52 protein-coding genes and 2 pseudogenes (2 of these 54 only partly in view) are annotated in these 56,395 nt (G+C 66.9%); 29 read left to right on the top strand and 25 right to left on the bottom strand.

The window, feature by feature from the left end:
- Positions 1–1,167 carry the 5' portion of a Gfo/Idh/MocA family oxidoreductase gene (locus Q1A87_RS11385; protein WP_299651341.1) on the bottom strand. The gene continues 6 nt to the left of window position 1, outside the view, so 1,167 of the gene's 1,173 nt are visible here — the first part of the coding sequence; its start codon is at positions 1,165–1,167; its stop codon lies beyond the left edge, outside the window.
- Positions 1,168–1,181: 14 nt separating this feature from the next.
- Complete coding sequence (locus tag Q1A87_RS11380; protein WP_299651339.1) at positions 1,182–2,102, bottom strand: TIM barrel protein; 921 nt, start codon at positions 2,100–2,102, stop codon at positions 1,182–1,184.
- 127 nt (positions 2,103–2,229) lie between these two features.
- Here Q1A87_RS11380 and Q1A87_RS11375 point away from each other — a divergent pair, with 127 nt between their 5' ends.
- From Q1A87_RS11375 to Q1A87_RS11300, 16 genes are all read left to right on the top strand, one after another.
- Entirely contained in the window at positions 2,230–3,219 is a 990-nt protein-coding gene (locus Q1A87_RS11375) for a LacI family DNA-binding transcriptional regulator (RefSeq protein WP_299651336.1), read from the top strand.
- Positions 3,220–3,297: 78 nt separating this feature from the next.
- Positions 3,298–4,122, top strand: a complete 825-nt coding sequence (locus tag Q1A87_RS11370) for a MurR/RpiR family transcriptional regulator (RefSeq protein WP_299651333.1) — start codon at positions 3,298–3,300, stop codon at positions 4,120–4,122.
- A 142-nt stretch (positions 4,123–4,264) separates the two neighbouring features.
- The gene (locus tag Q1A87_RS11365) at positions 4,265–5,086 is read left to right on the top strand and encodes a TIM barrel protein (RefSeq protein ID WP_299651325.1); all 822 of its coding nucleotides are present in this window, start codon (positions 4,265–4,267) and stop codon (positions 5,084–5,086) included.
- 73 nt (positions 5,087–5,159) lie between these two features.
- Positions 5,160–6,104: a sugar ABC transporter substrate-binding protein gene (locus Q1A87_RS11360; protein WP_299651322.1), complete on the top strand. Its 945-nt coding sequence runs from the start codon at positions 5,160–5,162 to the stop codon at positions 6,102–6,104.
- Between the two features lie 77 nt (positions 6,105–6,181).
- Positions 6,182–7,255, top strand: a complete 1,074-nt coding sequence (locus Q1A87_RS11355; RefSeq protein ID WP_299651319.1) for an ABC transporter permease — start codon at positions 6,182–6,184, stop codon at positions 7,253–7,255.
- 23 nt (positions 7,256–7,278) lie between these two features.
- Positions 7,279–8,097: an ATP-binding cassette domain-containing protein gene (locus Q1A87_RS11350; protein ID WP_363322987.1), complete on the top strand. Its 819-nt coding sequence runs from the start codon at positions 7,279–7,281 to the stop codon at positions 8,095–8,097.
- A gap of 69 nt (positions 8,098–8,166) precedes the next feature.
- Positions 8,167–9,183, top strand: coding sequence for an inositol 2-dehydrogenase (iolG, locus tag Q1A87_RS11345; RefSeq protein WP_299651314.1), 1,017 nt, complete (start codon positions 8,167–8,169; stop codon positions 9,181–9,183).
- On the top strand, positions 9,167–11,077 hold the full coding sequence (gene iolC / locus Q1A87_RS11340; protein ID WP_299651311.1) for a 5-dehydro-2-deoxygluconokinase: 1,911 nt from the start codon (positions 9,167–9,169) through the stop codon (positions 11,075–11,077). Before iolG ends, iolC begins: the two co-directional genes overlap by 17 nt.
- Positions 11,074–12,906 (top strand): 3D-(3,5/4)-trihydroxycyclohexane-1,2-dione acylhydrolase (decyclizing), encoded by a 1,833-nt coding sequence (gene iolD / locus Q1A87_RS11335; protein WP_299651308.1) that lies wholly within the window; start codon positions 11,074–11,076, stop codon positions 12,904–12,906. Before iolC ends, iolD begins: the two co-directional genes overlap by 4 nt.
- Positions 12,903–13,814 (top strand): myo-inosose-2 dehydratase, encoded by a 912-nt coding sequence (gene iolE, locus Q1A87_RS11330; RefSeq protein WP_299651305.1) that lies wholly within the window; start codon positions 12,903–12,905, stop codon positions 13,812–13,814. The genes iolD and iolE overlap by 4 nt, the downstream gene beginning before the upstream one ends.
- Complete coding sequence (locus Q1A87_RS11325; protein WP_299651302.1) at positions 13,811–14,740, top strand: sugar ABC transporter substrate-binding protein; 930 nt, start codon at positions 13,811–13,813, stop codon at positions 14,738–14,740. The genes iolE and Q1A87_RS11325 overlap by 4 nt, the downstream gene beginning before the upstream one ends.
- A gap of 28 nt (positions 14,741–14,768) precedes the next feature.
- Positions 14,769–15,668: a sugar phosphate isomerase/epimerase gene (locus tag Q1A87_RS11320; protein ID WP_299651299.1), complete on the top strand. Its 900-nt coding sequence runs from the start codon at positions 14,769–14,771 to the stop codon at positions 15,666–15,668.
- A gap of 28 nt (positions 15,669–15,696) precedes the next feature.
- Positions 15,697–16,701, top strand: a complete 1,005-nt coding sequence (locus Q1A87_RS11315; RefSeq protein ID WP_299651297.1) for a Gfo/Idh/MocA family oxidoreductase — start codon at positions 15,697–15,699, stop codon at positions 16,699–16,701.
- Positions 16,701–16,889, top strand: a complete 189-nt coding sequence (locus tag Q1A87_RS11310; protein WP_299651294.1) for a DUF3329 domain-containing protein — start codon at positions 16,701–16,703, stop codon at positions 16,887–16,889. The genes Q1A87_RS11315 and Q1A87_RS11310 overlap by 1 nt, the downstream gene beginning before the upstream one ends.
- Positions 16,886–17,692: a 5-deoxy-glucuronate isomerase gene (gene iolB / locus Q1A87_RS11305; protein WP_299651291.1), complete on the top strand. Its 807-nt coding sequence runs from the start codon at positions 16,886–16,888 to the stop codon at positions 17,690–17,692. The genes Q1A87_RS11310 and iolB overlap by 4 nt, the downstream gene beginning before the upstream one ends.
- A 34-nt stretch (positions 17,693–17,726) precedes the next feature.
- Positions 17,727–18,767 carry a Gfo/Idh/MocA family oxidoreductase gene (locus Q1A87_RS11300; protein WP_299651288.1) on the top strand — a complete coding sequence of 347 codons (1,041 nt, stop codon included), beginning with the start codon at positions 17,727–17,729 and terminating at the stop codon, positions 18,765–18,767.
- Positions 18,768–18,788: 21 nt separating this feature from the next.
- On the opposite strand, the gene Q1A87_RS11295 is transcribed toward Q1A87_RS11300, so the two are convergent.
- Positions 18,789–19,679, bottom strand: a complete 891-nt coding sequence (locus tag Q1A87_RS11295; protein ID WP_299651285.1) for a LysR family transcriptional regulator — start codon at positions 19,677–19,679, stop codon at positions 18,789–18,791.
- Between the two features lie 95 nt (positions 19,680–19,774).
- Between Q1A87_RS11295 and Q1A87_RS11290 the strand changes: the two genes are divergently transcribed.
- The gene (locus Q1A87_RS11290; RefSeq protein ID WP_299651282.1) at positions 19,775–21,274 is read left to right on the top strand and encodes a CoA-acylating methylmalonate-semialdehyde dehydrogenase; all 1,500 of its coding nucleotides are present in this window, start codon (positions 19,775–19,777) and stop codon (positions 21,272–21,274) included.
- 584 nt (positions 21,275–21,858) lie between these two features.
- On the top strand, positions 21,859–22,017 hold the full coding sequence (locus Q1A87_RS11285; protein ID WP_299651279.1) for a hypothetical protein: 159 nt from the start codon (positions 21,859–21,861) through the stop codon (positions 22,015–22,017).
- A gap of 154 nt (positions 22,018–22,171) precedes the next feature.
- On the opposite strand, the gene Q1A87_RS11280 is transcribed toward Q1A87_RS11285, so the two are convergent.
- From Q1A87_RS11280 to Q1A87_RS11235, 10 genes are all read right to left on the bottom strand, one after another.
- Positions 22,172–22,324: a hypothetical protein gene (locus Q1A87_RS11280; RefSeq protein WP_299651276.1), complete on the bottom strand. Its 153-nt coding sequence runs from the start codon at positions 22,322–22,324 to the stop codon at positions 22,172–22,174.
- 299 nt (positions 22,325–22,623) lie between these two features.
- Positions 22,624–23,361 carry a FadR/GntR family transcriptional regulator gene (locus Q1A87_RS11275; RefSeq protein WP_299651273.1) on the bottom strand — a complete coding sequence of 246 codons (738 nt, stop codon included), beginning with the start codon at positions 23,359–23,361 and terminating at the stop codon, positions 22,624–22,626.
- Between the two features lies 1 nt (position 23,362).
- A complete protein-coding gene (yjfF, locus tag Q1A87_RS11270) occupies positions 23,363–24,334 on the bottom strand; it encodes a galactofuranose ABC transporter, permease protein YjfF (protein ID WP_299651270.1) in 972 nt (323 codons plus the stop codon).
- Positions 24,331–25,350 (bottom strand): ABC transporter permease, encoded by a 1,020-nt coding sequence (locus tag Q1A87_RS11265; RefSeq protein WP_299651267.1) that lies wholly within the window; start codon positions 25,348–25,350, stop codon positions 24,331–24,333. Before Q1A87_RS11265 ends, yjfF begins: the two co-directional genes overlap by 4 nt.
- Entirely contained in the window at positions 25,347–26,867 is a 1,521-nt protein-coding gene (locus tag Q1A87_RS11260) for a sugar ABC transporter ATP-binding protein (protein WP_299651265.1), read from the bottom strand. Before Q1A87_RS11260 ends, Q1A87_RS11265 begins: the two co-directional genes overlap by 4 nt.
- Before the next feature lie 67 nt (positions 26,868–26,934).
- Entirely contained in the window at positions 26,935–27,879 is a 945-nt protein-coding gene (gene ytfQ, locus Q1A87_RS11255) for a galactofuranose ABC transporter, galactofuranose-binding protein YtfQ (protein ID WP_299651263.1), read from the bottom strand.
- Between the two features lie 447 nt (positions 27,880–28,326).
- The gene (locus Q1A87_RS11250; protein ID WP_299651260.1) at positions 28,327–29,094 is read right to left on the bottom strand and encodes an enoyl-CoA hydratase/isomerase family protein; all 768 of its coding nucleotides are present in this window, start codon (positions 29,092–29,094) and stop codon (positions 28,327–28,329) included.
- Positions 29,095–29,188: 94 nt separating this feature from the next.
- Complete coding sequence (locus Q1A87_RS11245) at positions 29,189–31,324, bottom strand: acetate--CoA ligase family protein (protein ID WP_299651257.1); 2,136 nt, start codon at positions 31,322–31,324, stop codon at positions 29,189–29,191.
- A gap of 38 nt (positions 31,325–31,362) precedes the next feature.
- Positions 31,363–32,514, bottom strand: a complete 1,152-nt coding sequence (locus tag Q1A87_RS11240; protein ID WP_299651254.1) for a thiolase — start codon at positions 32,512–32,514, stop codon at positions 31,363–31,365.
- 3 nt (positions 32,515–32,517) lie between these two features.
- Entirely contained in the window at positions 32,518–32,895 is a 378-nt protein-coding gene (locus tag Q1A87_RS11235; RefSeq protein WP_299651251.1) for a Zn-ribbon domain-containing OB-fold protein, read from the bottom strand.
- Positions 32,896–33,544: 649 nt separating this feature from the next.
- On the opposite strand from Q1A87_RS11235, the gene Q1A87_RS11230 reads away from it, so the two are divergent.
- The 5 genes from Q1A87_RS11230 to Q1A87_RS11210 all read left to right on the top strand — a co-directional run bounded on the left by Q1A87_RS11230 (position 33,545) and on the right by Q1A87_RS11210 (position 41,162).
- Complete coding sequence (locus tag Q1A87_RS11230; RefSeq protein ID WP_299651248.1) at positions 33,545–34,678, top strand: TAXI family TRAP transporter solute-binding subunit; 1,134 nt, start codon at positions 33,545–33,547, stop codon at positions 34,676–34,678.
- Positions 34,679–34,778: 100 nt separating this feature from the next.
- The gene (locus Q1A87_RS11225; protein ID WP_299651245.1) at positions 34,779–36,812 is read left to right on the top strand and encodes a TRAP transporter fused permease subunit; all 2,034 of its coding nucleotides are present in this window, start codon (positions 34,779–34,781) and stop codon (positions 36,810–36,812) included.
- The gene (locus tag Q1A87_RS11220; protein ID WP_299651242.1) at positions 36,809–38,896 is read left to right on the top strand and encodes a 3-hydroxyacyl-CoA dehydrogenase NAD-binding domain-containing protein; all 2,088 of its coding nucleotides are present in this window, start codon (positions 36,809–36,811) and stop codon (positions 38,894–38,896) included. The genes Q1A87_RS11225 and Q1A87_RS11220 overlap by 4 nt, the downstream gene beginning before the upstream one ends.
- 1 nt (position 38,897) lies before the next feature.
- On the top strand, positions 38,898–40,085 hold the full coding sequence (locus Q1A87_RS11215; RefSeq protein WP_299651239.1) for an acyl-CoA dehydrogenase family protein: 1,188 nt from the start codon (positions 38,898–38,900) through the stop codon (positions 40,083–40,085).
- A gap of 3 nt (positions 40,086–40,088) precedes the next feature.
- On the top strand, positions 40,089–41,162 hold the full coding sequence (locus Q1A87_RS11210) for an acyl-CoA dehydrogenase (protein WP_299651236.1): 1,074 nt from the start codon (positions 40,089–40,091) through the stop codon (positions 41,160–41,162).
- 149 nt (positions 41,163–41,311) lie between these two features.
- On the opposite strand, the gene Q1A87_RS11205 is transcribed toward Q1A87_RS11210, so the two are convergent.
- The 4 genes from Q1A87_RS11205 to Q1A87_RS11190 all read right to left on the bottom strand — a co-directional run bounded on the left by Q1A87_RS11205 (position 41,312) and on the right by Q1A87_RS11190 (position 44,122).
- Entirely contained in the window at positions 41,312–41,737 is a 426-nt protein-coding gene (locus tag Q1A87_RS11205; protein WP_299651233.1) for a PaaI family thioesterase, read from the bottom strand.
- A gap of 1 nt (position 41,738) precedes the next feature.
- The gene (locus Q1A87_RS11200; protein WP_299651230.1) at positions 41,739–42,554 is read right to left on the bottom strand and encodes an IclR family transcriptional regulator; all 816 of its coding nucleotides are present in this window, start codon (positions 42,552–42,554) and stop codon (positions 41,739–41,741) included.
- A 115-nt stretch (positions 42,555–42,669) separates the two neighbouring features.
- Positions 42,670–43,641, bottom strand: coding sequence for a nitronate monooxygenase family protein (locus Q1A87_RS11195; protein ID WP_299651227.1), 972 nt, complete (start codon positions 43,639–43,641; stop codon positions 42,670–42,672).
- Entirely contained in the window at positions 43,628–44,122 is a 495-nt protein-coding gene (locus Q1A87_RS11190) for a MaoC family dehydratase (protein WP_299651224.1), read from the bottom strand. Before Q1A87_RS11190 ends, Q1A87_RS11195 begins: the two co-directional genes overlap by 14 nt.
- A 383-nt stretch (positions 44,123–44,505) precedes the next feature.
- Here Q1A87_RS11190 and Q1A87_RS11185 point away from each other — a divergent pair, with 383 nt between their 5' ends.
- The 5 genes from Q1A87_RS11185 (at position 44,506) to Q1A87_RS11165 (ending at position 49,066) form a co-directional block, all read left to right on the top strand.
- Positions 44,506–45,588: an AAA family ATPase gene (locus Q1A87_RS11185; protein WP_299651221.1), complete on the top strand. Its 1,083-nt coding sequence runs from the start codon at positions 44,506–44,508 to the stop codon at positions 45,586–45,588.
- Between the two features lie 10 nt (positions 45,589–45,598).
- Entirely contained in the window at positions 45,599–46,009 is a 411-nt protein-coding gene (locus tag Q1A87_RS11180) for an antitoxin Xre/MbcA/ParS toxin-binding domain-containing protein (protein WP_299651218.1), read from the top strand.
- A 57-nt stretch (positions 46,010–46,066) separates the two neighbouring features.
- On the top strand, positions 46,067–46,933 hold the full coding sequence (locus Q1A87_RS11175; RefSeq protein WP_299651215.1) for a metallophosphoesterase: 867 nt from the start codon (positions 46,067–46,069) through the stop codon (positions 46,931–46,933).
- Between the two features lie 300 nt (positions 46,934–47,233).
- The gene (locus Q1A87_RS11170) at positions 47,234–48,400 is read left to right on the top strand and encodes a DUF262 domain-containing protein (protein ID WP_299651212.1); all 1,167 of its coding nucleotides are present in this window, start codon (positions 47,234–47,236) and stop codon (positions 48,398–48,400) included.
- Between the two features lie 6 nt (positions 48,401–48,406).
- Positions 48,407–49,066 (top strand): hypothetical protein, encoded by a 660-nt coding sequence (locus tag Q1A87_RS11165; RefSeq protein ID WP_299651209.1) that lies wholly within the window; start codon positions 48,407–48,409, stop codon positions 49,064–49,066.
- Between the two features lie 150 nt (positions 49,067–49,216).
- On the opposite strand, the gene Q1A87_RS11160 is transcribed toward Q1A87_RS11165, so the two are convergent.
- The gene (locus tag Q1A87_RS11160; RefSeq protein ID WP_299651206.1) at positions 49,217–50,209 is read right to left on the bottom strand and encodes a phospholipase D family protein; all 993 of its coding nucleotides are present in this window, start codon (positions 50,207–50,209) and stop codon (positions 49,217–49,219) included.
- A 157-nt stretch (positions 50,210–50,366) separates the two neighbouring features.
- Positions 50,367–51,299, bottom strand: a complete 933-nt coding sequence (locus tag Q1A87_RS11155; protein ID WP_299651203.1) for an IS5 family transposase — start codon at positions 51,297–51,299, stop codon at positions 50,367–50,369.
- A 143-nt stretch (positions 51,300–51,442) separates the two neighbouring features.
- On the opposite strand from Q1A87_RS11155, the pseudogene Q1A87_RS11150 reads away from it, so the two are divergent.
- Positions 51,443–52,676: pseudogene (locus Q1A87_RS11150) on the top strand (IS5 family transposase).
- A gap of 137 nt (positions 52,677–52,813) precedes the next feature.
- Here the strand turns inward: Q1A87_RS11150 and Q1A87_RS11145 are convergent.
- The 6 genes and pseudogenes from Q1A87_RS11145 to Q1A87_RS11130 form a co-directional block, all read right to left on the bottom strand.
- The gene (locus Q1A87_RS11145; protein ID WP_299651200.1) at positions 52,814–54,370 is read right to left on the bottom strand and encodes a hypothetical protein; all 1,557 of its coding nucleotides are present in this window, start codon (positions 54,368–54,370) and stop codon (positions 52,814–52,816) included.
- A gap of 220 nt (positions 54,371–54,590) precedes the next feature.
- A complete protein-coding gene (locus Q1A87_RS11140) occupies positions 54,591–54,755 on the bottom strand; it encodes a hypothetical protein (RefSeq protein ID WP_299651197.1) in 165 nt (54 codons plus the stop codon).
- 172 nt (positions 54,756–54,927) lie between these two features.
- Positions 54,928–55,038 (bottom strand): annotated as a pseudogene (locus Q1A87_RS24180) (IS5/IS1182 family transposase); the annotation flags it as partial.
- Positions 55,039–55,239: 201 nt separating this feature from the next.
- The gene (locus tag Q1A87_RS11135) at positions 55,240–55,668 is read right to left on the bottom strand and encodes a type II toxin-antitoxin system MqsA family antitoxin (RefSeq protein WP_299651194.1); all 429 of its coding nucleotides are present in this window, start codon (positions 55,666–55,668) and stop codon (positions 55,240–55,242) included.
- Positions 55,665–55,967 (bottom strand): type II toxin-antitoxin system MqsR family toxin, encoded by a 303-nt coding sequence (locus Q1A87_RS24175; protein ID WP_363322986.1) that lies wholly within the window; start codon positions 55,965–55,967, stop codon positions 55,665–55,667. The genes Q1A87_RS11135 and Q1A87_RS24175 overlap by 4 nt, the downstream gene beginning before the upstream one ends.
- 259 nt (positions 55,968–56,226) lie before the next feature.
- Positions 56,227–56,395 carry the end of a type I restriction endonuclease gene (locus Q1A87_RS11130; RefSeq protein ID WP_299651191.1) on the bottom strand. 2,834 nt of this gene lie beyond the right edge of the window, so 169 of the gene's 3,003 nt are visible here — the last part of the coding sequence; the start codon falls outside the window, past its right edge — the gene reads right to left on this strand; its stop codon occupies positions 56,227–56,229.

The following is a 56,395-nucleotide window of genomic DNA, read 5'->3' as shown; positions in this document are numbered from 1 at the left end:
ATAGTCGACCCAGACGCCGCCCGAATCCGCGGACCGGACGCAATTGGCGACCCAGCGGACGCCTTCGACGCCGGCGGCGATATCGGGGTAGCGGATTTGTGAAAGTCGCTCTGCATCGCCCTGATCCGTCGCCTCCATCGCCACGGCAAAGCGGTCGTAGAGGTTGGCCCAGGCCTCGAACAGGCCCTCCGGGTGGCCGGCGCCGATGCGATCCTCGGCGAGCGCGGCCGGGTGCAGGTAGCCCATGTTGCGCTCGAGGATCCGCACCGGCTCGTCCTGCACCTCGAACCGCAGCTGGTTCGGATGCTCGTCCCACCACTCGATGCTGGCCTTCTCACCGACGATCCGCACCTTCTGGCCGTGCATCGAGCCGGCGTTGACCGCGCTGGTCCAGACGGTGCCGAACGCGCCGCCCTCGTACTCCATCAGCGTCACCGCGTTGTCCTCGAGCGGCGCGCGGCTTCTCACGAAGCTCTGGCGCGCGCACATCAGCCGCTTGATCCTCAACTCCGGGCAGATCACCTCGGCGATATAGAGCGGGTGCGTCGCGAGATCGCCCAGCACGTAGCTCGGGCCGGCGAAGCGCGGATCGACGCGCCAGCGAATCGCCGGGTTCTGCTCCTCGACGGGAGCCGAGTGGAAGCCATGCGCGAACTGCAGGTTGACGAGGCGGATCTCTCCAAGCTCGCCCGCGGCCACCATGGCCCGCGCCTGCTCGATCATCTGGTGGCCGGAATAGCCGTAGGTGACGCCGACGACGCGGTCCTTCGCGCGGGCGAGCGCCTGCAGCGCCTCGGCCTCGGCGACGGTGAAGGTCAGCGGCTTCTCGCAGACGACGTGGAGGCCGGCTTCCAGCGCCGCCTTCGTGATCTCGTAATGCGTGTTGTTCGGCGTCGTCACCGACACCGCCTGGATGCCGTCGGGATGCTCGGCCTCGGCCGCGAACATCTCGCGGTAGGTCGGGTAGCAGCGCACCGCTTCCACGCCGAGTTCGACGCCGAAGCTACGGCCGCGCTCGGGGTCGAGGTCGAAGACTCCCGCGACCAGCGCGAAGTTCCCGTCGCGCAAAGCCGCGCAGCGGTGGATGTAGCCGATCTGGCTGCCCCGCCCGCCGCCGACCATCGCCCAGCGGATCGGCGCTGCCACCTGTTTGCCACCGAAGATCATTGTCTGCCCCTCCCTCAGAATCCGACACTTTGCAGGTAGTCGCGGCTCGCCTTGACGTCGGCGATGCTGCCGGCGGCGTTCCTCGGGTCGCGCTCCTGCTCGACGGTGATGAAGCCGCCGTAGGCGATCCGCTCCAACAGGTCGCGGATCGCCGGATAGTCGATGAGGCCGCGGCCGATCGGGCACATGACGCCTTGGGCGCAAGCCTCGAAGAACCGGATGCGCTCACCCATCACACGGTCGAAGACGCCGCGATCGATGTCCTTGAAGTGGATGTAGTCGGTGCGGTCGGCATGACGCTCGATCATCGCGACCGGGTCCATGCCGGCGTACCAGAGATGTCCGGTATCGAGGCAGAGGCCGGCGATGTCGGCGGGGACGTCCGCGACAATGCGCTCGATCTCGTCCCCGAACTCGATGTAGCCGCCGGCATGCGGGTGGATCACCGGCCGCATGCCATGCGCCGCCGCCACCCCGGCGATGGCGCGGATATTGCCGACCATCCCCGCCCAGGCGGCGTCCAACAGGCGCGGTGCGCGATCCGAATGGCCCGCGGCATAGTCGCGTTCGTCGTGGCCCCAATCCATCACGGTCAGGTAGGGTGTCGGATACCGCTGCCCCGGCACTGGGGAAGGCTGCGGCAGGCGCGAGACGAGGGCGCAGATTGCCTGCGCCTGACGCACGAGGGAGTCCCGGTTCTCCGGCGCCACGAGGTTGTCGAAGATTGTGCCGGCAACGATCGCAAGGCCGCGCGACCGCAACGCCTCCGCCACGGTCGCAAGGTCGAGCGGCATGTAACCGTAGGGCCCGAGCTCGAGCCCGCCGTAGCCCGCCGCCGCCGCCTCGTCGAGCACCAGCCGCCAGTCCGGCAGATGGGGATTGTGGACGTCGTCCACGCCCCAGCAACAGGGCGCGGTGGTGATCGTGACGTGCATCCTGTTCTCCCTGGCAGCATCGTTGCGTGACGCGACCGATAGCGCCCCATTCGGGCTTCCCAAAGCGCCGTCTTGATGGGATCCCTTCAGGATGGATTCCGGGACGAGACCCGGGCACAAGCCCACCATGAGCGACGTCGCGCGAGAAGCGGGGCTTTCGCTCGCGACGGTGGATCGGGTCCTGAACGAGCGCGGCGGCGTCACCCCGGACAAGGAGCGCCGGGTGATTGAGGTGGCGCGGCGCCTGCGGCTCGACCGCGCCCTGCGGCTCCGTCCGACCCGGACCCTTCGCATCGCCGTCCTGATCCAGTCGCCGACGAACCCGTTCCACGCGGCGCTGCAGTCAGGCTTCGACCTTGCCGCGAAGCTTCACGTCGACCTCGGCCTGCAACTCCACGTCCGCCATATCGACCAGAACGACCCCGCGGGCATCGCGGCGGCGATCCGGATGGAGGCGGAACGGTGCGACGCGCTGATCGTGTCGCTACCCGCGGCGCCCCGCGTTGCCCAGGCACTGACCGAGGCGCGGGTGCCGGTGGTGACGCTCGCGACCGATATCACGGAATCCGGCCGCGCGGCCTATGTCGGGCCGGACGACCACCGCGCGGGACGGGTCGCCGGCGACCTGATGGGGCGGTTCCTCGGTGCCGACGGCGGCGAGGTGGTGATGCTCGCCGGCCGTCTCGACATTGCGGGTCAACGCGCGCGCGAGGCAGGGTTCCGCGAGGTGCTGGCGGAGCGATATACACGGGCTCGCCTGACCGACGTGCTCGAGAGCGGCGAGGATGGCGAGCGGGCCGGCCGACTCGCGCACCGGGTCATGCGATCCCGGCCAGGGATCCGCGGCATCTACCTCGCATCGGCCGGCGCGGGACCGGTCGTCGCGGCGCTGCGACGGCTGGGCCGAGCCGAGAGCACGATCCTGATCACCCATGAGATGACGCCCGACCGCCGTGCGTTGCTGCGCGCGCGGGCGATCGACGCCGTCATCGATCAGAACCCCGAACTCGAGGCCCGTCTCGCGGTCGAGGCCGTGGCCCGCCTGCTCGGCAGGCTCGAAGGCGAGGCAACCGACATCCCGACGGAGATCGCGATCCATACCTGCGAAACCGCCTGACGGTCGCGCCGACCTTCTTGGCATTTTTGTTCCAAGGTGGCAGAGTGTCGGCGCGGACCGGCGCAACGGGGAGGTTCGATGCTCGAGACCGAGATGCAGGCGCAACCGCCCGCGACCGCCGACGAGGTGCGCGAGCGGACGTCGGAGATCGTGCAGACACTGCCGAAGCGCCTGCGGCAATGCGCGGATTACGTACTCAAGCATCCGGAAAAGATCGCCGTCTCCACCGTGGCGGACCTCGCGGCCGGCGCCGGCGTCCAGCCCTCGGCGGTGATGCGTTTCTGCCAGGTGATCGGCTTCTCCGGCTTCTCCGAGATGCAGAAGCTTTTCCGCAACGACTACGCGGAGCGCTGGCCGGACTACGCGACCCGGCTCGAACGGCTGGGTGACCGCAACGGGCAGGTCGCACAATTGTTGCTCGACTTCGTCGGGGCGGGCCATAAGTCACTCAATCTTCTGGCGGAAACGATCGATTTTGCGGCGCTCGAAAGGGCCGTCGTCCTGCTCAAGGCGGCGGACACGATCCACCTCGTCGGCCTGCGCCGGTCGTTTCCCGTGTCGAGCTACCTGTCCTATGTCTTCGACAAGATGCGTATCCCGACGGTCCTGCACGGCGCGCCCGGCGGACTGAGTTCGGAGAGTGCAATCCGGACAGGGGACGTCGTCGTCGTCATCACCATGGCGCCCTATTCCGAAGAAGCTGTCCAGATCGCGCGCCATGCCGCGTCCATCGGTGTGCCCGTCGTCGGGATCACCGACGGCACGGACAGTCCGATCGTCGGGCCTCCGGGCGAGACCCTGTGGGTCCGCGAAGTGGATGTGGGCTCGTTCCGGGCGCTGTCGGCGACGCTATCGCTGGCGACGGCGCTGGCCGTTGCGGTCGGCGCGGAAAGATCCCGTTAAGATTTTTCTTGCGCTGATCCGTTGTATGGAATATTCATTCCATCGACGACGGAGGACCGGGGTGGTGTTGCCGAAGCGCCAGGGGCGCAGAAGGCTGATGCCGGCAGGTCTTCCGGGCGCGACAGGGAGACGACATACCGCCATGCTGCCATTCGCGATCAACCACATGACCGTGCCGGGCCTCGGCTATCGCGAGCTCTTCCGGCTCGCGCAGTCGCTCGGCTGCATCGGCGTCGAACTTCGCAACGATCTCGATCGGCCGCTGTTCGATGGCGATGACGGCGCCTCGGTCCTCGATGCGGCCCGCGACCACGGGCTGCGTATCGTCGGATTGTCGCAGGTCTACCCCTTCAACGCGTGGTCCGACGCGATCCGCGACGAGCTCTCGACGCTGATCTCGAACGCCCGGGCCTGCGGCGCCGAAACGATCAGCCTGATCCCGCGCAACGACGGCGAGGGCATGGCCGACGGCGAGCGGCAGGAGAACGCCCGCCGCGCCCTCGCGGCCGCGAAGCCGATGCTCGAAGATGCCGGCCTGGTCGCCCTCGTGGAGCCACTGGGCTTTCCGCGGACATCCTCGCTCAGCGACAAGGCCGAGACGCTGGCGCTGATCGACGAAGTCGACGGTATCAACGTCTTGAAGCTCGTGCACGACACGTTCCATCACCACCTCGCCGGCGGCGGAGCGGTGTTTCCGCAGCGCACCGGCATCATCCACGTTTCAGGTGTGGTCGACCGCGACCTTCCGCGCGACGGGATCGCCGACGCGCACCGGGTCCTGGTCGACGACCGCGACCGCCTCGGCAATGTCGAGCAGATCATCGCGCTGCGCCGTGGGGGATGCGAGGCGCCGATCTCGATCGAGGCCTTCTCGCCGGAGGTCCACGCGCTGGCGGACCCGGAGCGGGCGCTGCGGGAAACGATGGAGCACATTCGAACATCGGTCGCGGCTTCGGCCGCCTGATCGCCGCCGCCCGGGCGACGGCGCATTCCGGCAAGGCATAACGGTGGGCCGGACACCAAAGGGAGGAGGAAACATGAAAAGAACGGTGATAGCGGGCGCGCTTCTGTCGCTCATGTCGACGACGGCGACGGCCGAGACGGTCGGCGTGTCGATGGCGCTCTTCGACGACAACTTCCTGACGGTGCTCAGGAACGGCATGGTCGAGTACGCCGACTCGCTCGACGACGTCGACATCCAGGTCGAGGACGCGCAGAACGACGTGGCGCGGCAGCTCGACCAGATCAACAACTTCATCGCCTCGGGCGTCGACGCCATCGTCGTCAACCCGGTCGACACGTCCGCGACGCAGGCGATGTCGGATGCCGCCGAGCAAGGGGGCGTGCCGCTGGTCTACGTCAACCGCGAGCCGGTCAACGTCGACACGCTGCCCGACAACCAGGCCTTCGTCGCCTCGGACGAGCGGGAATCTGGGACGCTGGAGACGGTCGAGATCTGCGACATTCTCGCGGCGGCGGGCAAGGATCCCGCGAACGTCTACATCATGATGGGCGAGCTTTCGAACCAGGCCGCCGTCATGCGCACGCAGGACATCGACGACGTGATGGCGAGCGGCGATTGCGCCGTCGAACTGAACGTCATCGACCGCCAGACCGCGAACTGGTCGCGCGACGAGGCGCAGGACCTGATGACCAACTGGCTGAGCACGGGCGAGCCCTTCGACGCGCTGATCTCGAACAACGACGAGATGGCGATCGGCGCGATCCAGGCAATGAAAGCCTCGGGCATCGGCATGGACGACGTGGTCGTGGGCGGCATCGACGCCACGCAGGACGCGCTGCTGGCGATGGCGGCGGGCGAACTCGACGTCACCGTCTTCCAGGACGCGGCAGGCCAGGGGATCGGTGCCGTCGACGCGGCGCTGGCGCTGGCCAACGGCGAAGACGTCGACCAGAAGGTCTACGTCCCGTTCCAGCTCGTGACCCCCGAGAACATGACGGACTTCACGACCAAGAACTGACCGTCGCTTCGACGAACGGGGCGGCGCAGCGTTGCGCCGCCTCCGCCAAGACCTGGCCGTAGATGGGAGGCTCCAGCATGGCAGAGGCAACACATGGAATCGGCGGACTGACCTTCGACGCGTCGAAGCGGAACCTGCCGCCCGAGGCCGGGGTCGCGATTGCCCTCGTCCTGATCGTCGTCGTCTTCGAGGTGCTGGGCCGCATCCTGATGAACGACAGCTTCCTCTTCAACACGCGCGAGAACATCGACGGCATCTTCAACGTCGCCCGATTGCAGATCATCATCCTGCAGGTCTCGATCATCGGGATCATCGCGCTCGGGGTGACGCAGGTGATCCTCACCGGCGGCATCGACCTCTCCTCGGGCTCGATCGTGGCCGCGACGGCGATGATCGCCATGAGCTTCGCCCAGGTGGGCGAGATCAACGGGATGGAGAACACCCGCGCCGTCTTCGGAAGCGGATGGGTCGACCTGCCGGTGATCCTGCCGGTGGTCGTGGCACTCGCCTGCGGCATGGCCGCGGGACTGATCAACGGCCTGCTCATCGCCTATACGGGCATCCCGCCCTTCATCGCCACGCTGGGCATGATGGTCTCGGCCCGCGGCGTCGCGAAATGGTGGACGGCCGGCCAGCCCGTCTCCTTCCCGACCGAGAGCTACGCCGCCATCGGCTCTGGGATGATGCCTGTCTTCGTCTTCGTCGTGCTGGCGATCCTGTTCCACCTGATCCTGCGCTATACGGTCTACGGCAAGCACACCTACGCGATCGGCTCGAACGAGGCGGCGGCGCGGATGTCGGGGATCAAGGTCGCCCGTCACAAGGTGCTGGTCTACACGATCGCGGGCCTCCTCGCCGGCGTCGCCGCCTTGGTGCTCAGTTCCAAGAACCTGACCGCGCAGGCCGGCATGGGAATGATGTACGAGCTCGACGCCATCGCCATGGCGGTAATCGGCGGCATCTCGCTCCAGGGCGGGCGTGGCTCGATCCCTGGCACGGTGCTCGGCGCGATGATCTTCGGCGTCATCATCTCGGGGTTCACGTTCCTGCGTCTCGACGCCTACTACCAGGAGATGGTCAAGGGGGCGATCATCGTCGGCGCCGTGGTCCTCGACCAGTGGCGGCAGCGCCGCGCAGCAGCCAAGGCTTGAGGGAGAGCATCATGGCAAGCGACATGCAGACCGACATCTCCGGCGCCAACGCGCCGCATCCATCCGGCGACATCGGCGACGTGGTCTTGCGGACCGAGGGGCTGACCAAGCATTACGGCGGGGTGCACGCCCTGCAGGATGCCAGCTTCGAGATCCGCAAGGGCGAACACGTGGCGATCATGGGCGACAACGGGGCGGGCAAGTCCACCTTCGTCCGCCAGATCACCGCGGTCGAGCAGCGCACCGGGGGCAAGGTCTGGTTCGACGGGCGCTATGTCGAGTTCGACGGACCGCTGGAGGCGCGCGAGGCGGGGATCGAGACGGTGTTCCAGAACCTCGCCCTCGCCGATCACCTCGACGTGCCGGACAACCTGTTCCTCGGGCGGGAGAAGGTACTCTTCAAGCTCGGGCCGTTCTCGATCCTCGACTACAAGGGGATGCGCGAGGCGACCCTCGCGGGCCTCGAGAAGACCGGCGTCAAGATTCCCAACATCCGGAACACCATCCAGCACATGTCGGGTGGTCAGCGGCAATGCGTGGCGATCGCGCGCACCGCGACCTTCCACTCCAAGCTCACGATCATGGACGAGCCGACCGCCGCCCTCGGCGTGCAGGAGACGGCGCAGGTCGAGAACATCATTCGCACGCTGAAGGAGCAGGGCGAGCCGCTGATCCTCATCAGCCACAACATGCGGCAGGTGATGGACCTGTGCGACCGGATCGTGGTGTTCCGCCGCGGCCGGGTCTGCGCCAACCTCCGCAAGGAGGAGACGGACGGGCAGGACGTCGTCTCCTACATCACCGGCGCCAAGACGCAGGATCAATACGCCGACGCCGCCTGACACGCGCAGGCGTCGACGTTCACAACCACCACGAAAGCGCCCCGAAGCGCTCAACGGGAGAAATCTGCCATGGCCCTGAGCTTCGCCATCCTCGGCGCCGGCCGCATCGGCAAGGTCCACGCGCAAGCGGTCGCCACCACCGACGGCGCACGGCTTGCCGCAATCGCCGACCCGGTCGCGTTGGCGGCCGAAGCGCTTGCCGGAACCTACGGCGCGGACATCCGCACCATCGACGAGATCGAGGGCGCGACGGATATCGACGCCGTGATCATCTGCACGCCCACCGACACCCATGCCGACCTGATCGAGCGCTTCGCCCGCGCCGGCAAGGCGATCTTCTGCGAGAAGCCGGTCGACCTGTCGGTGGCGCGGGTGCGCGCGTGCCTCGCGGTAGTCGAGGAGACGCGTGCGACGCTGATGGTCGGCTTCAACCGCCGCTTCGACCCCGATTTCCTGGCGCTGAAGGCGGCGATCGACGACGGGCAGGTCGGCACGGTCGAAATGGTGACGCTGACCTCGCGCGATCCGGGTCCGCCACCCTACGACTACATCGAGCGGTCGGGCGGCATCTTCAAAGACATGACGATCCACGATTTCGACGTCGCCCGCTGGCTCCTCGGCGAGGAGGTCGAGACGGTGCAGGCCGCCGCCTCCGTCCTCGTCGACCCCGAGATCGGGCGGCGCGGTGATTACGACAGCGTCAACGTCATCCTGTCCACGGGGAGCGGCCGGCAATGCACCATCACGAACTCGCGCCGCGCCACCTACGGCTACGACCAGCGGATCGAGGTTCTGGGATCGGAGGGCTCGATCTCGGCCGGGAACGTCCATGAATCGCGCACGGTGCTGGCCAAGGCCGTCGGCTTCACTCGCCCACCCCTGCTCGACTTCTTCATGACGCGCTACACGGCCGCCTATGCCGCCGAGATCGCCGCCTTCGTCCGGGCAGTGCAGACCGGCGGCACGCCCCCGACCACCGGCCACGACGGTCTCATGGCCCTCGTCCTCGCCGAGGCGGCCCTGCGCTCGGCCCGCGACGGGCGCGCGATCCAGGTATCGGAGGTGCGTCATGACGAAGCCGCTTGACCTGATCACGATCGGCCGCTCGTCGGTCGACCTCTACGGCGCGCAGATCGGCGGGCGGCTGGAGGACATGCGCTCGTTCGAGAAATATATCGGCGGCTCGCCCACCAACATCGCCTGCGGCACCGCGCGGCTGGGTCTGAAATCCGCCGTCATCACCGGCGTCGGCGACGAGCATATGGGCCGCTTCATCACCGAGCAGCTTGCCCGCGAGGGCGTCGACACGCGCGGCGTCAAGACCGATCCCGACCGGCTGACCGCGCTCGTCCTCCTCGGGATCCGCGACGAGGCGCAATTTCCGCTGATCTTCTACCGCGAGGATTGCGCGGACATGGGCCTGACCGAGGACGACATCGATCCCGGCTTCATCGCCGAGGCCCGCGCCGTCGTCGCCACCGGCACCCATCTCAGCAACCCCCGCACCGAAGCGGCGGTACTGAAGGCCCTCCGCCTCGCCCGCGAGAACGGCGCGCGGACGGCGCTCGACATCGACTACCGCCCGAACCTCTGGGGCGTCGCCGGTCACGGCGAGGGCGAGAGCCGGTTCGTCGCGTCCGACACGGTCACCGCCAAGCTGCAATCGACGCTCGACCTCTTCGACCTGATCGTCGGCACCGAGGAGGAGTTCCACATCGCCGGCGGCACCACTGACACGATCGCCGCCCTCCGCGTGGTGCGCGAGGTCTCGGACGCCACGCTCGTCTGCAAGCGCGGCGCGGCCGGCGCGGTCGCCTTTACCGGGCAGATCCCCGACAGCCTCGACGCGGGCGAGACCGGCCCCGGCTTCCCGATCGAGGTGTTCAACGTCCTCGGCGCCGGCGACGGGTTCATGTCGGGCCTGCTGAAGGGCTGGCTCGACGACGAGGACTGGCCGACCGCGCTGAAATACGCCAATGCCTGCGGCGCCTTCGCCGTTTCCCGACACGGCTGCACGCCCGCCTACCCTTCGTGGACGGAGCTTGGGTTCTTCCTCGACCGCGGCATCGTCCGCCCCGACCTGCGCAACGACGCCGACCTGGAGCAGGTCCACTGGGCCACCAACCGGTCCGGCGACTGGCCCGAGATGCGGGTCTTCGCCTTCGACCATCGCGCGCAGATGGAGGAGATGCCGGGCGCGACGCCGGAGAAGATCGGCGCCTTCAAGGCGCTTTGCCTGGAGGCCGCACTCCGCGTCGCCGACGGGCGGCCCGGATACGGCATCCTGTGCGACGGCCGCCTCGGCCGCGCGGCGCTTTACCGTGCCGCCGGCACCGGCCTGTGGATCGGCCGACCTGTCGAGCGGCCCGGCTCCCGGCCCCTCGCGCTCGAGCCCGAGCTTGGCCCCGACCTCGGCGGCCTCGCCGAGTGGCCGGCCGACCAGGTCGTCAAGTGCCTGTGCTTCTGCCACCCCGACGACGACGCCGCGACCTGGGACGACCAGATCGCCACCGTCACACGCCTTTTCGCGGCCGCGCGGCGCAACCGTCTGGAGTTCCTGCTCGAGGTGATCCCGTCCAAGGTGGGCGCGGTCGACGACAATACGACGGCACGCATCATCCAGCGTGTCTACGACTCCGGCATATTTCCCGACTGGTGGAAGCTCGAGCCGTTCCGCAGCGACGCCGCCTGGTCCAAGGCCTGCGCGGCGATCATACGGAACGACCCGCATACGCGCGGCGTGGTCGTCCTCGGCCTCGACGCCGCACCGCACGAGTTGCAGGCGAGCTTCGCCCGCGCCGCGCGCCACGACCTCGTGCGGGGCTTCGCCGTCGGGCGGACGATCTTCGGCGACGCCGCGCGGCGCTGGATGGCGGGCGAGATCGACGACGAAGTGGCGATCGCGGACATGGCGGACAAATTCAGAAGTCTCGCCGAGACCTGGAACCGCGCGCGCGCCGAGAGAGAGCAGGCAGCATGACCGAGACGATCCGACTGACGGCCGCGCAGGCGATGGTGCGCTATCTGAGCCGCCAGATGAACGAGGACGGGGAGCCCTTCCTCGCCGGCTGCTGGGCGATCTTCGGCCACGGCAACGTCGCCGGCCTCGGCGAGGCACTGCATGCCGAGCGGGAGCGGTTCCAGACCTGGCGCGGCCACAACGAGCAGGGCATGGCCCACGCCGCCATCGCCTATGCCAAGCAGCTTCGCCGCCGCCGGGCGATGGCGGTCACCTCGTCGATCGGACCGGGCGCCACCAACATGGTGACGGCCTGCGCGCTCGCCCATGTCAACCGCCTGCCGGTGCTGTTCATCCCGGGCGACGTCTTCGCCAATCGCGGCCCCGACCCGGTGCTGCAGCAGGTCGAGGACTGGAACGACGGCACCGTCAGCGCCAACGACGCCTTCCGCCCGATCAGCCGCTACTTCGACCGGATCATGCGGCCCGAACACCTGCTGACCGCCCTGCCCCGCGCCTTCGCGACGATGACCGACCCGCTCGATTGCGGCCCGGTGACGCTCGCCTTCTGCCAGGACGTCCAGGCGGAGGCCTACGATTATCCCGCTGACTTCTTCGAGCCGCGCACGTGGCACCGCCGCCGCCCCGCGCCCGATTCGCGCGAGGTGGAGGCGGTGGCGCAGGCGATCCGGGCCGCTGGACGTCCGCTCGTCATCGCCGGAGGCGGTGTGCACTACGCCTTCGCGACCGAGACGTTCCGCACCTTCGTCGAGCAGCACAACCTGCCCGTCGGCGAAACCCAGGCCGGGAAGTCGGCGCTGCCGTGGGACCATCCGCTCAACCTCGGCGGGCTTGGCGTCACGGGATCGTCCGCCGCCAACGCCTATGCCGACGAAACGGATCTCGTGATCGGGGTCGGAACCCGGTTCCAGGACTTCACGACCGGCTCGTGGGGCCTCTTCCGCAACCCGGACGTGCGCTTCGCCGCGATCAACATCGCGCCTTACGATAGCGTCAAGCGCGGTGCTCTGCCGGTTGTCGGCGACGCCGACGTGGCGCTCGCGGCGCTGACCGAGCGGCTCGGCGATCACCGCGCCGACGGTCCGTCGCAGAAAGCGTGGGCCGACTGGCTCGCCGACCTCGACGACGTGACCGCCGCGCCGAACGACACGAACGAGAAGCCCTCCGACCAGCAGGTCATCGGCGCGGTGCAGCGGCAGGCGACCGAGGACACCGTGGTGATGTGCGCCGCCGGCACCATGCCGGGCGAGCTGCAGAAGCTTTGGAAGGCCGGGCGCCCCGGCTCCTACCACATGGAATACGGCTATTCCTGCATGGGCTACGAGGTCGCGGGCGGCATGGGCATCAAGATGGCCGAGCCCGGACGCGACGTGATCGTCATGGTCGGGGACGGCTCGTACATGATGCTGAACTCGGAGCTGGCGACGGCTGCGATGATGGCCATCCCCTACACCATCGTGCTGACCGACAACCGCGGCTACGGCTGCATCAACCGGCTGCAGATGGGCGCCGGCGGGGCGGAGTTCAACAACCTCATCGCGCACAGCCACCACGTCAACGACACCTGGATCGACTTCGTCGCCCATGCGCAGTCGATGGGCGCGGAGGCGGTCAAGGTCGGCTCGATCGCCGAACTCGAAGACGCCCTCGAGGCCCGCCAGGACAAGACCGTTCCCTACGTCGTCGTGATCGACACCACCCCCTACCCGCCGCGCGAGGTCGGCGGCTTCTGGTGGGACGTCGCCGTCCCCGAAGTGTCCGACCGCGCCGAAGTCACCGAGGCCCGAAAAGGCTACGACCAGCACGTCAAGGAAAGACAGCCCGTATGATCCGCTACGGAACCAACCCCATCGCCTGGTCGAACGACGACGACTGGTCGATCGGCGACCACCTGAGCCTCGAGGATTGCCTGGGCGACTGCCAGAGGATCGGCTTCGACGGCATCGAGAAGGGCCACAAGATGCCCGACGACGGCGCCGCGCTGAAGGCCAAGCTCGGCGAGTACGGCCTCGGCTTCGTCGGCGCCTGGCACTCGACGAACATCCTGACGAACGACATCGAGACCGAGAAGCGGGCGCTCAAGACCTTCACCGACTTCCTCAGGGCTGCCGGCGGCGATCACATCAACGCCTGCGAGTGCTCCAACACCGTGCACGGCAGCGACGACGTGGCGGTGAACGACCGGCCGATCATGTCGGATGCCGAGTGGGACCGCTTCTCGCAAGGCTACGAAGAGCTGTCGGCCTACGCGGCCGAATTGGGCGTGACGATGGGCTACCACCATCACATGGGCACGATCATCGAAAGCGCCTCGGACATCGACCGCTTCATGGAGATGGCGGGCCCGCACACGCGCCTGCTGCTCGACACTGGCCATGCCTGGTTCGGTGACGCCGACCCAGAGGCGATCGCGCGAAGATACATGGACCGCGTGACCCACATCCACTGCAAGAACGTCCGTCCCGGGATCGCACGCGAGGTTCGAGAGCAGGAGCTGTCCTTCCTCGAAGGCGTCCGCCGCGGCGCCTTCACCGTGCCGGGCGACGCAGAGGGTGCGGTCGACTTCGCGCCGGTCCTGAGGGTCGCCGCCGAGCACGGCTATTCCGGCTGGGTGGTCATCGAGGCGGAGCAGGATTCGGCCGTCCGCGACCCGTTCGAATACCAGAGCCTCGGCCTCCGAACGCTCAGGGAGATTGCCCGCGACGTCGGGCTCGGAAAGACCGGAGAAGCAGCATGACCACACGCATTCTGGCGGCCCTGGCGTTCGGCACCGCCCTCGTCGCACCGGCGCATGCCGACACGCAGGTCGGCGTCACGATGACGGCGTTCGACAACCCGTTCCTGACGATCCTGCTCGGCGGGATCCGAGCGGAGGCGGCGCGACAGGAGGACGTCTCGCTCGCCGTGGAGGATGCCGAGCTCGACGTCGCCCAGCAGCTGAGCCAGGTGCAGAACTTCATCGCCAACGGCGTCGACGCGATCATCGTCAACCCCGTGGACGGGGACTCCACGATGGCGATCACGCAGGCGGTGACGGCGGCAGGAATCCCGCTCGTCTACGTCAACCACCCGCCCGCCGACATCGATGCCCTGCCCGAAGGCGCGTCGTTCGTCGGCTCGAACGAGATTGATTCCGGCACCATGCAGACCGAGCAGGTCTGCGAGATGCTGGGCGGCGAGGGCATCGCGGTCGTGATGATGGGGCCGCTGGAGAACCACGCCGCGCTGACGCGGACCGAGGACATCCACGACGTGCTGGGCCGGCCCGAATGTGCGGGCATCGAAGTGGTCGAGGAGCAGAGTGCGAATTGGTCCCGCGTCGAGGCGCAGGACCTGATGACGAACTGGCTGACCCGTGGCGTCGCCTTCGACGCGGTCATCGCCAACAACGACGAGATGGCGGTCGGCGCGATCCAGGCGATGAAAGCGGCCGGCTTCGACATGGAGGACGTCGTCGTCGCCGGCATCGACGCTACGCCGGACGGGCTTCTGGCCATGCAGGCGGGCGAACTGGACGTCACAGTCTACCAGAACGCGACGCGTCAGGGCGAGGTCGCGCTGGAGACGGCCATGCGGATGGCGAACGGCGAGAGCCCCGAGCGCCGGATCTGGATCCCGTTCGAGCCCGTCACACCCGACAACATCCAGGATTACCTGAACTGAGGGCGCGCGGCGCCTTGGGAGAAAACGAATGAAGATCGCCCTCGACCCCTTCATGCACCGGCACCTGTCACTCGAGGAGCTGCCCGACCTCGCGGCCCGGATGGGCTACGAGTGGATCGAGCTCTCCCCCCGCGCCGACTTCCTGGAATGGTTCAAGGCCCCGCGCGTCTTTCCCGACCGGATCAAGCGCTTCAGGAAGGCCCTCTCCGACGCCAATGTCGGCATCGCGTCGCTTCTGCCGATGTATCGCTGGGCCTCAAACGACGAGGCCGAGCGCCAGGCCGCCGTCCGGCACTGGAAGCGCGCCATCGAGATCGCCGTCGAGATGGGCGTCGACACGATGAACTCCGAGTTCGGGCGGGGCCCGCATCCCGACAAGGGCACCTGCTATTGCTGCCACACCGGCAGCATGATCGAGGCCTGCGAGGACGCCTGGTGGCGGTCGATGGACGAACTCGTGCCGATCCTCGAACGCGAAGGCGTCAACCTCCATATCGAGCCGCATCCCGAGGACTGGGTCGAGACGCTGCAACCCTCCGTCGACCTGATCCGCACGGTGAACAGCGAGCGGGTGAAGTTCCTCTACTGCGCGCCCCACACCTTCTACTTCGGCGACGACATCCCGGCGATGATCCGCGAATGCGCCGACGTCCTCGCCCACGTCCACGTCGCCGACACCTTCAACCACAAGGCCTCGTCGGGCCTGCGATATATCATCAACCCGCCGGGTTCGGCCGCGCGGGTCCACCAGCACCTCGACATCGGACAGGGCGAGGTGCCGTGGGACGACTTCTTCGGCACGCTGGCCGAGGTCGGATTCGACGGCATCATGACCGCTTGTGTCTTCGCCTGGGAGGAGCGTGCCGAGGAAAGCTCGCGCTTCATGCGGGACGAGATGCAGCGCCGGGTCGATAGGCATTGGACATGACGCCAGCGGGCGCATGAGGGATAACGACATGACACTTGGAATAGGCGTGATCGGCACCGGCATGATCGGGCAGGATCACATTCGCCGGATCACCGACGTTCTGGCCGGCGGCAGGGTCGTCGCCGTGACCGACGCCGACCGCTCCCGCGCCGAGACGGCGGCAGAGAAGCCGGGCGCGACCGTCCACGACGACGCGGCGAGCCTGATCGCCGCGCCCGAGGTCGATGCGGTGCTGATCTGCTCCTGGGGCCCGGCGCACGAGGAGGCGATCCTGCCGGCACTTGCCGCCGGCAAGCCCGTCTTCTGCGAGAAGCCGCTCGCGCCGAAGCAGGACGCGTGCCTGCGGATCATCGACGCCGAGGTCAAGCTCGGCCGCCGGCTGATCCAGGTCGGCTTCATGCGCCGCTACGACACTGCCTACCGGGCGCTGAAGGAGACGTTGGCCGCCGGCAAGGTCGGCGCGCCGCTCATGTACCACGCGGCGCATCGCAACGCTTCGGTGCCGGCGGACCTCTATACCTCGGACATGGCGATCAGCGACACCATGGTACACGACATCGACGTCGCCCGCTGGCTGCTCGACGACGAGGTGGCGCGGGTGCGCGTCATGGCCGGCAGGCGGAACTCGGTCGGCGGCGACCTGCGCGACCCGATCTTCTCGGTGATGGAGATGCAAGGCGGCGTGCTCGCGACGGTCGAGATCAGCGTGAACATCGGTTACGGCTACGACATCCGCGGCGAGGTGTCGGGCGAGACAGGCACGATCGAACTCGCCGAGGCGAACCCGGTGGTGCTCAAGGCGGGCGACGGTTTCTCGGGCCGGGTGCCGGCCGACTGGCGCGAGCGGTTCATCGACGCATACGACCGCGAGATCGCCGCGTGGATCGAGGCGGCCTCCGCCGGCGGCGCCACCGGCCCCTCGGCCTGGGACGGATACGCGATCACCGCGGTCAGCGATGCGGGGCTTCGGGCGGCGGAGACCGGCGAGGCGGTCGAGGTGCATCTGGTCGACCGTCCGGACATCTACGCCTGATGTTCGACCTCGATAATCCGTTCTTCAGGCCGCTCTGGCTGCGCATCGCGATCGTTGTCGTGACGCTCGGCTGGGCGCTCTTCGAGCTGGCCTCGGGCGCGGTGTTCTGGGCCATCCTCTTCGGCGCCGTCGGCCTCTATGCCGGCTACAAGTTCTTCATCGACTTCAATCCAAGGGACGAGCCATGACTGACCTTCTCCGCAAGCCGCACGGGACCGGCGGCAAGGTCCACGACATCACGCCCCAATCGGCCGGCTGGAGCTATGTCGGCTTCGGCCTCTACCGGCTGAAGCCCGGCGAGGTCGCGTCGGAGGCGACCGGCGACCGCGAGGCGATCCTGGTGCTGGTCGAGGGCCGCGCGAAGATCGCCGGCGCCGGCCGGGATTTCGGCGAACTCGGCGACCGGATGGACGTGTTCGAAAAGACGCCGCCGCATTGCGTCTACGTCCCGAACGGCACGGACTGGCGCGCCGAGGCGACGACCGAGTGCACGCTGGCGGTCTGCACCGCCCCGGGTCAGGGCGGCCACGCGGCGCAGATCATCGGTCCCGCCGGCATCTCGCTGACGCCGCGCGGCAAGGGCACCAACACCCGCCACATCAACGCCATCGCGATGGAGGAGCGGGACGTCGCGGACAGCCTCCTTGTCACCGAGGTCTTCACGCCCGACGGCCACTGGTCCTCCTACCCGCCGCACCGGCACGACGAGGACGACTATCCGCGGATGACCTATCTCGAGGAAAGCTATTACCACCGGCTGAACCCGAAGACGGGCTTCGGCATCCAGCGCGTGTTCACCGACGACCTTTCGCTCGACGAGACCATGGCGGTCGCGGACGGCGACGTGGTGCTGGTGCCGCGCGGCCATCATCCCTGCGGCGCCCCCTACGGGCACGAGATGTACTACCTCAACGTGATGGCGGGACCGATGCGCAAGTGGCGATTCGCGAACCACCCGGACTTCGACTGGATCGCGCGGCGCGACGCGTGAGGCGCGCGCCGGGCCGGCCCGAACGGGACCGGAGATGACCTTTCCGACCTGCCTGCCGGTGTCGCGCGTACCCGATCCCGCGGCGGCCCTGCCGCTCGGATGGGGCATCGCCGGACCGGGCTGGATCGCCGAGCGCTTCGCGCACGCGCTGACGGCGCACACGCGGCAGAGGCTCGCGGCCGTCGGCTCGCGCTCCCGCGCGCGCGCCGCGGCCTTCGCCGAACGATGGGACATCCCCCGCGCCTATGACGACCTGGCGCAGATGAACGCCGATCCCGGGGTCGACATCGTCTACGTCGCGACGCCGCACAACCACCATCTCCCGGTCGCGCTGGCGGCGATCGAGGCCGGTAAGCACGTCCTCGTGGAGAAGCCCCTCGCCCTCAATGTCGCCGAGGCCGAACGCCTGCGCGACACCGCGCGCCAGCATGGCGTCCTTCTTGTCGAAGCGCTCTGGACCGCCTTCCTTCCCAAGTTCGATGTGATCCGCCAGTTGCTGGACGACGGAGCACTCGGGAAGGTTCACACGGTGATCGCCGATCACGGCGAGCATTTCGGGCCGGATCACAGGATCATGCGCCCGGACCTCGCTGGCGGTCCGATGCTGGATTTGGGCACCTATGCGGTGGCGCTATCGCAGATGGTGCTGGGCGAACCGGAGGACGTGCGCACAGTGGGCGCGCCTGCGTCGTCCGGCGTCAACGGACAGGTGGGAATGACCTTCCGCCATGCCGGGGGCGCGCTGTCGCTTCTGCATTGCACGCTCCTCGGTCATACGACGTGTCAGGCCGTTCTCAGTGGAACCGACGGAATGCTGACGATGCCGCGCAAGTTCTACGAGCCGGGGTCCTTCATCCTGCAAGCCATCGATCTCACGACACGCCTCGTCCACGACGAAGCGGCCTCGGGATATGCCGGTCTCTGTCACGAGATTGCCCATATCGCGGAATGCGTCGCGGAGGGCCGGTCGGAATCGCCGGTCCTGCCCCTCGAACAAACGATCGCGACGCTGCGCAGCATGGATCGCGTCCGGGAACGGCTCGGGATCGTCTTCGACGAGGAGCGGTCGGCGTGACCTGCGCCGCGCGTGTCGCTCTCAGCTGCCGTGCCGAAAGAGGTGTCGCTCCTCGCGTGTGATCGTATCGAGGAGCTCGACCACTGCCTGCACGCGGCGGGCGACGCGCATGTTCTCGTGCCAGACGGTCCAGTAGGTGCGGGTCACGCTCTGCTCGGGGAAGAGGCGGACGAGGTCCGGGCACGCGGCCGCCATGAAATCGTGCAGGATGCCGATGCCGGCGCCGGAGCGGACGGCCTCGAACTGGCCGATGGCGGTCGAGACCTCGATGGTCGAGCGCCAGTCGCGGAGCATGTCGGCGGCGTAGTTCAGCTCCGGCGTGTAGATCAGGTCCTCGACATAGCCGACGAGCGTGTGGTTCCTGAGATCAGCGAGCGTCTCCGGTCGCCCCGCCCCGGCGAGGTAGGACGTGGCCGCGTAGAGGCCGAGCGTGTAATCCGTCAGACGACGGACGCGCAGGCGTCCCTTTTCAGGGCGGCCCACCATCACCGCGACGTCGGCCTCCTGCTGCGACAGCGAGAAGCTGCGCGGCACCGGCACCAGTTGAAGGTGCAACCCGGGATAGGCGTCGGTGAAACGTCGAAGCCGCGGCGCCAGGAAGGCGCTGCCGAACCCGTCTGGCGCGCCGATGCGGATGGTGCCGGCGACGTCGCCGCCGCGCCGCTGCAGGTGGGCCGTGGCGGACAGCAGCTCGGCTTCCACGCGCTCGGCCGCCTCTAACATGGGCTGCCCGTCCTCGGTGAGGCTGCAACCGCGGGTCGTCCGGTCGAGAAGGCGTGCGCCCACCGCCCGCTCAAGCGCCGCGATGCGACGGGAGAGCAGAGCCTGGCTGACACCGAGACGGCGGGCGGCACCCAGCATCTGCCCGTCGCGGGCCACGGCGAGAAAGTAGCGGGCGTCGTCCCAGTCCATTGTCGCCGTTCCTGCATATCGGATCATCGCTTGCGACGATTTCTATGCAGCGTCGTATAGACGATACGGAGGACGACACCAGAGGAGGACCCCCCATGACAGAGATCGCGCATTACATCGACGGCACGCGCGTGTCCGGCACGTCCGGGCGCAGCCAGCCGGTCACCGACCCGGCGACGGGCGAGAGCACGCGGGAGGTGGCGCTGGCCTCGTCCGCGGAGGTGGATCGCGCGGTGGCGGCGGCGCAGGCCGCGTGGGGCGAATGGCGGCGGACGCCGGCGCTGCGCCGGGCGCGCATCCTCGACCGGTTCAAGACGATCCTGTGGGACCGGATGGACCAGCTGGCCGAGGCGGTCTCCGCCGAGCACGGCAAGACCCACGACGACGCCCTGGGCGAGGTCACGCGCGGGCTGGAGGTGGTGGAGTTCGCCGTCGGCGCGCCGAACCTCCTGAAGGGCGAGATCACCGAGAACGTCGGCACCGGCGTCGACAGCCATTCGCTGCGCCAGCCGCTGGGCGTCGTCGCGGGGATCACGCCGTTCAACTTCCCGGCGATGGTGCCGATGTGGATGTTCCCGGTCGCGCTGGCTTGCGGCAACACCTTCGTGCTGAAGCCCAGCGAGCGCGACCCGTCGGCCTCGCTGCTGATCGCGGAGTGGCTGACCGAGGCCGGGCTGCCGGCGGGCGTCTTCAACGTGGTGCAGGGCGACAAGGCGGCGGTGGACGCGCTGCTCGCGCATCCGGACGTGAAGGCGGTGAGCTTCGTCGGCTCGACGCCGATCGCGCGCTACATCTACGAGACGGGGACGAAGGCCGGCAAGCGCGTGCAGGCGCTCGGGGGCGCGAAGAACCACATGGTGATCCTGCCCGACGCCGATCTCGACATGGCGGCGAACGCGCTGATGGGGGCGGCCTACGGCTCGGCGGGCGAGCGCTGCATGGCGATCTCGGTGGCGGTGCCGGTGACGGACGCGGTGGCCGACGCGCTGATCGAACGGCTGGTGCCGAAGATCGAGGCGCTGAAGGTCGGGCCGGCCGCGGACCGCGCCTCCGAGATGGGGCCGGTGGTGACGCGCGCGGCGCAGGAGAAGATCCTGGGCTACATCGACCGCGGCGAGGCGGAGGGCGCGAAGATCGTCGTCGACGGGCGCGGCTTCACCCCGCCGCAGGGCTACGAGAACGGCTACTACGTCGGGCCGACGCTGATCGACGAGGTGACGCCGGAAATGACGATCTGGCGCGAGGAGATCTTCGGCCCGGTCCTGTCGGTGGTGCGCCGAAAGGACTACGCCGGGGCGGTCGAGCTGATCGACCGGCACGACTACGCCAACGGGGTGGCGGTGTTCACCCGCGACGGCGACGCGGCGCGCACCTTCGCGCACGACGTCGAGGTCGGCATGGTCGGCGTCAACGTGCCGATCCCGGTGCCGATGGCGTTCCACTCCTTCGGCGGCTGGAAGCAGTCGCTGTTCGGCGACCACCACATGCACGGCCCCGAGGGCGTGCGCTTCTACACCCGGCTCAAGACCATCACCACGCGCTGGCCCACCGGCGTGCGCACCGACCCCGAATTCGTCATGCCGACGATGGGGTGAGGGGCGCCCCGGGGATCGGTCCAGTGGACCGATCCCAGCCCCGAACGACGGGACCGTGGCGCCAGTGGCGCCGCGTAAGCCCGGCGGACGCAGGGCGAGACTATCGATAGCAAGGTTCGGCTGACCGCCCTGTCTCGGCTACCGATCGGCCCTGTTACAGTAACACGGCGGCTTGTCCTCCAACTGACGCGGAAGCCATACTTCAGGAAGGCTCACGTCTCGGCCCATACGCGGCGCACCCTCCTTTCGTCCCAAGACGGGCCCGCGCATTTACGGCGGTATCGTTTGTTGGATCGGCTGGGAAATCGTCTCTGGCGTGCTCACGCAGGGTGAGCCGGTGCCCAAGGAAATGGCCTCCTGCCGAGAGGCGGGCCTTTCCTACGGGGCCTACCGAAAGGCGTCGCGCGCGATCGCGGGCAAGGGAACGATCGTCAGTTGAACGCGTGCGGGCATGCAGGTCGCCCCGCGCGAGGACTGGACGCTCACCCCTCCACGCCGACTGGATCATCACCACCTCGGGCTCGCGCTTCTGGAAGATCAGGTAGGCGATCACCCCAAGCGCTACGGCGAGCAGCGCGACCGACATGATCGGCGCGCAGGCCACTATGGACGCGTCGTTGACCTGCGTGATCCCCACGGAGTTCGTCATCATCTCCTCCATTGTGGTCACGAGGAACGGCCCCAGGAATGCGTTCCTGGTTGTGAAGGTGATGATGCCGAGCGCCGTCGTGATCCCCGGCTGAACGGTAGGTAGACTTGGAACTGGAGCGTGGAGTCCCCGACGCCATCGAGTACGACCGGCTTGCGCATCTCCTTCGGCACTGCATCGAAAAACTACCTGTAGACGATGATGACCAACGGCATGACGAACGGCGGCAGAATAATTGCGCCTAACGGTTATTCGACGACGTTGCGCGCCTCCTCGATCCCGCGCGAGCCGAGATTGACCTCGAGGATCATGTCGATTCCCACATCCCGCACCCAGCCAGTGAACTCCATGATGCCGACCTGGTTCATCTCTTTCGACCGCCAGGCGAGGTCGAGCAGCACGGGGCCAATCCTCCTTCTGTCCAATCCCGTCCCCCCACTTGTAGGCGGACACGAAGTTGTCGCCCGGATAGCGGCGCTCCGACGCGTTCTCTCGGACGAACGAACGTCACCCCCACCGCTCGGTCAATGCCCTCTCCGCCGTGCCCCGCAGGACAATCCGAACGATGTCGGAAAACGAAGGAGAGCAGGACGCGGAATCGGCAGTGTCCCTTCGTCTCCGGAGGTCACCAAGGTGCCCTTAACAGCGTGACGTCGGGGCTGGACCGAAGGCGGCCAGCGAGTTTGCAGGAGGATCGTCGCTACCCGAGCGGCCTGTCGTCACCGAAGACGCGGGCCCAGCCGACCGCGATGACGTCGCGCATCGCGTCTTCCGCCCGAGCCGAATCCCGCGCGGCGATCGCGTCGGCGATGCGCTGGTGCCCGTCGCAGATCGCGGCGACCTGCTCGGGCCGCGGCTCCGGCGAGGAGCGGCGCAGAAGCGACAGGAGCGCCACGCCCACGAGCGAGATCACCGAGTAGAAGAACGCGTTGCCAGCCGCGTCGAAGACGGCGCGGTGGAACTCGAGATCCGCGGCCGAGAGCGCGGTCTCGTCCGTTGCCCCGCGCATCGCGTCGACATGGTCCTGGATGCGTGTGACCTCCGCGACGCTGGCCTTCCGCGCCGCGAGGCCGGCGGCGAAGGGCTCGAAGGCCAACCGCATCTCGAACAGCTGCTCGTAGAAATCGTCGCTCGGTTCGCCGTCGAGATGCCAGAACAGGACCTGCGCGTCGAACATGTTCCATTCGTGACGCGGCCGGACGCGGGTGCCGACGCGGGCTCGTGGGACGACCAGCCCCTTCGCCGCGAGCGTCTTCATCGCCTCGCGCAGGACGGTGCGCGAGACGCCGAACCGTTCGGCCAGCGCCTCGTCGCCCGGCAGGAGCGCGCCGGAGGGCGGGTCCCCCATCACGATCGCGCGGCCGAGACCGCCCACCACCCGCCCGTGGTTGCTGCTGCTTTCGCGGGTGTCGAACCCTTTGGCCAGAAACTGCCGCATCTCAGGCCGCGGCGCCGCGTTGCCTTCGGCCGACGTGGAGCAGGCCCTTCTGGAGCAGGATGAAGGCGAGGAGGAGGATGCCGATCACGATCTTCGTCCACCAGCTCGACAGCGAACCGTCGAAGACGATGTAGGTCTGGATCAGCCCCATCGTCAGCACGCCGATCAGCGTGCCGAACACGTAGCCCGACCCGCCGGTGAGGATCGTGCCGCCGATCACGACCGTGGCGATGGCCGTGAGCTCCGTCCCGACCGTGGCGAGCGGGTAGCCCGAGCCGGTGTAGATCGAGAAGACGATGCCCGAGAGCCCGGCCATGAAGCCCGAGAAGGCGTAGATCAGGATCGTCGTCCGACCGACGGCCACGCCCATGAGCCGCGCCGTGTGCTCGCCGCCGCCGAGCGCGAAGATCGCGGTGCCGAAGCGCGTGCGATGCGCGAGGACCATGCCCCCCGCGACCGACAGCAGCATGACGATCCCGATCAGCCTCAGCCGTCCGCCGCCGGGCATCAGCCAATAGGCGTCCTGCAGGAGGTCGTAGAAGGAATGGTCGATCGGCACGCTGTCGATGGTCAGCATGTAGGCCGCACCGCGGGCGAGGAACATGCCGGCCAGCGTCACGATGAAGGGGGGCATGGCAAGGCCGTGGATGAGACCGCCCATCGCCGCGCCGAACCCCGTCGTCACCGCGAGGAGCAGCGCGAAGGCCACCACCGGATGCAGCCCCGTGTCGCGCAGGATCACGGCGATGAACACGCCCGAAAAGGAGATGACGGAGCCCACCGACAAATCGATCCCGCCCGACAGGATCACCACGGTCATGCCGACCGCGACGATGCCGAGATAGGCGTTGTCGGTGAGCAGGTTGGCGATCACCCGCGTGGACAGCATCGCCGGGAACTGCGCGTAGCAGATCGCGTAGGCGATCAGGAAGATCACGATGGTCGCGTAGAGCGGCAGGGCGCGGGCATTCATCGTGTGGCCTCGCTCGCAGTCGCGGGCGTCGCCGGGCGCTCGCGGCGCAGCCGCCGCGACAGATGCGGCGCGAGCCGCGGCGATTGCAGCACCAGGATGATGACGACGAGGCCGGCCTTGATGACGAGATTGAACTCCGACGGAAAGCCCGCGAGCAGGATGCCGGTGTCGATCGTCTGGATGATCAGCGCGCCGAGGAGCGAAGCCGCGATCGAGAACCGACCGCCGAGGAGCGAGGTGCCGCCGATCACGACGGCGAGGATGGCGTCGAGCTCAAGCCAGAGCCCCGCATTGTTGGCGTCCGCGCCACGGATGTCTGCGGCGACGATGATCCCGGCCACCGCGGCGCAGAAGCCCGAGGCGATGTAGACCGTGACGAGCAAGACCCGCGCGTTGACCCCGGCCAGCGCGCTGGCCGGACGGTTGATGCCGATCGCCTCGATCAGCAGGCCGAGCGCCGTCCGCCGCACGAGGAGACCGAAGGCCAGACCGACCGCCAGCCAGATCAGAATCGGCGTGGGGATGCCGAAGAGGTCGCCCGCGCCGAGGAAGGCAAAACTCTCGTTGCTGAAGGTGAGGATGCGCCCCTCGGTGATCATCTGTGCCACGCCGCGGCCCGCGACGAGGAGGATCAGCGTCGCGACGATGGGCTGGATGCCGAAGACCGCGACAAGCATCCCGTTCCAGAGCCCGCAGAGCAACCCGGCGCCGAGCCCGAGCGCGAGCGACAGTGCGAGGCCCAGATCATGCGTGATCCCCCAGGCGGAGGCCGCGCCGCAGATCGCGACGACCGCGCCGACACTGAGGTCGATGCCTCGCGTCGCGATCACCAATGTCATGCCGACCGCCAGCAGCGCGACCGGCGCGCCGCGCTTCAGGACGTCCACGGCGCTTCCGACGAAGCGACCGCCGACCACGTCGACGGCGAGGAAGCCGGGAAAGGCCACCGAGACCAGCGCCACCAGAGCGGCGAGCGTCAGGAGCTGCGGGGCGAGGCGGCGCAGACCCTGGCTCACGCGACCGCCTCCGCCGCGCCGCGCGCGTCCGGCGCGTCGTGCGCGGCGATGGCCCGCAGGATGCGGCCGGTCTCGATCTCCTCGCCCACGAGCTCGGTGACGTGGCGGCGGTCGCGCAGGACGATCACCCGGTCCGAGGCCGCGATCAGCTCGTCGAACTCCGAGGAGATGAGCAGGATCGACATGCCCCGATCGGTCAGCTCGCCGATCAAGCGCAGGATCTCGGCATGGGCCCCCACGTCGATGCCCCGCGTCGGCTCGTCGAGGATGAGGAAGCGCGGGTTCATGGCGAGCCAGCGTGCCAGCACCACCTTCTGCTGGTTGCCGCCCGAGAGGTCGCCGACGGCCTTCTCGGCGTCCGGGGTGCGGATGTCGAGACGTCGGATGTAGTCGTCGGCCAGCGCCCGTTGCTCGGCGCGCGGGATCGGTCTGGCCCAGCCACGCCGGGCCTGCAGCGCGAGCGCGATGTTCTCGCGCACCGAGAGGTCGGCGATGATCCCGTCGGTCTTGCGATCCTCGGGTGCGTAGCCGAAGCCCTCGGCGATGGCCGCGCGCGGCGTGCCGAGGTCGAGCGCGCCCTCCGCGTCGCGGGCTGTGCCACGGTCGGCCGGCGTGCGACCGAAAAGGAGGTCCGCCGTCTCGGTGCGGCCCGCGCCCAGCAGCCCCGCGAGCCCGATGACCTCGCCTTCGCGCACGGTCAGATCGAAGGGCTCGACCTTGCCGCGACGGGCGAGGCCCTCGAAACGCAGCATCTCGGCGCCGCCCGCACGCCCCGAATGGCGGCTCTCGGCCTCCTCGAGCTCGTGGCCGAGCATGTGGTGGATGAGCTCGAGCCGATCCGTCACGGCGGTCTCGGCGGTGACGATGTGCTGGCCGTTGCGCAGGACCGTGAGCCGGTCGCAGAGGTCGAAGACCTGATCGAGGAAATGCGAGATGAACACGATCCCGAGCCCCTGCCCGCGCAACCGTCGCACGACGTCGAACAGCATCTCGGTCTCGCGCGCGTCGAGGCTCGCGGTCGGCTCGTCGAGGATCAGCACCTTGCCCGAAAGCGCCACGGCCCGGGCGATCGCCACGAGCTGCTGCACCGCGACCGAGAGCGTGCCGAGCTCGCGCGAGACGTCGAGATGCCCGAGCCCGTAGCCCTCCAGCATGGCCTCGGCCTGCGCGCGCATCCGGCGCTGCAAGACGAGACCGAACCGCGTCGGCTGCCGCCCGAAGGTCAGGTTCTCGGCCACCGTGAGGTTCGGCAGCAGATTTACCTCCTGGTAGACCGTCCCGATCCCGAGCGCCTGCGCCTCGAGCGTGGAGCCGGGCGAGATCGGCGCGCCGTCGAGCGTGATCTCGCCCCGGTCGCGCGGATGCACGCCGGTCAGGCACTTGATCAGCGTGGACTTGCCCGCGCCGTTCTCGCCCAGCAGCGCGTGCACCTCTCCCGCCGCGAGGTCGAAGCGCACGTCGTCGAGCGCGACCGTGCCGGGAAAGGTCTTGGTGAGGTTGCGGATGGTCAGGAGCATGGGACGCCCTCGCTGATGCCACGGGCGGCCACGCCGACCGGCGCCCCGCCCGCGACGTGCGTCGCCGTCAGTAACCAAGATCCTTGCGGTTCTCGTATTCCGCCATTGGGTCGTCGTCCTGCGTGTAGAGCTTCGACTCGGTCTGGATGAACTTTTCCGGCTCGGTCCCGTCGGCCATGTAGGCCTCGAGCGCGTCGAAGGCCGGGCCGGCCATGTTCGGCGTCAGCTCCACGGTCGCGTTGGCGTCGCCCTCGGACATGGCGAGGAAGATGTCGGGCACCGCGTCGATCGACACGACGAGGATGTCGTCGCCGGGATCGACGCCCGCCTCCTTGATCGCCTGGATCGCGCCGAGCGCCATGTCGTCGTTGTGGGCGTAGAGCGCGCAGATCTCGGACCCGCCGCCCTCGGCCTGCAGGAAGCTCTCCATCACCTCCTTGCCGCCCGAACGGGTGAAGTCGCCGGTCTGACTGCGGACGATCTCGATCTCGTCGTTGCCCTCGATGGCGTTGCGGAAGCCGGTGGCGCGGTCGATGGCCGGCGACGACCCGGTCGTGCCCTGCAGCTCGACCACGCGGCACGCGCCTTCGGGCTTGTTGTCGACGAGCCACTGGCCGGCCACCTCGCCCTCGTGGACGAGGTCGGAGCCGACGGCGGTGAGGTAGAGGTCTTCGCTGCTGTCCACCTGCCGGTCGAGCAGCACGACCGGGATCTCGGCCTCCTGCGCTTCCTCGAGCACGCTGTCCCATCCGGTCGCCACGACCGGCGCGAGCAGGATGCCGTCGACGCCCTGTGCGACGAAGGACCGGATCGCCGCGATCTGGTTCTCCTGTCGCTGCTGCGCGTCGGAGAAGCGCAGATCGACGCCGCGCTCCTCGGCCTCCTGCCGGGTCACGGTCGTCTCCGCGGCGCGCCAGCCGGATTCCGAGCCGATCTGCGAAAAGCCGATCACCTGTGCGGACGCGCTTGTCGAGAGCACGGCCATCGCTGCGCCGAGCATATACTTGTTCATGATTTCCTCCCTTACAGGCCGAGGCCTGACGGGATTACGTCATACAATATGATTTATTACAATCGCCAAGATCGAGGAACGTCAGGCAAACCAGGCGATGGGCATTTCGGACCATGAGCGTGCCGGATCGTCCTTCAACGCCCAAGGCTCGCATGTGATATGCTGCGTGGCTTATCACTCGAGCGACAATCCGGACGGGTTCCGGGTGCGTTGAAAGACAAGGGAGTAGGCACCTGCTTCACCGCCGGACATCACGCAGCAAATCCGTCCTTATATGCACGGAACCAGCGAGACGCAGGTGAAAGACGAACACGGCTGTCAAACCAAGCGCATGGCCAATCGGCGGTGCCGCGACGCTGGAACCGGAGGCATCACGGGCGAAGGGACTGCGATCCAAAAGGTCAACATCGCCGGCGAACTGGCTGCGCGGCGCTTCGACTGGAGACCCTAACGCCCGCGGAAGACGGGGTCGCGACGCTCGAAGAAGGCGGCGCGTCCTTCCGTGTGGTCGTCCGAGGCCATCAGCGCGCTTTGCAGGTCCACTTCCAGCGCCAGCGCGCGGTCGAGATCGCCCATCTGCGCGAAGGCCGAGCGCGTGGCCGCGACGGGAAGCGGCGCCCGGTCCGCAAAGCCCGCCGTCACCTCGAGCGCGGCGTCGAGGGCCCCGCCCGGCTCGCAGAGCGCATCGACGAGCCCCAGCTCCGCCGCCTCGTCGGCCCCCAGAACGCCCGCAGTCAGCATCAGCCGCTTCGCCCGCGCCGCGCCAATCCGCTGCGGCAGCGACCAGAGCAGGCCCAGATCGGCCATCAGGCCCACTCTGCCGAAGACGGCGCCGAACGTCGCCGCGCGGCTCGCCACACAGACATCCGCCAGCGCGGCGAGGGAGAGCCCCGCGCCGAAGGCATGCCCCTCCACCGCCGCCACGACCGGCTTCGGCCCGGCGGCCAGCAGGCGCACGAGCCGGTGCGTCGCCATCATCCGGTGGCGGGCGTAGATCGGGTCGCCGGAGCGCATCGACTTCAGGTCGCCCCCGGCGCAGAACGAGGCCCCGGCGCCGGCGAGCACAAGGCAGCGGCACGCCCCGTCCGCCATCAGCGGGTCGAGCGCATCGAGCATCTCGGCCCGCATCTCGGGCGAAAGCGCGTTGCGCCGATCCGGGTCGTTCAGTCTCACGATGGCGGTCGCGTCCCGCCGTTCGATCTCGATCAACGCCATGTCATGGCCCTCCCGGAAGTCTCGGGGCGATCGCCCCACAGCGTGATCGGGGCGACGTCCCTGCCATGATCCACGAGATCCCGACATTTCGCCGCTAGCTCGGTCCGTCTGAACCATCCGCAGCCCGACCCACCAGCAAGGCGTCGAGCGCGACGCCGCCCTGCCCCGGCGGGCGCAGCAGGAACGGATTGACGTCGCAGGTCTCCAGATCGTCGGCATGCGCCGCCGCGAAGCGCGAGAGGGCGGCGAGGGTCTCCGCCAGCGCCTCCACGTCGCCGCCCGCCCGGCCGCGCACCCCGTCCAGCACCGCGCGCCCCTTGATCTCGTCGATCATCCGGCGTGCCTCGGCCGCGTCGAAGGGCGCGGCGCGGAAGGTCACGTCGCGCAGCACCTCGGCGAAGATGCCGCCCAGCCCGAACATCACCACCGGCCCGAAGACCGGATCGCGCAAAATGCCGAGGATCGTCTCGATCCCCTCCCCCGCCATCGGCGCGACGAGCAGGCCGTCGATCGCGGCTTCGGGATGCGCCGCTCGTGCCCGCTCCAGCATCGCACGTCCGGCCTCGCGCACAGCCTCCGCATCGGCCAGGTCGAGCGCCACGCCGCCGATCTCCGTCTTGTGGGCGATCTGCGCGGAGACGATCTTCAACGCGACCGGAAAGCCCAGTTCCGCCGCCGCATCGGCCGCCGTCTCCGGATCGGGTGCAAGCCGCTCCTCCAGCATCGGGATGCCCGCCGCCGCGAGGATAGCCTTGGCGCGCGTCTCGGTCATCGGCCCGGCGGGCAGCGCCTCCGCCGCCCGCGGCGGGGCCGCGTCGAGCGACGATCGGGCGAAGCTCTCCCCGAACCGGGTCAGCGCGGCCACGGCCGCCACAGCGCGGGTCGGGTCCTCGAAGACGAGGAAGCCGTCGCGCTCGTAATCGGCGACGATCTCGGGCGGTGCGATCGCCGAGAGGACGATTGGCGTGTCCGGGTTCTCCCGCGCCGACCCGACCAGCGCCTCGCGCAGCCCTTCGGCGTTGACCGGCGAGCCCGCCATCGAGGTGAAGAACGCGACGATCGCGTCGTAGCCGCCCTCCGCGAACATCAGGTCCATGTTCGTCCGGATCAGGCTCATGTCGTTGAAGACCTGCGCGGTCACGTCGACGGGGTTGACCGGCGAGGCGAAGGGCAGCGCCGCCTTCAGCCGCGTCTGCGCACCCTCGGGCATCGGCGCCACGTCGAGCCCGTAATCCTCGGCCGCGTCGGCCATCAGCACGCCCGCGCCCCCCGAGATCGTGACGAGCCCGAGCCGCCGCCCGGTCGGATAGACCCGCCGACGCGTGGCGTAGGCGATGTCGATCAGTTCCTCGGTGGCGCGCGCGCGGTAGGCGCCGTGCTGGCGGCAGACGGCATCGAAGATCGCGTCCTCGCCGGCGAGCGAGGCGGTATGCGAGGCCGCGGCCGCCGCGCCGATCCGCGAGCGGCCGACCTTCATGATCGCCACCGGCTTGCCGTTCCGCCGGGCCGTCTCCAGCGCGTGGCGGAAGGCCGGGCCGTCCTGCATCCCCTCCGCATAGGCGAGGATGCAGCCCGTCGCCTCGTCCTCCGCCAGCGCGTGGATGCCCTCGGCCACGGCGATGTCGCTCTCGTTGCCGGTGGTGAGCAGGCGCCCGACGCCGATGCCGCGGATGCGGTTCAGGAAGTAGATGTGGCTTCCGTAGGCGCCGGACTGGCAGACGATGCCCACATGGCCGGGATCGGGCAGACCCCGGTCCAGCGTTCCGGTGAAGGTCGGGAAGAAGCCGTGCGCGGCATCGAAGAGGCCGAGGCAGTTCGGCCCGAGGATGCGGATGCCCGCCTCGCGCGCGGCCGCGACGACGCGGGCCTGCATCGCCGTCCCCTCCGCGCCCACCTCGGCGAAGCCCGACGAGAAGATCAGGCAGCACCGCACGCCCTTGGCCGCGCAATCGCGCACCGCCTGCTCCACCAGCGGGGCGGGCAATGCGATCAGCGCGAAGTCCACGTCCTCGGGAATCGACGCCATGTCGGGATAGGCGGTGAGCCCCTGCACCCTGTCGCGCTTCGGGTTCACCGGGTAGATCGGCCCCTCGAACGCCTGCTTGGTGTAGAGGATCGGCCGCCCGCCGATCCGCGTCGGGTCGTCGGACGCGCCCAGCACGGCGAAGGAGCGCGGACGGAAGACGTCGCGCAGGAAGCGCGGCGCATCGAACCCGTAGGCATCTGGCATCGATCTCTCCCTTCGATGGTCCGCGAGCGGGCGCCCGGTCAGAGCGTCGCCGCCGAGCCGAGCACCGCCGTCACCTGGCTCGACAGCACGCCGCCGTTTCCATGCGCGAGCGCGAGGTCCACGCCCTCGATCTGGACGCCCGGCGCCCGCCTCTGGATCTGCCGCGCGCCCTCGATCACGGTGAAGATGCCGTACATCCCCGGATGCGTGCAGGAGAGCCCGCCGCCATTGGTGTTCACGGGCAGCCGCCCGCCCGGCGCGATGGCGCCGTCCGCCACGAAGGCCCCGCCCTCGCCCTTCGCGCAGAAGCCCAGATCCTCCATGAAAAGGACGGTGTTGATGGTGAAGGCGTCGTAGGTCTCGACCACGTCGAACTGGTCGGGGGTCACGCCCGCCATCGCGTAGGCCCGCGCGCCCGACTCCTTGGCCGCCGTGGTGGTGAAGTCGGGCATCTGGCTGATCTGGCGGTGGTGGGACGCCGCGGCCGAGCCCAGCACATAGACCGGCGTCTGCGGCATGTCCCGCGCCCGCTCGGCCCGGACCAGCACCAGCGCACCGCCCCCGTCGGTCACGAGGCAGCAATCGCGCACGCTGAGCGGGTCGTTGACCATGCGCGAGGCGAGCACCTCCTCGCGGGTCAGGGGATCGCGGGTGGAAGCCTCGGGGTTCTCGGCGGCCCAGCCGCGCGCGGCCACCGCCACGTCGGCGAGCTGCTCCCGCGTCGTGCCGAATTCATGCATGTGCCGCGCGGCCGCCATCGCGTAGGCGGAGATCGGGTAGCGCGGGCGGTACGGCGCCTCGTAGGGCGGCGGCTTCGACGCGGTGACGAGCTTGCCCGATGCCGTGCGCTGGTTCGAGCCGTAGCAGATCAGCGCCACGTCGCAGAGGCCGGCCGCCAGCGCGGCGGTGGCCGAGCCCAGATAATTCACGAAGGACGACCCGCCGGTCATGGTGCCGTCGACGTAGCGTGGCCGGATGCCCAGATATTCCGCTGCGTACAGCGCGGGCATCGTATCCTCCATCATCGCGCAGAAGAGCCCGTCCACGTCGCCCAGCGTCAATCCCGCATCGTCGAGCGCGGCCAGCGAGGCGCGCGCCATGATGTCCCATGCGGTCCAGCCCGGCGCCTCTCCCAGCCCGGCGACGCCCAGACCCGCGATCGCGGATTTCCCGCGTAGTTCGTGCGCCATCGCTCAGGCCTCCTTCGCGTGCAGGACGATTGCCGGGGCGCCGTCGATCTCGCCCACCACCGCCCGGACGGCCATGCCGATGCGGACCCCGGGCGGGTCGACGTCCTCGACCCGGCTCATCATCCGCACGCCTTCGGCGAGTTCCACCATGCAGACGTTGTAGTCACCGCCGCGCTCGGGCTTCTGCCGGACGGTCGTGGTGGTGTGGATCACGCCGTCGCCGCTGGCATCCTGCCAGGAGAGGTCGGTCGAGTGGCAATGCGGGCAGAGCACGCGGGGATAGAACACGAAGGCCTCGCATCCGCCGCATCGCTGCAGCCGGATCCGGCCTTCCGCCAGACCGTCGCGGAACACGCGGTCGGGGGGCGTCTCGTCGGTCACGGGTCTCTCTCCTCTGATAGCGGGCGGACGGTCACGTGGCGGTCCAGCCATACGCAGGCAGCTCGCGCTTGCGGACCTCCCCCGTCGTGCGGACGGGTCGCATCGCGTTGTCTGCGGGGAGCATCCGGAACCCCGTCCCACACAATGCACGCCCGATCATGCCGCGCCTGTCCGATTGTGCGCTCCGGTCGTACCGACCGCTGGCTTCGCCCTTTGGCATACCGCGCATGTGGATGGCGGACGGCGATGGCATCCGGTGCCACTCCACCCGCGCGTCGTACTGCGCGCGCCCGAATGCGGAATGACTCCCCTGTCGTCTCAAGCGGCCATCCTCCCCCTGATGCCAAGCGAAACGCTCGTTCGCTGCGTGAAACTCTGGCGGCCTCGATCGACGTCGTCAACCCGACGCATCGGGCACGGCCATCGATAGGGGAAGGGTCCTGCGCGGCGGTCGATCCGCATGCAAGCCAGCATTCCCGTGGCAGACTCGCCGACCCGCGCGACATCATTGTCGCGCGCTTGACTTACCCGGTTGGCGGCTCTTAGCTAACCGCACGTCGAAACTCGGTTCCGCACGAGCGGAGGATCGTTTCGACGAGATCGCGCGCGGCCCGGGAGAGGCCGTCGCCGCGAACAGGGGAGGAAAGACATGAGATACGCCATCGCGTCCTTTGCCGTGATGCTTACGTCCGGTGCAGCCATCGCGCAGGACTTCGAGCTGCCGGGACAGATGTCCTGGACGGCCTACGACACGGGTTCCGCCGGCTACAATCAGGCCGTGGCCATCGGCGCGGCCTTGCAGGACGCCGCCGGGATCAACCTGCGGGTGCTGCCGGGCAAGAACGACATCTCGCGCACCGAGCCGCTGCGACAGGGCCGGGTCGAGTTCTCCGCCACCGGCGTCGGCGGCAGCTTCATGGCGCAGGAGGGCGCTTTCGAGTTCGGCGCCGAGAACTGGGGGCCGCAGCCAATCCGCGTCCTGCTCGCCAACAACGGCGGCGCGATCAACCTCACCGTGGGCGTCGCCGGCGACGAGGGGATCGAGACCTTCGCCGACCTCGCGGGCAAGCGGGTGGCCTACATCGTCGGCGCCCCGGCGCTCAACGTGAACACCGAGGCCTATCTGGCCTACGGGGGCCTCACCTGGGACGACGTGGAGCGCGTGGAGTTCGGCGGCTTCGGCGCCTCTTGGACCGGGCTGGTCGAGGACGAGGTCGACGCCGCCTTCGCCGCCACCAATTCCGGCAACGCCTACGAGGCGGCGGCGGGGCCGCGCGGCCTGTTCTGGCCGCCCATCGACGCCGAGGACACCGAGGCGGTCGAGCGGATGCAGGCGATCGCGCCCTTTCTCGTACCGAACACCGCCACGGTGGGCGCGACGATCGACGGGACCGACGGCTACGAGGGGGCAGGCTACGCCTATCCCGTCCTCATCGCCACCGACGAGACCGATGCCGACCTCGCCTACAACATGACCAAGGCGATGGTGGAGCTGTTTCCGCAATACGACGGCAAGGCCCCGGGCATCGCCGGCTGGGCGCTCGACAAGCAGGACATGCAATGGGTCGTCCCCTACCACGAGGGCGCGATCCGCTACTTCGAGGAGGCGGGCGTCTGGTCCGACGAGGCGCAGAAACACAACGACGACCTCATCGTTCGGCAGGAGGTCCTGACGGCGGCCTGGGAAGCGCTGCAGGAGGAGAGCCCCGCGGATTGGGATGCCGCCTGGGCCGAACGTCGCCGCGAGGCACTCGGCCAAGCCGGGCTGGACGTCGTCTTCTGATGCCCATCCCCGCGCCCCGTCATCGACGCGGGCGCGGGGCCGACCGGCGAGGTGACCGCGCCGGACGCGACCGCGCCCAACTCCGTCCGAGGTTTGCCGCATGAGTTCCGCACCAGATCCCGATCACGGGCCCGGCGCCTTCGAGCGCGCCGAGCGCGACCGGGTCGAGATCGACGGCGCGACGCCGGCCGAGCGGATAAGCGGCCCCGCCCGCTGGGTCGTGATCGCCCTGACCGTCGCGGCGCTGGCGCTCGTGGTGAACCAGCTCTTCAACCTGCGCACCTTCGGGGTAGTGCTGATCGAGGGGCGCTATCTCTACATCCTCGGCGGGCTGTTCCTGGCCATCGCCTTCCTCGTCTTCCAGATGCGGGGCGGCAAGGGCGGCACGCCGTCGGTGCTCGACTGGACGCTGTTCGCGGCGACGCTCGGCTGCACCGCCTATCTGAGCCAGACGGCGCAGACGAACCTCTCGCAGGGCTGGGAATATGCCGCGCCGGAGACGGCGCAATGGGTCTCGGTCGTCTTCTTCCTCCTCGTGCTGGAGGGGACGCGACGCGCCGGCGGGCTCGTCCTCTTCCTGATCGTGACCGTCTTCGCGCTCTACCCGACCTTCGCGGGCTACGTGCCGGACCCGTTCTCGGGGTTCCAGAGTTCATTCCTCGAGGCGATCCCCTACCACGTCTACTCGGCCGAAAGCTCCTTCGGCATCCCGATGAAGGCGTTCGGCGGCGTGGTGATCGGCTTCATCCTGTTCGGCGCGGTGCTGCAGCGGACGGGCGGCGGACAGTTCTTCAACGACCTCGCCTTGACCCTCGTCGGAGGCTACCGGGGCGGGGCGGCGAAGGTGTCGATCTTCGCGTCGGGGTTCATGGGCTCGATGTCGGGCAGCGTGATCTCGAACGTGCTGACCACCGGCGCGGTCTCGATCCCCGCCATGCGCCGCACCGGCTTCTCCGCGAAGACGGCGGCGGCGACCGAGGCCTGCGCCTCGACGGGCGGCGTGCTGATGCCGCCGATCATGGGGGCGACGGCCTTCGTCATGGCCTCCTTCCTGTCGCGGCCCTATGTCGAGATCGCGCTGGCCGCGGTGATCCCGTCGCTCCTGTTCTACTGGGCGCTCTTCGCGCAGATCGACGCCTATTCGGCGCGGCGCGGCCTGAAGGGCATCCCCCGGCCGGATCTGCCGGTGATGCGCCAGGTGCTGCGCGAGGGCTGGCCCTACATCTTCGTCTTCGCGCTTCTCCTGTTCATGATGATCGTCATGCGGCGCGAGACCTCGGCCCCGTTCTACGCCGTGGTTCTCCTCCTCGTGGTCAACCAGTTCCGCGCCTCGCACCGGCTCGACCTGCACCGCTTCGCCAACATGATCGTGGGCGTGGGCCTGAGCCTCGCGGAGCTGACCGCGATCCTGCTCGGCGTGGGCCTCATCGTCGGCGCCTTCTCGGCCACGGGGCTCGCCGGCACGCTCGTCAACGAACTCGTCTTCATGGCGGGCGACAACATCCTGGTGCTGCTGCTGATGGGCGCGCTCACCGCCTTCATCTTCGGGATGGGGATGACGGTGACGGCCTGCTACATCTTCCTCGCCGTGGTCCTCGCCCCCGCGCTCGAGGCGGGCGGGCTGAACCAACTCGCCGCGCATCTCTTCATCCTCTACTGGGGCATGGTCAGCTACATCACGCCCCCCGTCGCGCTCGGCGCCTTCGCGGCCTCGACGATGGCGGGCTCGAACCCGATCGCCACCGGGTTCGAGGCGATGCGTCTGGGCGGCGTCATCTACATCGCGCCGTTCTTCTTCGTGCTGAACCCGGCGCTGATCGGCCAGGCCCCGGCCGTCGAGGTGACGGTGGCCGTCACCTGCGCGCTGATCGGCGTCGCGCTCATCTCGATGGCGCTGCAGGGCTACGTCAGCCTCGTCGGCCCCCTTCGCGGGCGGGCGGGCCTGCCGCTCCGGGGGCTTCTCTTCTTCGGCGGCCTGTTCATCGCGGCGCCGAAGACGGAGCTTCTGCCGCTGGGCTACGCCGCCTCCTTCGGGATCGGCCTCGTCCTCTCCGCCCTGCCCCTCGTCGTGGCCTGGCGCAGCGAGCATACGCCGCCGGGCCCGAAATCCGACGCCGAAAGGATACGTGCATGACCGACCCCCGCGAGACCGTGACGCTGGAAATCGAAGGGCCGGTCGCGCTGATCGCTTTCGACAACCCCCCGGTCAACGCCGCCTCGCACGCGCTGCGTGAAGGTCTGGCAACGTGTTTGGATCGCGCGCTGGCGGATGCCGAGGTGCAGGTGATCGTGCTTTACGGACGCGGCCGCGCCTTCATCGCGGGCGCCGACATCCGCGAGTTCGGCAAGCCCCCGCGGGCGCCGATCCTGCGCGACCTCGTGCATCGGCTCGAAGCGCTTGAGAAGCCGGTGATCTCGGTCCTCCACGGCGTGGCGCTCGGCGGCGGGCTGGAGGTCGCGCTCGCCACCCATGCCCGCGTGGGCATCGCCGGGCTGCGCGTCGGCCTGCCCGAGGTGGCGCTCGGCATCCTTCCCGGCGCGGGCGGCACGCAACGGGCACCACGCCTCGTCGGCATCCCGGCGGCGATCGAGATGATCACGAGCGGCCGTCACGTCCCCGCTGAGGAGGCGCTGGAGCTTGGCCTGATCGATCGGCTGGAGACGGGCGACCCGCGCGGCGTGGCACTCGCGGCGGCGCGTGACGTGCTGGAGGGCCGGCTCCCCACCCGCCGCGTGGGCGAGATCGAGGTCGCGGCCGCCCCCGAGGCCATCGAGATGGCGAAGGAGAGGATCGCCGCGAAATCGCCGCATCTGTTTTCCCCCGTCAGTTGCGTCGAGGCCATCGCGGCCAGCAGCCGACCGATCGACGAGGGCATGGCCGAGGAACGGCGACTGTTCCAGCAATGCCTCGACTCTCCGCAGCGCGCGGGCCTGATCCACGCCTTCTTCGCGGAGCGCGCGACGACGAAGATCCCCGAAGCCGATGCCACGCCCCGCGAACTCGGCCGGATCGGCGTGATCGGCGGCGGCACGATGGGCTCCGGCATCGCCACGGCGGCGCTGCTCGCGGGCTGCGAGGTGCGCCTGAACGAGCGCGACGCCGAGGCGTTGGAGCGCGGTCGCGCGACGGTCGCGAAAAATCTCGACGGCGCGGTGAAGCGCGGCAAGCTCGCCGCGGAGAAGCGTGACGCGGCCGAGGGCCGGCTCGCGGCCTCCACCGCGCTCGAAGACTTCGCCGATGTCGATCTGGTGATCGAGGCCGTCTACGAGGACATGGACGTCAAGAAGGCGATCTTCCGCACGCTCGACGGCATCTGCCGGCCCGGCGCGGTGCTGGCGACCAACACCTCCTACCTCGACATCGACGCGATCGCCGCCGAGACCGGCCGGCCGGAGGACGTGATCGGCCTGCACTTCTTCTCGCCCGCCCACGTGATGCGCCTGCTCGAGGTGGTGGTCGCCGACAGGACCGCCCCGGAGGTGGTGGCGACCGGGTTCGAGCTCGCGAAGCGGCTGAAGAAGGTGCCGGTCCGTGCCGGGGTCTGCGACGGCTTCATCGGCAACCGCATCCTCACGCATTACCGCAAGGCCGCCGACTACCTCGTCCTCGACGGTGCCAGTCCCGAACAGGTTGACGACGCGCTCGAGGGGTTCGGATTCGCGATGGGCCCGTTCCGCGTGGCCGACCTCGCCGGCGGCGACATCGGCTGGGCGACCCGCAAGCGGCGCGCGCCGACCCGGCCGGCGGAGGAGCGCTACTCGGAGATCCCCGACCGCATTGCCGAGCGGGGCTGGTTCGGCCGCAAGACCGGTCGCGGCTACTACGACTATTCCGGCGACGCCCCCGTGCCCACGCCCGAAGTGGCGGAGATCGTCGCCGCCGAGCGCGACCGCGCCGGCGTCACACCGCGCGACTTCACCGACGAGGTGATCGTGGAGCGCTACATGACGGCGATGGTGTCGGAAGCGGTGCGCGTCCTCGAGGGCGGGATCGCGCGGCGGCCCATCGACATCGACGCGACCTTCCTGTTCGGCTACGGCTTCCCGCGCTTCCGCGGCGGGCCGATGCATTACGCCGACACCGTGGGTGCTGCCGAACTCGTCGCCCGCATCGAGCGCTACGCCACCGACGATCCCCATTTCTGGCAGGTTCCCGATATGCTGCGCCGCATGGCGCGGGACGGCGCGACCTTCGCCGAGCTGAACGAGGAGGCCTGACATGGACCTTTCATTCTCCCCCGAGGAGGAGGCTTTCCGCGCCGAGGTGCGGCAATTCCTGGCCGAGGAGCTTCCCGAGGATATCGCCCGGCGGAACCGCGAGGGCCGCGAGCTCGAGAAGGCCGACATGGACCGCTGGCACGCGATCCTGAACGCGCGCGGCTGGCTCGCCGTGACCTGGCCCGAGGAATACGGTGGCACCGGCTGGACGCCCGTGCAGCGCCATATCTTCGAGGAGGAATGCGCCCGCGCCTCCGCGCCCCGCACGCTGTCCTTCGGGCTGGCCATGCTCGGGCCGGTGCTCATCAAGTTCGGCACCGAGGCGCAGAAGGCCGAGCTGCTGCCTCGCATCCTCGACGGTCGCGACTGGTGGTGCCAGGGCTATTCCGAGCCGGGCGCCGGCTCCGACCTCGCGGGCCTCAAGACCCGGGCGGAGCGCGACGGCGACGATTACGTCATCAATGGACAGAAGACCTGGACGACGCTGGGCCAGCACGCGAACCGCATCTTCTGCCTCGTGCGGACCGACCCCGACGCCAAGAAGCAGGCGGGGATCAGTTTCGTCCTGGCCGATCTCGACACGCCCGGCATCGAGATGCGCCCGATCCGCCTGATCGAGGGCGGGCACGAGGTCAACGAGGTGTTCTTCACCGATGCCCGCGTGCCGGTCGCGAACCGGGTGGGCGAGGAGAACCAGGGCTGGACCATCGCCAAGTACCTGTTGACGCACGAGCGCACGAACATCGCCGGCGTCGGCTTCTCCATCCAGGCCTTCGAGAATCTGTGCGCGCTGTCCCGCAAGAGCCGCCGGAACGGCCGCCGCATGATCGACGACCCGCTCTTCGCGGCCCGGCTCGCGCGGATCGAGATCGACCTCGAGGCGATGAAGATCACCAACCTGCGTATGCTGTCGGACGCCACGAAGAACGGCCAGCCCGGCCCCGAGAGCTCCATGCTCAAGGTGAAGGGGACGGTGATCCGGCAGGCGCTCAACGACCTGAGCCGCCGGGCGCTCGGCCCCGCGGCGGCGCCGTTCCCGTCCGAGGATTTGGAGGGCAACGCCGCGCTCGTCGATCCCGATCAGGCGGCCAATGCCGCGCGCTACTTCAACAACCGCAAGATCTCGATCTATGGCGGGTCGAACGAGATCCAGAAGAACATCCTTGCCAAGACCATGCTGGGACTCTGACAGATGGATTTCGAAAAGACCGACGACCGCCGGATGCTGGCCGACAGCCTCGACCGGTTCCTGGCCGACACCTATCCGATCGAGCACCGAAACCGCGTGGCCTACGCGGCGCCGTTCCACGACCCCGAGCGATGGGCGGAGCTGGCCGAGCTCGGCATCCTCCACGCGCTCGTCCCCGAGGAACGGGGCGGCTTCGGCGGCGCGGGGTTCGACGTCTTCACCGTGTTCGAGTCGCTGGGCCGCGCGCTCTGTCCCGAGCCGGTGCTGCCCGCGCTTCTCGTCCTGCGCGCGCTGATGGCGACGGAGGCCGATCTCGAACCGATCCTGTCGGGCACGCGCCGCTACGCTCTGGCCGTAGGCGAGCCCGACGCGCCCTACGACCTCGACGCGATCGAGACGACGGCCGCCCGGTCCGGCGCGGGCTGGACGCTCACGGGCCGCAAGAGCGTCGTTTACGGCGCGCAGACGGCCGACGCGATCCTCGTCGTCGCGCGCGACGGCGACGCGCTCGGTCTCTACGAGATCGAAGGCGATGCGGCGGAGCGGATCGATTACGGGCTGATCGACGGCGGCGGCGCGTCCGACCTGTTCCTCGACGCGACGCCCGCCGACCTCGTCCTCGCGGACGCGGAGGCGGCGATCCGCGAGGCGCTCGACTGGGGCCGGCTCGCGCTCTGCGCCGAGGCTGTGGGCGCGATGGACGCCGCCAGGGACATGATGCTCGACTACATGCGCCAGCGGACGCAGTTCGGCCGTCCCATCGGGTCCTTCCAGGCGCTTCAGCACCGCGCCGTGGAGATGGTGACCGAGATCGAGCAGGCCCGTTCCCTCACCATCCTCGCCGCAGCCAGGATGGACGATCCCGACCGCGCCCGCCACGTCTCGATGGCCAAGAACCTGATTGGCCGGACGACGCAGCTCGTCGCCGAGGAAAGCGTACAGATGCAGGGCGGTATCGCGATGACCTGGGAATACCCGGCCTCGCATTACGCCAAGCGGCTGACGATGATCGATACCCAACTCGGCGATGCGGACTGGCATCTGGAACAGGTGATGGCGGCGCTGCAGGCGGCTTAACGGCTTAGAGGTTCGGGCGGAGAGCGTTCCTTCATCCGGCCCTGCCCGAGGCCGGGTGAAGCGATGCACGGGCAGGCAATGTATCCATCAGACCGGGCAACGGCGCCAAGGATCGATAAACGGCCCCGCGTTCGTCTGACGGGACCGCGCTAGCCCTTCCGATACCGGAACGTCCCCATTCCCGTGGCGACCTTCGTTCCCGTCGCGTCGGTGATCTCGCCTTCCGCGTAAAAGACCGAGCGTCCGCCGCCGACGCGCCGCCCCGTGCCGGTCAGGATCTCGCCCGTCGCCTGTGCGAGGAAGTTCGTCGTCAGCGACAGCGTCATCACCAGCTGCCGGCGATCCGGGTCGCCGGTCCAGGAGCCGGCATAACCCATCACCGTGTCGAGCAGGCAGGCATGGACGCCCCCGTGCGGAATACCGTAGCGGTTCATCAGCTCCGGCTTCAGCGGCAGATCGAACCGTGCGTAGCCGTCGTGCCAGGCCGTCATGCGGAATCCGAGATGGCTTTGGAACGGATAGGGCCCCTCGACGATGCGCGGGTCGAGTTCGGGGTCGTCCGTCGGCTCGTTCATGTCATCCCTTTCCCGGAACGTCGCTCAAGGTCCGTCCGGCGGCGACGAGGCGCGGCCCGTAGGCCTCGTGCAACTCCTCCGGCGTGATCAGAAAGGACGGCGCGCCCACGTTCAACGCGTAGATCCGATCGCCGTTCAGAGACACGACCGGCACGGCGATGCCGCTGATCTCGGGCCGCCATTCCCCGAAGGAGGAGCAGTAGCCGTGGGCGGCGTATTCCTCTGCGGCGCGGGCGAGGTTGCGGCGCACGAGATCCATGTCCTCCCGCCCTTCGGCCGCGGCGGCGTCGAGGATCCGGTTCCGCTCCGCCGCGGGCATGGCGCAGAGCGCGGCCCGCCCCATCGCCGAATGGAACAGCGGCAGCCGGGCGCCGACGTTGAGCGTCAGCGAGACGTCGGCCGTCGAGCGGTGGACGGCGGTGTAGATCATCTTGAACCGGTGCCGCTCGCCCAGGGCGACGGTCGCATTCGGGTTCGGCCCCTCCCGCTGCACCTCCCGCATGATCGCCGCGGCCCGGTCGGCGACGTCGATCCCGGCGAGCACCCCGTAGCCCAGCTGCAGCACGCCCGGGCCAAGCCGGTAATGCCCCGTCGCCTCGACATGCACCAGGTAGTCGAGCTGGCGCAGCGTATGCGTGAGCCGCGTCACCGTGGGCTTCGGCAGGCCGGTCCGCTGCGCGATGTCGCTGTTCGACAGGCTGTACTCGTTCGGGCGGAAACACCGCAGCACCTCCAGACCCCGGGCCAGCGCGGTCACGAAGTTCCGGTCGGAGCCGAACCCGGGCTCCGCCTCCATATCCGCGTCGCGTATCGCCATCGTGCCGTCACGCCTCATCCGTCCGGGCCGCCTCCCCCGGCACGGGCATGTCCGCCCGGGCCATAGCCACCGGGCCTCGTCGTGTCGAGTTGTGCGCGCCCCCGGCACAGATCCGTCACGGCGCGACCCCGAGCCGGGCCCGCGCCGCTTCGTACTCCGCCGCGAGGCGCGCGATCAGGTCCGCCGCCGGAACCACCGCCTCGACCGCGCCGATCCCCTGTCCCGCGCCCCAGATGTCCTTCCAGGCCTTCGCCTTCGACGCGCCGGAGCCGAAATCCATCATGCGGTCGGGCGGCGGCAGGTCGTCCGGGTCGAGCCCCGCGCGGACGATCGACGGGCGCAGGTAGTTCCCCGACACGCCGGTAAAGAGCGCCGAGGTCACGATGTCGGCGGCCCCGCCCTCCACGATCATCTGCTTGTAGTCTTCCGCCGCGTTGGCCTCCTCGGTGGCGATAAAGGCCGAGCCGAGATAGGCCAGATCCGCGCCCATCGCCTGCGCCGCCAGCACGCCGCCGCCGGTCGCGATCGCCCCGGACAGAAGGAGCGGTCCGTCGAACCAGGCCCGGATCTCCCGGATCAACGCGAAGGGCGACTGCACCCCGGCATGGCCGCCCGCACCCGCGGCGACGGCGATCAGGCCATCCGCGCCCTTCTCGACCGCCTTCCGCGCAAAGCGGTCGTCGATAACGTCGTGCAGCACGATCCCGCCTGCGCCATGCGCCGCCTCGTTCACTTCGGGCCGCGCGCCGAGCGAGGTGATCCAGATCGGGACCTTCCAGCGCGCGCAAATCTCGATATCGCGCTCGAGCCGCACGTTGGAGCGATGGACGATCTGGTTGACCGCGAAGGGCGCTGCCGGCCGGTCGGGGTTCGCCTGGTCATGCGCGTCGAGCGCCTCGGTGATCTGCTTGAGCCACGCTTCGAGCTGCACGGGCTCGCCCTCCCGCTCGCGAGCGTTGAGCGCCGGGAAGCTGCCGACGATGCCGGCCTTGCATTGAGCGATCACGAGGTCCGGCGTGGAGACGAGGAACATCGGGGCCGCCACGACCGGCAGGCGCAACCCGCGCAGGATGTCAGGCAGCGCCATGCTTACCCCCGAGATATTGCCGCGTGAGCCAGCATGCGACGAGCGCGGGCTTCGCGCCGCCTTCAACCTCGACGGTCACGTCCCAAGTCAGACGGAGTTCGCCCGGCATGGACGTGTCGCAGGTGTCGAGGGTGAACGTGCCCCGAACCCGCGACCCCGCCGGCACAGGGGCGACGAAGCGTACCCGGTCGAAGCCGTAATTCACGCCCATCCGTGCGCCGGCGGGTCGCGGCACCACCTGCCGGGCCATCGTCGAGAGAAGCGACATCGTCAAGAAACCGTGTGCAAGCGTGCCGCCGAACGGACCGTCCGCCGCCCGGATCGGATCGACATGAATATACTGGTCGTCGCCGCAGAGCGCCGCGAACCGGTCAATCATGGTCTGATCGATCACGATCCAGTCGGACGGGCCGTAAGTCGCGCCGGTGTGAACCGCGAAATCCTCGCGCGTGACGACCTGCATCCAAGCCAATACCCTCATTGTTCTGCCCAGCAAAATACAGTTTCACCGACGCTTCACAAGTCCGACCGCTTGTGCTCCGCTTCTGGTGTAGGAAACGCCGGCAAACTGCCATTATGCAGGGTTATCTTCCACTGGCGACACCGATTAGCTGCCATTATGGGCTTGGTCCTGTTCCAAATATGCGGAATTACAGTCACTTAGGAAGATCTACTCTTCGACATTGACGCTTCGACTGGCAGGTAACGAGGGCGCGCGTCTACATTGACGCGGGCCTGCCTTCCGTTCACCCTCTGTTCCAAGGGTCCGGACCCTTTCCGCAGTTACCTTCCCTCGCCGTCCCCACGGACGGCCGGGACGCGAGCCGCCTCGCCGCCGGCCGCGAAGCCTCTGGAAAGGACATCATGCCCCGCATCCCCATCGTGGCCGCGCGCTTTGCCGAAGTGCCTTCCGTCACAGACATCGAGCGCCGTCTGTACGCGCACTTGGCGCAGCTTCGGGGGCAGCGGACCGGAAACAACCCTGGGATGCCGTCGGACGGTGACGAGGACATCCATTTATGGCAGCTCTGCCTGCCCCGGTCCGACAAGATCCGTATCCATCGCCGCGCCCGCGCCCTCCACGACCGCGCCGAGGCCGCCACCGGTCTCGCGCATCTGTCCGCCGCGACCCGTGCCCGGCTTGCCGTGTTGCGTGATGGTGCCGATCTCGTAGGGATCCCGACCGAGCACCGCGCCGACGAGATCGCCGCCGCCCTGCACGCCGACATGCCGTGGATGGCGCCGGCCACCGAAACCGTCTGGCATGCGATGCGGCGCTCGGTCCGCGAGGGCGATCCCGGCCTGCGCCTGCCGTCGCTGCTGCTCGTCGGGCCGCCGGGGATCGGAAAGAGCCACTGGGCTCGGACGCTCGGATCGCTCGTTGGGGCCCCCACGACGATCGTCGATGCCACGAGCGAGCCCGCGGGGTTTGCAATCGTCGGCTCTCAGGTCGGCTGGGCGTCCGCCGGGCCGGGGCGGGTGCTTGAGATGATCCTGGCACATCGTGTCGCCAATCCTCTGATCGTGATCGACGAGATCGAGAAGGCCGGGTCCGTCGGGTCGAAGTCCGGCACCGCGCACGACCTCGCGCAGGCCCTGCTGCCGCTTCTCGATCGATCGACGGCGGCGGCGTGGTCCTGCCCGTACTTCCGGGTCCGCTTCGACATGTGCTGGATCGGCTGGGTGCTGACCGCCAACACGACCGAGGGGCTGTCCGCGCCGCTTCTGAGCCGCTGCCCGGCACTGCACCTGTCCGGTCCGACCAGGCAGCATCTTCAGGACTTCGCGGTCCGGCAGGCGTGCACCCACGGACTGCCGGACGAGGCCACGGCGGCAATCCTCTCGTTGCTCGAGCGGACACCCGACGGTGCCGCTCTCAGCCTGCGGACGATCCAGCGCTGCGTGTCGCGGGCCAAGGCGGCGCTCGCCATGCCGATGCTGCACTAGGGAGATGATGATGGACCGCAAGGCAAATGACAGGTCCAAGACCGTCGTCGACGCGGACGGTCGCGTTACCCAGCCGGAGGCGATCTACGTGATCTCGAAGGCCATGAGGCGGATCACCAGAGCCTGGTCACTCACGCCCGACGAGGCGGCGCGGCTACTCGATGTTCCGGGGGTAGTCTGGGCCCGCATTGCGGCAGGCTCCTACGAAGGGCCGTTCGAGGTCGGGCAGGTCAAGCGGGCCGGTTTGCTTGTCGCCCTTTACGAAGGCGGTCATCGAGCGTTCGAAGGACCTCTTGCGACTACGTGGGTCATGCGGCCGAACACAGGACCGGACTTCGGTGGACGCCGACCCCTCGATCTGATGCTGGATGACGGGATCGAAGGTATGCGGATCGTGCTCGCCCACCTGCAGTACATTTAGTACGGAAAGTAGGGCATACAGAGGACAGGTTGATCGGTGTTTCGGGAGACATCTCACATGGCCCCGGGACTGGAGCTTGCGTCGCTTCCGCCGCGCGCCCTGCCGGGGTCGATACCAGCCGATCTCGAGGTCTTCGCGATCGGCGACGTGCATGGGCAGGCCGATCTGCTTGCAGGCTGTCTTAAAGAGATTGCAAGAACACCACGGGCCCTGGGGACCGAACGTCTCGTCGTCTTCCTCGGGGACATCATCGACCGCGGTCCGGACAGCCTCCGGGCGATCGACCTCGCGATGGACGCAGCCAATGCCGCAAATGCTGATCAATCGGTCCTCCTGCCTGGGAATCATGAGTTGGCACTGCTTGAAGCCATAGACGACGATCCGGAGACATGGCTTGCGAACGGCGGCAAGACCGTCATGCGCGAAATTGACCCTGGATGGGAGCGAAGACCATGGTCTCGGGCACGGAGGTGTCTCTGCGCAGCGATCCCCGACACCTACGTTGCCGCCATCAAGGCGGCGCCGTCACATCTCCGGATCGGCGACCTGCTCTTCGTGCATGCCGGGCTGGACCCGTGCACCCCGGACGACATCCATCTCGCGCGGGACCGCCCTGTGGACGACGACAAACACTGGGCATGGATCCGTAATGAGTCCCTGACCTGGCAGGGCGGATGGGATGTCGATCCCGAAACCGGGCAACGCTGGATCGGACCGACAGTCGTCGTACATGGGCATACGCCGGCGGTCAGAACATCGCTGGCGGAGACGACCGGCGAACTGCTGCAGATGGACGGGGTGGAGGACTACCGGACGATCTGCCTCGATGCCGGGGCGGCGTACCGGCCGCAGCTCGGATGGGCGCGGTTTGCAAGGGAGGGCGAGAAGAGCGTCGGACGGATCGGGGTGGTCTTCGTCGGCTAGTCCGGATGAAAACCAAGGGGGCTGAGATGCCTGGAATGTCTCGGGAGGGCGGAGGGCGGCCGTTCGCTGCGCCTATGGCCAAAGGCCTACAATAAGATGAAGCGGTCGTTCGCTACACATACCGCGGAGCAAGTACATGGAGAAGGAATCTGTCTGGGAACTATGTAGAGGAGGCGCCGCAGGACGAGGGCGAAATTCTGACCATGTTAATGACGAAAAAATGGCTGACAAGGCAACTAATCGTTTTAGCATGTGAAGCTACCCTCTTAGTGTCACGACGGAATATTGGGAAATTTGGCTATGGCTGACGAGTTTGAGTTTGAAGACGAGGACGAACCAGAGGTCCAGGAGGACAGCTTTGCTCGGTTTTCTGAGGCAGTTCTATACTCGACGGATTGGACCGTTGAAACGCTTCTAAATCAACTACGTCGGGGAAACATCCAACTCAATCCAAATTTCCAGAGGCGGGATGCTTGGAGTAATTCAAGAAAGAGTCTCTTTATCGAGTCGATACTTATTGGTCTCCCAATACCGCAGCTTGTCCTTGCCGAGATCCCGACCGAGAAGGGGCGGTATCTGGTTCTGGACGGCAAGCAAAGGCTACTTTCCCTGCTCAAATTCACCGGTGGCGGAGAGGGGCCTGGGGAGGGATTTGCGTTGTCAGGCTTACACGCGAGACGTGACCTCCAACGGGTGCGTTATTCCCGAATGGAGGCCGACGCTGCACTTGAGGGGGACTTGAATTCATTCCTCAATTACACAATAAGAACAGTAATTATTCGGAACTGGCCGAATAGAGATTTTCTCTATCAGGTGTTCTTGAGGTTGAACACTCAAAGCGTGAAGCTTTCGCCACAGGAATTGCGCCAAGCGATCGCTCCAGGGCCGTTCACTACATTCGTCGATGATTTTTCCGCCGATTCAAGAGAAATCCAACGTCTTCTTGGGCGATCAAGCCCAGATCCTCGGATGAGAGACGTGGAGATCCTTGTTCGGTATCTGGCGTTTCAAACCCACCTCGCGGACTATCGAGGGCGTATGAAGAGTTTTCTCGATGAAACGTGCATACAGGGAAATGATAGCTGGGGGCAAAATGAGCAAACCTTCCGTCAGCTATCCGGCTCGCTTGATGAAGGAATAAGAACGCTTTTTAGGGTTTTCGAGGATCAGCTTGCTCGCAAGCCCGGTTCCCGATCATTCAATCGCGCCATATTCGACGCGCTCTCATATTATGCATCAGAGGCGGAGGTTAGGGAGTCTATGGAAGAAAACTCTGAACTGCTCCGCCCTGCATACAATGAGCTTTTCTCTGACCCAGGGTTTAAGGATGCTATAGAGAGTGATACTGCGGGCATACCGAACACCGTGATCCGTTTAAGAAAATGGGGTGAGACTTTGAATGCTGTCTGTGGTTTGCAGCTTGCCCTTCCCCATACTGTTGATGGCCGAATTCAATTTAATGGGTGACTGCCAGTGCCATCCAGCCATTACAGAGAGTTGAAGAAAAATGCTCAATCATTGCGAAAGCACCTTCTTCCGGCCAAGTTCAATCCTATGGGAGATTATCGCGAGCGTGTTTTCACAGGAGTTGTCGCGTTCAGAGTTTTGTGCCACGCAGCTATAGAGGAATATTTTGAAGTTCGAGCGATTGAAATAGCCAAGAGTGCTCTTTCTCAATGTCGTACTACTGGCAAAGTATCATTGCCGGCCATTGCTCTGATGGGTTTTAGTGGCCGTGAGCATGGGCTTCCGCCCCACACCATCGACCCTCCCGAACCTAGCAAGAAGAAGGCGTGGCCATCCGAGATCGAAATAAAGCAAAGACTGAATGATTGCACATGCTCTTTTGTCCAGCGGATTTCAAGGGACAATCACGGCGTTCGGGAGAGAAATATACTTTCAATGCTGATTCCGATTGGAATAGATCCTGTGGATATTGACCGACTATTTCTTTCTGAGATCGACAACTTCGGAATGTCTCGAGGCGACTACGCCCATAAAGCTCCTTCAATTCACACTGCCAAAAGGCCGGATCCGAAAGATGAACTCTCAAAGATCCAAAAATTATTGAATCTTATTGATCCTGTGGACAAGAAGCTCGATAGCTTGCTTGCGCTCACAAAAGCAAAGTAAACTCGAGCGATTTCGCTGAATATCCACTATGTGACGAAAGTGACGATATCGCAGTTGCCGCGAGGCACCTAACTTGCCGCACTGCTGCATTTCCGCCTTGAGCCTATATTGATCGACGCTGCGAGCACACAACTTAAAGCGCCGTAAAATTCACGCAGAACTCGAGGTCCTTAGCTCTGCATAAACGTCCCACCCGGTCAAATAGTCATGATTGCTTAGTGCCTCATGCACTCGAATGAGCTTTTTATCTCTTGGAATGTTGCGTACCTTTCCACGCCAATACTGTCCTAGATCCCCGACAATGGGCCAACTGAGGTTGCGCGCAAACGTCCCTACCTTACCCTGGTGAAAAATTGGCTGTACAACATGGAGCGACAGATGGTCATCAACTTTCTTATGGATTTCCAAGCAGGCTTTGCCTCGGTAACGGGCATCTAGATCCCATTGGAAGTAGCTCCATTCCGACGCGTTGTAAGGCGCATTTTCGGGTAGCTCTTCAGCCGCAGACCGCTGTTCATTCCAGTCCTTCTCCAGAATTTTCGGATTGGCTGTTCCTTCAGAAATGATGACTGGCAATGGTCCGAACACGTCGGAGCGGTGGAGGAGCGTACTGACTGGATCCTCAGTTCCTGCACCACCCTTCGGCTTTGAAATACCGCTCAAAGTAGCAGCGAGAGGTCGGCGACCAAAACGTTCTCGACATGTTTGGAGGTGTTTATCGGACGCATCTTGGCCTTCATCGTAAAACTTCTTTGCCAGCTTAAGCACCGCCTGTGCGTCTGTGCCTTTCATTACTACCCCGGCTTCGGCATGCCCAGTTCCTCCCCAGTTTAAACCAGGAGCAGACGCATTTGCCGAACCAAGCACCGCTCGTTTTTCCGATGCGTACATTTTGGCGTGCAGCGTTGGGTGAACTCGAACGTGACCAGGAAGCATCTTCATTAATGCCTCAAGTTCTTCCGGGTTTGTACCGCCGTGCGCAACGTTGAGAACAACATGGACATTCTTCGCTCGGGCAGAAAGTTTTAACGCTTTAGTCGCACCTCCCCCCCAGTACGAGACGGCGAGAAAAATCTCGCCAACTGCCGTACAGACTTTACGGGCTTGTTTTGCTGTTTCTTTGCCGGTTATTATTTTGGCCACTCAAATAATCCCTCTGAAATTGTATATTTTATTTTACGGAGCCAACCTCTTTCCTACTTGTTTCATAGCGATCATCTCAACGTAAGCAAAGCCGGTTCAGGTGGGCGATGTTGCACAAAGCAGCTTGAAGAGTGAGTTAGCCCTTTCCCACTTGAGGTCAGACGACGGCGTCGATCTCGGCTCTGCCGAGGGCTGAGACGCGGTTCATGATGGCAATGCGGATCTGGATTTCGGCGGTCTGACGGTTGGGCTCTCGTGACATGATCCTTTCGCCGAAGAGCTTCAGGCAGTTCATCCTGGCCTCGACGCGACTTCGAACATGGTATCCCGCCCATCTTTTCCATAGTGCCCGGCCCAGATGCCGGGTTGCCCGCAGGATCTCGTTTCGCGCGCTGGCAGCGGGACAGTCCTCCTTCCAGGCGCGGCCGTTGCGACGGATCGGGATGACCGCATCGGCGCCTCGGTCGATGATTGCGCCATGGCATCGTCGCGTGTCATAGGCGCCGTCGGCGGTGACGGTCTTCACCGGCTCGTCGACCGGGATCTGCGCCAACAACTCCGGCAGCAGGGGGCTGTCGCCCTGACGGCTCGAGGTGAACTCGACCGCGCGAACATCACCCGTGCCTGCGTCCATGGCGATATGGACCTTCCTCCATTGTCTTCGACGCGAGGCGCCATGTTTGCGGGCCAACCACTCGCCGTCACCGCGGAACTTGATGCCGGTGCTGTCTATGAGCAGGGCCAGCGGCTGTCCGGAGGCGCGATACGGGATCTGCACCGAGATCCGCGCCTGGCGTCGGCAAAGCGTCGAATAGTCTGGCATCGGCCAGTCGAGCCCGGCCATCCGGATCAGGCTCTCGACTAGCCCAACCGTCTGACGCAGCGGGAGACCGAAGAGCACTTTCAGCGTCAGGCAGGTCTGGATCGCGGCATCCGAAAAGGTCTCGGGCCGGCCTCGCTTACCGGACTTCTCCGCATGCCAGATCATGTCGGGATCAAACCAGACCGACAACGAGCCCCGCTTGCGCAGTGAGGCGTTGTAGGCTGACCAATTCGTCGTGCGGTAGCGCGTCGGAGAAGGCTTGGGCATAAGCCTGACCTAACCGTCAGGATTAGCCAAGTGAATCCCTGCAGCGATTTGCGCAACAACGTCGTTCAGGTGGACACCTCCGGAAACCTCTACCGCTCTGTGGCCTGTAATGATTCACTCCCCTTGAGACGGGGGAGGTTGCGATGTCGAAGCAGTCGGGGTTCTGGAGCGTCGAGGACCGGCTGGCGGAGATCTCGGCCGGGGGCGATCCGCTGGAGACGCTGAGCGCGACGGTGGAGTTCGAGCGCTTCCGGCCAATCCTCGAGCGCGCAGCGGGCCGGCCACGCAGCTCCAAGGGCGGGCGTCCGGCGATGGACGTGGTGCTGAAGTTCCGGATGCTAGTCTTGCAGAGCCTGCATGGGCTGAGCCTGGAGGGTGGAGCGGGACAGACATTGATCCAGTGGATCGATGTCCCGCGGAACGAACGGATGGTCCGCGATAGGTTGAGTTGGATGCGTTTCTGTGGGCTCGGGATCGCCGATACGGTGCCAGACGCGAACACGCTCTGGGACTTTCGCGAGGCGCTGATCCGGGCGGATGCGCTGGACGTCCTGTTCGCGGAAATGGACCTGGCGATCAACCAGGCGGGGTTCATCCCGCGCTCGGGTCAGATCGTGGATGCGAGCCTCGTCGCGGCGCCGCGTCAAAGGAACACCCATGGCGAGAAGGCCGCGATCAAGGCCGGGAAGACGGCCTCGGAGATCTGGCCGGAGAAGCCCGCGAAGGCGGCACAGAAGGATGTCGATGGTCGCTGGACGGTCAAATACAGCAAAGCCAAGGCGCATGCCGATGGCTCGAAGCCCGTCGACATTGCGATCCCGATCTACGGCGACAAGTCGCATGTCAGCATCGACCGGATGCACGGGTTGATCCGCCGCCAGATCGTGACGGACGCCGCGCAGCACGACGGCGCCCGGCTGCGCGAAGGCCTGATCCAGACGGCGAACACCGCCCGTGACGTCTGGGCGGATTCTGCATACCGCTCCGCCGAGAACGAGCGCTGGTTGAAGGCGAACGGAATGACCAGTCAGGTCCACCGCAAGAAGCCGCGCGGCCGCCCCCCTTTCGGGACATTGCTTCGCAATACCCTGACGGGCAATGGATGCCGCAGCGCACCTCTCGCGCCAACGGCCGCAAGTCGACGGTCCGCTCGAAGGTCGAGCACGTCTTCGCACAGCAGAAGGCCCGCATGGGGCTGAATGCGGCCCCCCCGGGGCCTTCCCGGGGGGGCCGCCCCCTCCCGGCGACACGGAGGCCGTCTGGGGGACGATCCGCACGATCGGTCTGGCCCGCGCCAAGGCCGCGATCACGCTGACCAACATCGCTTACAACATGACCCGACTGCGATGGCTCCAGAGCCGGACTCTGCCCACTTGACGGCAACGGACGCAAAACCCGCGTCTCCAGAACGCTGAAGCGGGCCGCGACCCCTCTCAGGGGGACCTCAAATCACGTCTCGCCAGGTTCGTCAGCCATCATCTCCGCAGAACCGCGCGTTCTCGGAGGTGTCCAGATCAGTCCTCGATGCGGAAGAGGATCTCCGAGCCGTCCGTCCAATCCCGGAGCCAAGCGAGGAGATTGCCGTCCGAGAGGCGGCCGACCCGGTCTGTTCGCCTCGAGACGACCGCCTCGAAATCCCGCTCGATCTCGGCGCGCACGAACTCCAGGGATTGCCGGTACACCCGTGTCCGGACAATCTTCGCTCGCCCGAACTCGAAATGTTTCCGCCCGTCGACATCCCGCACATCCTTCAGGTCGATCTGGTGGATGGCGCCGTAGGACCAATGTCCGATCCGGCCGTAGCTGTAGCCCAGAAGCGCGTCGAAGCGGGGAATGACAGGATCCGTCAAGGTACGGATCGACAGGTAGTCGTGGCAGTGGATCACGGCGAGCCGTTGCGCATCCTCCATGGCAGGGCCCAGCTCGTCGAGCGAGATATCGAGCTGGCCGGCGCGCTCATCTCCAAGGAGCATCGTCGCGTAGCGGGCGCAATCCGCCAAGCGTCGCAGTCCGTCGTGCACGCTGCCCGCTATTTCGACGCGACCGCGCGAGATGCAGCCCACTTCTCCGTCGATGCGGAACTCCACAGGGTCGCAGGAACCCCAATCGAGGATTGCCAGCAGCGCCGCCTGCGCGGCAAGGGCGTGACGGGTGCCTATGTCAACGTCCAAGTTCACCGATGTAACCGTATGGGGCCTGCAGACGATATCCAGGGGTCCGGCGCGCACCCGGAGCAGAAAGGACGGATGCGTTTCCAGGATCACCGCCGGCATGATGGCATGGGCCGGAAAGCGCAGCACCTCGTCCGAGGACGATCGCAGCTCGCAGGTGACCGTATGCCCGGACGGGCTTATTGATACCTCGCCTTCCTTGATCCAGGTTGTTGTCGCGGCGATCCCGAACCGGATGTCGTCGATTCGGAGGTTGCGGACGGGGAACCGGTCCCGAAGGCCAACCTGGTTCAGCACGAGATCCTCCCCTGTTAGGTCCGGATCGATCTCGAACGACGCACGGAACCTGTCCGCGTCGTAACCGACGCTGTCGACGATCCTCGATTTCTCGGTGGCGTAGTTCAGCCCGCCCTGACCGGCCAGCCGTTCGAGGATCCATTCCTGCGGAGCGGTTTCGATGCGATCCGCATCATCGAAGGCGAAGCTCACATGCTTCCTGTGCAGCGGCTCCTGTCCCGCTTGGCGGGCCCGCTTCAGGATGAACGCGATATCGTCGGTCCAGAGGTGGCGTCCGTAGAGGACCGGTACGCCGTGGCGATCGTAATGGAAAAGGAAGACGAAACACGGGGCCGCCGACGTCGCCGCCTTCAGCGCGTTCGAGAGCTTCACCTTCGTCACTGGGTTCCGCTTGCGGGTCGTCTTGATCTGCGCGAAGCATGTGAGAACGGGGGCGCGCATGTCGGCGGGTAGTTCGAGCTTTATATCTGACTCGATCTCGACGATGTGATCCCAGCCGTGCTGGTCATTTATGGATGGGTTCAGGACCGCCCCCACCGCGGAGGACGGATCGGAGCAGAGGGCCGCGAAGAGCGCCTCGCCGTGCTGCCCTTGTCGATCCATGCCCGCTCCTCCGGACTGCGGCCAAGGGTTCATCCCCGCTATCGTCGCGGAGGGCAACGGCGGGATCGGTAGAAAACGGATAAAAAATCGTCCGCCCATGTGGCCTTGGACGCGGGCTCCGAGCGAACACGATCCATGGCGAACCTTACCTAGACGCTTAGTAGGTCGTATGGCCGCGTAAAACAAAACGGACGCGGTTGCCCGAGGGCAGCCTGTAGCCCTAGTAGAAGGCTGCGAGATCGGCCACGGCTGTGCCACCGGCCTTGACGCGCTGGATCATGGCAGGGTTGTCTCTGCCGCTCCGGGCCCGAAAGATGTCGGGACGCCCCGAGGCGGGCGCGCGCTGCTCGTTGAGGCCCGCGGCGAACATCATGGTTCCAGGCATGGCGTGGCCTGATCCTGTCCAGCCATAAGGGCGCACTCCAGTTACGCCTCGCCCCCCGTTCGCTCCAGTGGAGGCCACGTCCAGCAACGTGCGGTACCAGTCCAGCGTAACTGCCGGGTCGAGCCATTCCGGCAGCACCCGGTGCAGTCAGTCCCGAACCCCCGACGGCTTGCCAGTCACGCAGCCGCCGCCAGCGTGTCATCGCCGAGCACTCGAACACTGTCCGCGGCAGCATCCCCCAAGGCAGGCCCGAGCGCAGGACGAACACGATCCCGCGCAGGGCCTCACGGTCTGCAACTCACGAGCAACCATCGTTCGGCTTGGCCCGTTCCTCGACCAGCAGAGGCTCGACCACCGCCCACATCTCAGCCGTTGCAATCCCATGTCTCATGAAAGAGGATTGCGCGAGAGACAGAGCGGTTCCGTGAAGCGCTTTGTGTCATTCTCGAGATCCTAGGACCGTGCAATCGCAGTCCTACCCCCTTTAGGTATGTTTGAGTTCGGATATTCGGGAAGGCTCATTTGAGAGAAGACGCAACGCAGTGTCTCCGATTTTGCTCAATATCACTTCACCAGATTCGTACTTCTGAAATCCCTTCGGCCCACCACCGATAAGTAGACCGGCCTCCCGTTGGGATAGTCCTAATTTCCTTCGCGCCTCACGGACTTCCTCGGCGACCATTACGCCTGCAAGCCGTGCTCGCATACGATTTATGGCCCGATCCGAAATCTGCATATCCTTCGCATCGTGAACTCCATGATCGGCCGTCAGGTCATTCTCAGGATACCAACCAGGAAGATCGATCGTCTCGCTCTGCCCACGATAGTTCAGGACTACCTTGCGAACTCCCCGAACCAAAGTCGCCCCGGTCTCGGGATGCACTCGGGTGATCTCTTTGGTAGGCATAATCATCTCTCCTTGAAAGACGTACAGACGAATTCGGTGACGGCGTCCTGTACAAACTTAATGTATATTACGTAACCTTCAGTTTGTGCGTGGTAAACGTCCATCCAGATCCGATGGTCGTAATTGGTCGTCATCGACTTCTGAAAATCCTTTCGAGACAGACTGCATATGACGTTAATAATGTCAGCTCTGGTCATCCCCATTTCCGCTCCACCGCGAAGGGCGGCTGAGGTGATCTGCATGTCCTTCCGCGCAGTTGCGTGTATCGCATCCAAGTCATACGTCTGCTTTCGCTTCTCAGTCATATGGTACCACAGTGGTGTATGTCAACATGCCCTTCGCCCCCCGCTAGTTCGAACCACAGGAATTTTATTAGTTGTCTATGGGCCTTAAGTATGCCCGCCTCCCGACGGCATCGATGCGCTAAGGTAGGTTCGCTGTAATCCACGGGAGGGAGCGGTCATGTCGAAGATTATCACGGTCGGACTCGATCTGGCGAAGAATGTGTTCCAGTTGCACGGGGCGGATGCCGTCGGGGGGCGGTCACACCATTAAAGCCGCGCGTCAGGCTGCCTCATTCGCCTGCCGCAACGCCCGCCGGAACATCAGATCCATCAGCATCCGCCGCGCCTCCGCGTCCGTCAGGAACGCGTTCCGCATCTCGTTGTCGCGCTGGAATGCTTGGATCGCGCGCCGCATGAATTCCGCGTCGAACCTTGGTCGCACGTCGTTC

Origin of the sequence: uncultured Jannaschia sp., from assembly GCF_947494055.1 — a bacterium.
GTDB lineage: Bacteria > Pseudomonadota > Alphaproteobacteria > Rhodobacterales > Rhodobacteraceae > Jannaschia.
This window is presented reverse-complemented; position numbering and strand designations above follow the sequence as displayed.

Excerpts from the sequence above, each read along its gene's own strand:
- Q1A87_RS11260 (WP_299651265.1), bottom strand. The coding sequence starts at position 26,867 with ATGCTCCTGACCATCCGCAACCTCACCAAGACCTTTCCCGGCACGGTC.
- Q1A87_RS11215 (WP_299651239.1), top strand. The coding sequence starts at position 38,898 with ATGGACCTTTCATTCTCCCCCGAGGAGGAGGCTTTCCGCGCCGAGGTG.
- iolE (WP_299651305.1), top strand. The coding sequence starts at position 12,903 with ATGATCCGCTACGGAACCAACCCCATCGCCTGGTCGAACGACGACGAC.
- Q1A87_RS11240 (WP_299651254.1), bottom strand. The coding sequence starts at position 32,514 with ATGGCGCACGAACTACGCGGGAAATCCGCGATCGCGGGTCTGGGCGTC.
- Q1A87_RS11315 (WP_299651297.1), top strand. The coding sequence starts at position 15,697 with ATGACACTTGGAATAGGCGTGATCGGCACCGGCATGATCGGGCAGGAT.
- ytfQ (WP_299651263.1), bottom strand. The coding sequence starts at position 27,879 with ATGAACAAGTATATGCTCGGCGCAGCGATGGCCGTGCTCTCGACAAGC.
- Q1A87_RS11140 (WP_299651197.1), bottom strand. The coding sequence starts at position 54,755 with ATGCCTGGAACCATGATGTTCGCCGCGGGCCTCAACGAGCAGCGCGCG.
- Q1A87_RS11180 (WP_299651218.1), top strand. The coding sequence starts at position 45,599 with ATGGACCGCAAGGCAAATGACAGGTCCAAGACCGTCGTCGACGCGGAC.
- Q1A87_RS11375 (WP_299651336.1), top strand. The coding sequence starts at position 2,230 with ATGAGCGACGTCGCGCGAGAAGCGGGGCTTTCGCTCGCGACGGTGGAT.
- Q1A87_RS11225 (WP_299651245.1), top strand. The coding sequence starts at position 34,779 with ATGAGTTCCGCACCAGATCCCGATCACGGGCCCGGCGCCTTCGAGCGC.
- iolC (WP_299651311.1), top strand. The coding sequence starts at position 9,167 with ATGACGAAGCCGCTTGACCTGATCACGATCGGCCGCTCGTCGGTCGAC.
- Q1A87_RS11350 (WP_363322987.1), top strand. The coding sequence starts at position 7,279 with ATGCAGACCGACATCTCCGGCGCCAACGCGCCGCATCCATCCGGCGAC.
- Q1A87_RS11295 (WP_299651285.1), bottom strand. The coding sequence starts at position 19,679 with ATGGACTGGGACGACGCCCGCTACTTTCTCGCCGTGGCCCGCGACGGG.
- Q1A87_RS11170 (WP_299651212.1), top strand. The coding sequence starts at position 47,234 with ATGGCTGACGAGTTTGAGTTTGAAGACGAGGACGAACCAGAGGTCCAG.
- Q1A87_RS11175 (WP_299651215.1), top strand. The coding sequence starts at position 46,067 with ATGGCCCCGGGACTGGAGCTTGCGTCGCTTCCGCCGCGCGCCCTGCCG.
- Q1A87_RS11200 (WP_299651230.1), bottom strand. The coding sequence starts at position 42,554 with ATGGCGATACGCGACGCGGATATGGAGGCGGAGCCCGGGTTCGGCTCC.
- Q1A87_RS11300 (WP_299651288.1), top strand. The coding sequence starts at position 17,727 with ATGACCTTTCCGACCTGCCTGCCGGTGTCGCGCGTACCCGATCCCGCG.
- Q1A87_RS11320 (WP_299651299.1), top strand. The coding sequence starts at position 14,769 with ATGAAGATCGCCCTCGACCCCTTCATGCACCGGCACCTGTCACTCGAG.
- Q1A87_RS11365 (WP_299651325.1), top strand. The coding sequence starts at position 4,265 with ATGCTGCCATTCGCGATCAACCACATGACCGTGCCGGGCCTCGGCTAT.
- Q1A87_RS11360 (WP_299651322.1), top strand. The coding sequence starts at position 5,160 with ATGAAAAGAACGGTGATAGCGGGCGCGCTTCTGTCGCTCATGTCGACG.
- Q1A87_RS11290 (WP_299651282.1), top strand. The coding sequence starts at position 19,775 with ATGACAGAGATCGCGCATTACATCGACGGCACGCGCGTGTCCGGCACG.
- yjfF (WP_299651270.1), bottom strand. The coding sequence starts at position 24,334 with ATGAATGCCCGCGCCCTGCCGCTCTACGCGACCATCGTGATCTTCCTG.
- Q1A87_RS11210 (WP_299651236.1), top strand. The coding sequence starts at position 40,089 with ATGGATTTCGAAAAGACCGACGACCGCCGGATGCTGGCCGACAGCCTC.
- iolB (WP_299651291.1), top strand. The coding sequence starts at position 16,886 with ATGACTGACCTTCTCCGCAAGCCGCACGGGACCGGCGGCAAGGTCCAC.
- Q1A87_RS11155 (WP_299651203.1), bottom strand. The coding sequence starts at position 51,299 with ATGCCCAAGCCTTCTCCGACGCGCTACCGCACGACGAATTGGTCAGCC.
- Q1A87_RS11285 (WP_299651279.1), top strand. The coding sequence starts at position 21,859 with ATGATCGGCGCGCAGGCCACTATGGACGCGTCGTTGACCTGCGTGATC.
- iolG (WP_299651314.1), top strand. The coding sequence starts at position 8,167 with ATGGCCCTGAGCTTCGCCATCCTCGGCGCCGGCCGCATCGGCAAGGTC.
- Q1A87_RS11370 (WP_299651333.1), top strand. The coding sequence starts at position 3,298 with ATGCTCGAGACCGAGATGCAGGCGCAACCGCCCGCGACCGCCGACGAG.
- Q1A87_RS11380 (WP_299651339.1), bottom strand. The coding sequence starts at position 2,102 with ATGCACGTCACGATCACCACCGCGCCCTGTTGCTGGGGCGTGGACGAC.
- Q1A87_RS11205 (WP_299651233.1), bottom strand. The coding sequence starts at position 41,737 with ATGAACGAGCCGACGGACGACCCCGAACTCGACCCGCGCATCGTCGAG.
- Q1A87_RS11355 (WP_299651319.1), top strand. The coding sequence starts at position 6,182 with ATGGCAGAGGCAACACATGGAATCGGCGGACTGACCTTCGACGCGTCG.
- Q1A87_RS11190 (WP_299651224.1), bottom strand. The coding sequence starts at position 44,122 with ATGAGGGTATTGGCTTGGATGCAGGTCGTCACGCGCGAGGATTTCGCG.
- Q1A87_RS11195 (WP_299651227.1), bottom strand. The coding sequence starts at position 43,641 with ATGGCGCTGCCTGACATCCTGCGCGGGTTGCGCCTGCCGGTCGTGGCG.
- Q1A87_RS11250 (WP_299651260.1), bottom strand. The coding sequence starts at position 29,094 with ATGGCGTTGATCGAGATCGAACGGCGGGACGCGACCGCCATCGTGAGA.
- Q1A87_RS11135 (WP_299651194.1), bottom strand. The coding sequence starts at position 55,668 with ATGATTATGCCTACCAAAGAGATCACCCGAGTGCATCCCGAGACCGGG.
- Q1A87_RS11325 (WP_299651302.1), top strand. The coding sequence starts at position 13,811 with ATGACCACACGCATTCTGGCGGCCCTGGCGTTCGGCACCGCCCTCGTC.
- Q1A87_RS11275 (WP_299651273.1), bottom strand. The coding sequence starts at position 23,361 with ATGCGGCAGTTTCTGGCCAAAGGGTTCGACACCCGCGAAAGCAGCAGC.
- Q1A87_RS11310 (WP_299651294.1), top strand. The coding sequence starts at position 16,701 with ATGTTCGACCTCGATAATCCGTTCTTCAGGCCGCTCTGGCTGCGCATC.
- Q1A87_RS11230 (WP_299651248.1), top strand. The coding sequence starts at position 33,545 with ATGAGATACGCCATCGCGTCCTTTGCCGTGATGCTTACGTCCGGTGCA.
- iolD (WP_299651308.1), top strand. The coding sequence starts at position 11,074 with ATGACCGAGACGATCCGACTGACGGCCGCGCAGGCGATGGTGCGCTAT.
- Q1A87_RS11245 (WP_299651257.1), bottom strand. The coding sequence starts at position 31,324 with ATGCCAGATGCCTACGGGTTCGATGCGCCGCGCTTCCTGCGCGACGTC.
- Q1A87_RS11220 (WP_299651242.1), top strand. The coding sequence starts at position 36,809 with ATGACCGACCCCCGCGAGACCGTGACGCTGGAAATCGAAGGGCCGGTC.
- Q1A87_RS11145 (WP_299651200.1), bottom strand. The coding sequence starts at position 54,370 with ATGGATCGACAAGGGCAGCACGGCGAGGCGCTCTTCGCGGCCCTCTGC.
- Q1A87_RS24175 (WP_363322986.1), bottom strand. The coding sequence starts at position 55,967 with ATGACTGAGAAGCGAAAGCAGACGTATGACTTGGATGCGATACACGCA.
- Q1A87_RS11185 (WP_299651221.1), top strand. The coding sequence starts at position 44,506 with ATGCCCCGCATCCCCATCGTGGCCGCGCGCTTTGCCGAAGTGCCTTCC.